General features: G+C 38.4%; 56 protein-coding genes (2 of these 56 cut by a window edge). 21 read left to right on the forward strand and 35 right to left on the reverse strand.

The annotated features are described in order from the left end of the window. The 3 genes from C9J40_RS16080 to C9J40_RS16090 form a co-directional block, all read left to right on the forward strand. A protein-coding gene (locus C9J40_RS16080) for a fructose bisphosphate aldolase (protein ID WP_107247421.1) crosses the window boundary here: on the forward strand, positions 1-105 show its 3' end. The gene continues 786 nt to the left of window position 1, outside the view; the window shows 105 of its 891 coding nt (coding positions 787-891); its start codon lies off the left edge, out of view; its stop codon occupies positions 103-105. Between the two features lie 469 nt (positions 106-574). Further along, positions 575-1,717, forward strand: coding sequence for a cyclopropane fatty acyl phospholipid synthase (gene cfa / locus C9J40_RS16085; RefSeq protein ID WP_107247422.1), 1,143 nt, complete (start codon positions 575-577; stop codon positions 1,715-1,717). A gap of 62 nt (positions 1,718-1,779) precedes the next feature. Continuing rightward, complete coding sequence (locus tag C9J40_RS16090; RefSeq protein ID WP_107247423.1) at positions 1,780-2,721, forward strand: patatin family protein; 942 nt, start codon at positions 1,780-1,782, stop codon at positions 2,719-2,721. Positions 2,722-2,725: 4 nt separating this feature from the next. Here C9J40_RS16090 and dtpA read toward each other — a convergent pair whose 3' ends face one another. Further along, on the reverse strand, positions 2,726-4,177 hold the full coding sequence (dtpA, locus tag C9J40_RS16095) for a dipeptide/tripeptide permease DtpA (protein WP_107207931.1): 1,452 nt from the start codon (positions 4,175-4,177) through the stop codon (positions 2,726-2,728). A gap of 232 nt (positions 4,178-4,409) precedes the next feature. Here dtpA and C9J40_RS16100 point away from each other — a divergent pair, with 232 nt between their 5' ends. After that, positions 4,410-5,723 (forward strand): hypothetical protein, encoded by a 1,314-nt coding sequence (locus tag C9J40_RS16100; protein WP_107247424.1) that lies wholly within the window; start codon positions 4,410-4,412, stop codon positions 5,721-5,723. A 123-nt stretch (positions 5,724-5,846) separates the two neighbouring features. Here C9J40_RS16100 and yciH read toward each other — a convergent pair whose 3' ends face one another. Next, positions 5,847-6,170 (reverse strand): stress response translation initiation inhibitor YciH, encoded by a 324-nt coding sequence (gene yciH / locus C9J40_RS16105; RefSeq protein WP_107207928.1) that lies wholly within the window; start codon positions 6,168-6,170, stop codon positions 5,847-5,849. Positions 6,171-6,291: 121 nt separating this feature from the next. Here yciH and C9J40_RS16110 point away from each other — a divergent pair, with 121 nt between their 5' ends. Next, positions 6,292-6,918, forward strand: a complete 627-nt coding sequence (locus tag C9J40_RS16110; RefSeq protein ID WP_107247425.1) for an HAD family phosphatase — start codon at positions 6,292-6,294, stop codon at positions 6,916-6,918. An 85-nt stretch (positions 6,919-7,003) separates the two neighbouring features. Then, a complete protein-coding gene (locus tag C9J40_RS16115; RefSeq protein WP_107207925.1) occupies positions 7,004-7,516 on the forward strand; it encodes a RimK/LysX family protein in 513 nt (170 codons plus the stop codon). A gap of 68 nt (positions 7,517-7,584) precedes the next feature. Here the strand turns inward: C9J40_RS16115 and C9J40_RS16120 are convergent, their stop codons facing one another. Continuing rightward, complete coding sequence (locus C9J40_RS16120) at positions 7,585-7,944, reverse strand: DUF3319 domain-containing protein (RefSeq protein ID WP_107207923.1); 360 nt, start codon at positions 7,942-7,944, stop codon at positions 7,585-7,587. A 212-nt stretch (positions 7,945-8,156) separates the two neighbouring features. Between C9J40_RS16120 and C9J40_RS16125 the strand changes: the two genes are divergently transcribed. Continuing rightward, on the forward strand, positions 8,157-9,125 hold the full coding sequence (locus tag C9J40_RS16125; protein ID WP_107247426.1) for a tyrosine-type recombinase/integrase: 969 nt from the start codon (positions 8,157-8,159) through the stop codon (positions 9,123-9,125). Positions 9,126-9,212: 87 nt separating this feature from the next. Here the strand turns inward: C9J40_RS16125 and C9J40_RS16130 are convergent, their stop codons facing one another. Further along, positions 9,213-10,208, reverse strand: coding sequence for a D-alanine--D-alanine ligase (locus C9J40_RS16130; RefSeq protein WP_107247427.1), 996 nt, complete (start codon positions 10,206-10,208; stop codon positions 9,213-9,215). Between the two features lie 308 nt (positions 10,209-10,516). Then, complete coding sequence (locus tag C9J40_RS16135) at positions 10,517-11,425, reverse strand: SPOR domain-containing protein (protein WP_107247428.1); 909 nt, start codon at positions 11,423-11,425, stop codon at positions 10,517-10,519. Between the two features lie 533 nt (positions 11,426-11,958). Between C9J40_RS16135 and C9J40_RS16140 the strand changes: the two genes are divergently transcribed. Beyond that, positions 11,959-12,468, forward strand: a complete 510-nt coding sequence (locus C9J40_RS16140) for a hypothetical protein (RefSeq protein WP_107207916.1) — start codon at positions 11,959-11,961, stop codon at positions 12,466-12,468. A 51-nt stretch (positions 12,469-12,519) separates the two neighbouring features. Here C9J40_RS16140 and C9J40_RS16145 read toward each other — a convergent pair whose 3' ends face one another. Then, positions 12,520-14,208, reverse strand: coding sequence for a GGDEF domain-containing protein (locus C9J40_RS16145; protein WP_107247429.1), 1,689 nt, complete (start codon positions 14,206-14,208; stop codon positions 12,520-12,522). A 301-nt stretch (positions 14,209-14,509) separates the two neighbouring features. On the opposite strand from C9J40_RS16145, the gene C9J40_RS16150 reads away from it, so the two are divergent. After that, positions 14,510-17,248 (forward strand): bifunctional acetate--CoA ligase family protein/GNAT family N-acetyltransferase, encoded by a 2,739-nt coding sequence (locus C9J40_RS16150; protein ID WP_107247430.1) that lies wholly within the window; start codon positions 14,510-14,512, stop codon positions 17,246-17,248. A 77-nt stretch (positions 17,249-17,325) separates the two neighbouring features. Here C9J40_RS16150 and C9J40_RS16155 read toward each other — a convergent pair whose 3' ends face one another. Further along, positions 17,326-19,275, reverse strand: coding sequence for a CHASE3 domain-containing protein (locus C9J40_RS16155; RefSeq protein WP_107247431.1), 1,950 nt, complete (start codon positions 19,273-19,275; stop codon positions 17,326-17,328). A gap of 273 nt (positions 19,276-19,548) precedes the next feature. Between C9J40_RS16155 and C9J40_RS16160 the strand changes: the two genes are divergently transcribed. From C9J40_RS16160 to C9J40_RS16180, 5 genes are all read left to right on the forward strand, one after another. Next, on the forward strand, positions 19,549-20,406 hold the full coding sequence (locus tag C9J40_RS16160; protein WP_107247432.1) for a DUF4344 domain-containing metallopeptidase: 858 nt from the start codon (positions 19,549-19,551) through the stop codon (positions 20,404-20,406). Between the two features lie 176 nt (positions 20,407-20,582). Then, positions 20,583-24,323: a YdbH domain-containing protein gene (locus C9J40_RS16165; RefSeq protein WP_107247433.1), complete on the forward strand. Its 3,741-nt coding sequence runs from the start codon at positions 20,583-20,585 to the stop codon at positions 24,321-24,323. 17 nt (positions 24,324-24,340) lie between these two features. Next, positions 24,341-24,598 carry a YnbE family lipoprotein gene (locus tag C9J40_RS22275; RefSeq protein WP_233217752.1) on the forward strand — a complete coding sequence of 86 codons (258 nt, stop codon included), beginning with the start codon at positions 24,341-24,343 and terminating at the stop codon, positions 24,596-24,598. Next, the gene (locus C9J40_RS16175; protein ID WP_107247434.1) at positions 24,579-24,920 is read left to right on the forward strand and encodes a YdbL family protein; all 342 of its coding nucleotides are present in this window, start codon (positions 24,579-24,581) and stop codon (positions 24,918-24,920) included. The genes C9J40_RS22275 and C9J40_RS16175 overlap by 20 nt, the downstream gene beginning before the upstream one ends. Before the next feature lie 115 nt (positions 24,921-25,035). After that, on the forward strand, positions 25,036-25,986 hold the full coding sequence (locus tag C9J40_RS16180; RefSeq protein ID WP_107247435.1) for a YeiH family protein: 951 nt from the start codon (positions 25,036-25,038) through the stop codon (positions 25,984-25,986). A gap of 80 nt (positions 25,987-26,066) precedes the next feature. Here the strand turns inward: C9J40_RS16180 and C9J40_RS16185 are convergent, their stop codons facing one another. The 6 genes from C9J40_RS16185 to C9J40_RS16210 all read right to left on the reverse strand — a co-directional run bounded on the left by C9J40_RS16185 (position 26,067) and on the right by C9J40_RS16210 (position 31,524). Continuing rightward, the gene (locus C9J40_RS16185) at positions 26,067-26,672 is read right to left on the reverse strand and encodes a sugar O-acetyltransferase (protein ID WP_107247436.1); all 606 of its coding nucleotides are present in this window, start codon (positions 26,670-26,672) and stop codon (positions 26,067-26,069) included. Positions 26,673-26,831: 159 nt separating this feature from the next. Then, positions 26,832-27,674 carry a tetratricopeptide repeat protein gene (locus C9J40_RS16190; protein WP_107207902.1) on the reverse strand — a complete coding sequence of 281 codons (843 nt, stop codon included), beginning with the start codon at positions 27,672-27,674 and terminating at the stop codon, positions 26,832-26,834. A gap of 256 nt (positions 27,675-27,930) precedes the next feature. Further along, positions 27,931-28,161 carry a hypothetical protein gene (locus C9J40_RS16195; RefSeq protein ID WP_107207901.1) on the reverse strand — a complete coding sequence of 77 codons (231 nt, stop codon included), beginning with the start codon at positions 28,159-28,161 and terminating at the stop codon, positions 27,931-27,933. 176 nt (positions 28,162-28,337) lie between these two features. Then, positions 28,338-29,708 carry a histidine-type phosphatase gene (locus C9J40_RS16200; RefSeq protein WP_107247437.1) on the reverse strand — a complete coding sequence of 457 codons (1,371 nt, stop codon included), beginning with the start codon at positions 29,706-29,708 and terminating at the stop codon, positions 28,338-28,340. A 111-nt stretch (positions 29,709-29,819) separates the two neighbouring features. After that, complete coding sequence (locus C9J40_RS16205) at positions 29,820-31,130, reverse strand: Y-family DNA polymerase (RefSeq protein WP_107247438.1); 1,311 nt, start codon at positions 31,128-31,130, stop codon at positions 29,820-29,822. A 13-nt stretch (positions 31,131-31,143) separates the two neighbouring features. After that, positions 31,144-31,524, reverse strand: a complete 381-nt coding sequence (locus C9J40_RS16210; RefSeq protein ID WP_107207896.1) for a LexA family transcriptional regulator — start codon at positions 31,522-31,524, stop codon at positions 31,144-31,146. 306 nt (positions 31,525-31,830) lie between these two features. On the opposite strand from C9J40_RS16210, the gene C9J40_RS16215 reads away from it, so the two are divergent. Then, the gene (locus tag C9J40_RS16215; RefSeq protein ID WP_107207894.1) at positions 31,831-32,382 is read left to right on the forward strand and encodes an SPOR domain-containing protein; all 552 of its coding nucleotides are present in this window, start codon (positions 31,831-31,833) and stop codon (positions 32,380-32,382) included. 123 nt (positions 32,383-32,505) lie between these two features. On the opposite strand, the gene C9J40_RS16220 is transcribed toward C9J40_RS16215, so the two are convergent. Beyond that, the gene (locus C9J40_RS16220; protein WP_105062160.1) at positions 32,506-33,846 is read right to left on the reverse strand and encodes a DEAD/DEAH box helicase; all 1,341 of its coding nucleotides are present in this window, start codon (positions 33,844-33,846) and stop codon (positions 32,506-32,508) included. 223 nt (positions 33,847-34,069) lie between these two features. On the opposite strand from C9J40_RS16220, the gene C9J40_RS16225 reads away from it, so the two are divergent. Next, positions 34,070-34,669 (forward strand): DUF2238 domain-containing protein, encoded by a 600-nt coding sequence (locus C9J40_RS16225; protein ID WP_107207893.1) that lies wholly within the window; start codon positions 34,070-34,072, stop codon positions 34,667-34,669. Positions 34,670-34,762: 93 nt separating this feature from the next. Here the strand turns inward: C9J40_RS16225 and galE are convergent, their stop codons facing one another. Next, on the reverse strand, positions 34,763-35,782 hold the full coding sequence (gene galE / locus C9J40_RS16230) for a UDP-glucose 4-epimerase GalE (RefSeq protein WP_107247439.1): 1,020 nt from the start codon (positions 35,780-35,782) through the stop codon (positions 34,763-34,765). 271 nt (positions 35,783-36,053) lie between these two features. Here galE and C9J40_RS16235 point away from each other — a divergent pair, with 271 nt between their 5' ends. From C9J40_RS16235 to C9J40_RS16250, 4 genes are all read left to right on the forward strand, one after another. Beyond that, a complete protein-coding gene (locus C9J40_RS16235) occupies positions 36,054-36,977 on the forward strand; it encodes an alpha/beta fold hydrolase (protein WP_107247440.1) in 924 nt (307 codons plus the stop codon). 235 nt (positions 36,978-37,212) lie between these two features. Then, positions 37,213-38,265, forward strand: a complete 1,053-nt coding sequence (locus tag C9J40_RS16240) for a GGDEF domain-containing protein (RefSeq protein ID WP_107247441.1) — start codon at positions 37,213-37,215, stop codon at positions 38,263-38,265. 12 nt (positions 38,266-38,277) lie between these two features. Beyond that, complete coding sequence (locus C9J40_RS16245; RefSeq protein WP_107207885.1) at positions 38,278-38,793, forward strand: NUDIX hydrolase; 516 nt, start codon at positions 38,278-38,280, stop codon at positions 38,791-38,793. Between the two features lie 120 nt (positions 38,794-38,913). Then, positions 38,914-39,468, forward strand: a complete 555-nt coding sequence (locus tag C9J40_RS16250) for a manganese efflux pump (RefSeq protein WP_107247442.1) — start codon at positions 38,914-38,916, stop codon at positions 39,466-39,468. Positions 39,469-39,646: 178 nt separating this feature from the next. Here C9J40_RS16250 and C9J40_RS16255 read toward each other — a convergent pair whose 3' ends face one another. The 14 genes from C9J40_RS16255 to C9J40_RS16320 form a co-directional block, all read right to left on the reverse strand. Beyond that, complete coding sequence (locus C9J40_RS16255) at positions 39,647-40,561, reverse strand: metal ABC transporter solute-binding protein, Zn/Mn family (RefSeq protein ID WP_107247443.1); 915 nt, start codon at positions 40,559-40,561, stop codon at positions 39,647-39,649. Positions 40,562-40,573: 12 nt separating this feature from the next. Beyond that, the gene (locus C9J40_RS16260; RefSeq protein WP_045082039.1) at positions 40,574-41,449 is read right to left on the reverse strand and encodes a metal ABC transporter permease; all 876 of its coding nucleotides are present in this window, start codon (positions 41,447-41,449) and stop codon (positions 40,574-40,576) included. After that, complete coding sequence (locus C9J40_RS16265) at positions 41,449-42,207, reverse strand: metal ABC transporter ATP-binding protein (protein ID WP_107207883.1); 759 nt, start codon at positions 42,205-42,207, stop codon at positions 41,449-41,451. The genes C9J40_RS16260 and C9J40_RS16265 overlap by 1 nt, the downstream gene beginning before the upstream one ends. Continuing rightward, positions 42,204-43,112, reverse strand: coding sequence for a metal ABC transporter solute-binding protein, Zn/Mn family (locus C9J40_RS16270; RefSeq protein ID WP_107207881.1), 909 nt, complete (start codon positions 43,110-43,112; stop codon positions 42,204-42,206). The genes C9J40_RS16265 and C9J40_RS16270 overlap by 4 nt, the downstream gene beginning before the upstream one ends. Before the next feature lie 57 nt (positions 43,113-43,169). Then, positions 43,170-43,757, reverse strand: a complete 588-nt coding sequence (locus C9J40_RS16275; RefSeq protein WP_107247444.1) for a hypothetical protein — start codon at positions 43,755-43,757, stop codon at positions 43,170-43,172. Continuing rightward, positions 43,754-44,071 (reverse strand): hypothetical protein, encoded by a 318-nt coding sequence (locus tag C9J40_RS16280; RefSeq protein WP_199187125.1) that lies wholly within the window; start codon positions 44,069-44,071, stop codon positions 43,754-43,756. Before C9J40_RS16280 ends, C9J40_RS16275 begins: the two co-directional genes overlap by 4 nt. A 90-nt stretch (positions 44,072-44,161) precedes the next feature. After that, positions 44,162-44,992 carry a DUF4198 domain-containing protein gene (locus C9J40_RS16285; RefSeq protein ID WP_107247446.1) on the reverse strand — a complete coding sequence of 277 codons (831 nt, stop codon included), beginning with the start codon at positions 44,990-44,992 and terminating at the stop codon, positions 44,162-44,164. Positions 44,993-45,005: 13 nt separating this feature from the next. Next, on the reverse strand, positions 45,006-45,530 hold the full coding sequence (locus tag C9J40_RS16290) for a DUF2271 domain-containing protein (RefSeq protein WP_107247447.1): 525 nt from the start codon (positions 45,528-45,530) through the stop codon (positions 45,006-45,008). A gap of 17 nt (positions 45,531-45,547) precedes the next feature. Beyond that, positions 45,548-46,177 (reverse strand): PepSY-associated TM helix domain-containing protein, encoded by a 630-nt coding sequence (locus C9J40_RS16295; protein ID WP_107247448.1) that lies wholly within the window; start codon positions 46,175-46,177, stop codon positions 45,548-45,550. Positions 46,178-46,439: 262 nt separating this feature from the next. Then, positions 46,440-47,015 (reverse strand): RNA polymerase sigma factor, encoded by a 576-nt coding sequence (locus tag C9J40_RS16300; RefSeq protein ID WP_107247449.1) that lies wholly within the window; start codon positions 47,013-47,015, stop codon positions 46,440-46,442. A gap of 145 nt (positions 47,016-47,160) precedes the next feature. Then, entirely contained in the window at positions 47,161-48,339 is a 1,179-nt protein-coding gene (locus C9J40_RS16305; protein WP_107247450.1) for a hypothetical protein, read from the reverse strand. A gap of 330 nt (positions 48,340-48,669) precedes the next feature. After that, complete coding sequence (locus C9J40_RS16310; protein WP_107247451.1) at positions 48,670-49,461, reverse strand: phytanoyl-CoA dioxygenase family protein; 792 nt, start codon at positions 49,459-49,461, stop codon at positions 48,670-48,672. 220 nt (positions 49,462-49,681) lie between these two features. Beyond that, positions 49,682-50,710 carry a methionine synthase gene (locus C9J40_RS16315; protein ID WP_107247452.1) on the reverse strand — a complete coding sequence of 343 codons (1,029 nt, stop codon included), beginning with the start codon at positions 50,708-50,710 and terminating at the stop codon, positions 49,682-49,684. A gap of 48 nt (positions 50,711-50,758) precedes the next feature. Further along, a complete protein-coding gene (locus tag C9J40_RS16320; RefSeq protein ID WP_107247453.1) occupies positions 50,759-51,739 on the reverse strand; it encodes a DUF1852 domain-containing protein in 981 nt (326 codons plus the stop codon). A 248-nt stretch (positions 51,740-51,987) separates the two neighbouring features. Between C9J40_RS16320 and C9J40_RS16325 the strand changes: the two genes are divergently transcribed. After that, positions 51,988-52,797, forward strand: a complete 810-nt coding sequence (locus C9J40_RS16325; RefSeq protein ID WP_107247454.1) for a sulfite exporter TauE/SafE family protein — start codon at positions 51,988-51,990, stop codon at positions 52,795-52,797. A 105-nt stretch (positions 52,798-52,902) separates the two neighbouring features. On the opposite strand, the gene C9J40_RS16330 is transcribed toward C9J40_RS16325, so the two are convergent. The 6 genes in view from C9J40_RS16330 to C9J40_RS16355 are tightly spaced (each overlapping or abutting the next) and all read right to left on the reverse strand, a layout consistent with a single transcriptional unit that may run on beyond the window. Beyond that, on the reverse strand, positions 52,903-54,087 hold the full coding sequence (locus C9J40_RS16330) for a hypothetical protein (RefSeq protein WP_107247463.1): 1,185 nt from the start codon (positions 54,085-54,087) through the stop codon (positions 52,903-52,905). Next, positions 54,087-54,743 carry an energy transducer TonB gene (locus C9J40_RS16335; protein ID WP_107247455.1) on the reverse strand — a complete coding sequence of 219 codons (657 nt, stop codon included), beginning with the start codon at positions 54,741-54,743 and terminating at the stop codon, positions 54,087-54,089. Before C9J40_RS16335 ends, C9J40_RS16330 begins: the two co-directional genes overlap by 1 nt. Then, entirely contained in the window at positions 54,743-55,147 is a 405-nt protein-coding gene (locus C9J40_RS16340; protein ID WP_005365390.1) for a biopolymer transporter ExbD, read from the reverse strand. Before C9J40_RS16340 ends, C9J40_RS16335 begins: the two co-directional genes overlap by 1 nt. Next, complete coding sequence (locus C9J40_RS16345) at positions 55,144-55,677, reverse strand: MotA/TolQ/ExbB proton channel family protein (RefSeq protein ID WP_045082027.1); 534 nt, start codon at positions 55,675-55,677, stop codon at positions 55,144-55,146. Before C9J40_RS16345 ends, C9J40_RS16340 begins: the two co-directional genes overlap by 4 nt. Further along, positions 55,677-57,044 carry a MotA/TolQ/ExbB proton channel family protein gene (locus C9J40_RS16350; protein WP_107247456.1) on the reverse strand — a complete coding sequence of 456 codons (1,368 nt, stop codon included), beginning with the start codon at positions 57,042-57,044 and terminating at the stop codon, positions 55,677-55,679. The genes C9J40_RS16345 and C9J40_RS16350 overlap by 1 nt, the downstream gene beginning before the upstream one ends. After that, positions 57,044-57,671, reverse strand: partial view of a DUF3450 domain-containing protein gene (locus tag C9J40_RS16355; protein WP_199188106.1) — the 3' portion only. The gene runs 146 nt beyond the window's last position; 628 of the gene's 774 nt are visible here — the last part of the coding sequence; its start codon lies beyond the right edge, outside the window; the stop codon is at positions 57,044-57,046. The genes C9J40_RS16350 and C9J40_RS16355 overlap by 1 nt, the downstream gene beginning before the upstream one ends.

Below are 57,671 nucleotides of genomic sequence, written 5' to 3' on the forward strand. Positions count from 1 at the left end.
TCTCGTGTACTTACCGATGATTTATATGCAGATCAGCCTCAATCTGAGTTTGATGCTGCTTTGGCAGAAACAATCGAACCTATTTATCAAGCTTCCCGCACCTAAGTTTGTAAGTAAATAACTTAGCTGCTCATGGTTAAGTTATGTTGGAATTAATTACTGCCACGGCGATCAACATGTTTGATCGCCGTTTTTTTGATCCTTCTTAATCACTTTCTATTTCTACTTTGTAAAAAATAGATTCTGATTTCCTTACCCGTTGTTTTTTTAATTTTAACTCCCCAACATCACAGTAAAATTATTCACGCCCCATGTCTGTATTTAGTTTTTTTGTGTCTTTAACTCTAAATACAGAAAAAAACATCCGCGATATAATACTTCTAACTTAAGAACAATTCGTATTTAAATGTATGTCGGTTTAATACTTTATTATTTTTAGTAAATCTTAATATCACTTTCATCTATTTTGAATTTTATAAAAATATATGTTTGATACTATTCCTGAGAATTAAAAAATAAATCACATACATTATTAAAAATCATTGTATATTATCAATAATAATCAGGGTCTGTTATGCCTAATAAAGAACTTTTTTCTAATCTTTTAAATCAAGCTGACATTAAAATTAATGGTGACCGTCCGTGGGATATTATCGTTAACGACGATAAGCTTTTCGATAATATTTTATCTCAAGGAACTATTGCCTTTGGTGAAGGGTATATGGATCACCTATGGGATTGCCAAAGAATTGATATTCTAATAAGCAAATTATTACGTTCAAATATTGAAGAAAAACTTTCAAGCACAGATAAATTTAAAATAGCAGCTAAAATTGGCGTATCTAAACTAAAAAATCTCATCAATCATCAATCTGTATCTCGTGTAAAAGAAGATGTTCCTTTCCATTATGATATTGGTAACGATTTATATGCTAATATGTTAGATGATCGTATGGCTTATACATGCGCATATTGGAAAGGAGCAAAGAATCTAAACGAAGCTCAAGAAAATAAAATGGAATTAATTTGTCGAAAGCTGGATTTGAAACCAGGTATGCGCTTGTTAGACATTGGTTGTGGTTGGTCTAGTTTTATGAACTATGCTGCTGAAAAATATGGTGTTATTTGTGATGGATTAACGTTATCCCAAGAGCAAATGAAACTAGGTCAAAATATTGCAGATAATAAAGGGCTAGCTGTAAGAATTATTTTAGAAGATTACCGTGAGTATCAGCCAGTTCAACAATATGATCGCATTGTTTCTATAGGCATGATTGAACACGTAGGTCCTGAAAATTATACCGAGTTTTTTAATTGCGCTAATCGTTTTTTAAAAGATAATGGTATTTTCCTTTTACATACTATTGGTAGCCCAGTATCAGTGAATCAAACTGACCCGTGGATTAATAAATATATTTTTCCTAATGGTGTTGTTCCATCTATTACACAATTAAGCAGTGCGCTTGAAGGAAAAATGAATATTGAAGATATTCATAACTTTGGTCCTGATTATGATCAGACATTAATGGCATGGTGTGAAAACTTTGAACGTAACTGGCATAAAATATCTGATCAATATAACGACCGTTTCTATCGTATGTGGCGTTATTATTTATTAAGTTGTGCTGGTGCATTTAGAAGTCGTGATTTAAACCTATTACAATTTTCATTAACAAAAAATGGTTGTGAATTACCATTACATGTTCGTGCTGCGTAAACAGTTACCGATAATTTTTAGGTTAAAATTATCGGTATTTTTTAACTAAAATGGATTTAACCATGACTGGAAAACATATCTCATATTGTCGTAATAATTTTGAAGCTCTTTGTGCTACCAAAAAAAATATTTCAGATATCGCACTTGTTACTGAAGGCGGAGGCCAACGAGGTATTTTTACTGCAGGTGTTTTAGATGCGTTTCTTGAGCATGAGTTTAATCCATTTTCGTTATTAATTGGTACTTCTGCTGGTTCATTAAATCTTGCCTCATATATCTGTGAACAAAAAAAACATGCTTATCGTGTGATCACAGAAATCACCACAAAGAAGAAGTTTTTTAGCTATACCAAACTGTTTTCAAATCGAGGTGGTATGGATTTGGATTGGTTATTAGAACAAACCCAAACCACATTAAAGTTAGACTGGGAAACGGGTCGCCGTAATATGCAAAATAAAACGGTGCTTGCTAGTGCTTCAGGTATTGATCACCATCAAGCGGGATTTTTTGATTTAAATTCTGACTCATGGGATCAACGCTTAAAAGCCTCTTGTGCTATTCCTGTATTAAACCGTCAACCTATTTATTCTGATAATCATTATTGGGTTGATGGTGGCCTTAATGCTCCAATTCCAGCTAAAGAAGCCTATAACCGTGGTTTTAAAAACATTGTTGTTATTCGCACTAACCCTATTGGCCTTAGCGCGAATCATGAATGGTTACATAAAGTAAAAGCAGGCTTATCAAAAACTAAAGCAGCAACATTAATTGATATGCTGTTATTACACGAGAAAAGCTATAGCGAGAGTGAACACTTTATTGCCAACCCTCCTGATGATGTTAATATTTATGAAATCTTCCCGCATAAGCCTTTGAAATCTAAACTTATTGGTAGTCATATAACTTCATTAAATCACGATTATGAACATGGTAAACATTTGGGAATATATTTCCTTAAGACTATGATGTCTTATTGCCATTGTACATGTTGTAAAATCGCGTAACGGGTTATTTACCTTGTATAACACGAGTGAGTTTAGGTGCCATCATCAATGTGATTATGGCAATAATACCCGTGATAACGCCGATTTCTTTAAACACTACACCATAAATTTCTAGCGTTGTATGTGGATCGGTTACCCCTTTAGGTGCGGCTGTTAATGTTGCCACCCACCCTGCAATAACCGCTGCAGTTGCTGATGTTAAAAACCACATCCCCATGGCAAATCCCATCATCCGTTGTGGCACTAATTGGGCTATCATCGCAAGCCCTAATCCTGAAACTAATAGCTCACCAAGAGATTGCAATAAGTAGCTAAGTATTAACCAATTTGAGCTCATTATACCGTTAGCATCTGCATAATGGCTGCCTAAGGTTAATATAAGAAATGCACAACTACATAACACCATACCTAAAGCAAACTTATAGGGCATGGAAAAGTTTTCGCGCGTTTTGTTATATACCATGGCGAGTATAGGGCTACAGATCATGATCCAAAATGGACTGAGTGCTTGAAATTGCTCTGGCTGTACTTCGATACCAAAGATCTTATGGTGAATGTTGTGTATAGCGAAAAAATTTAACGACGTTGGCATTTGAAAATACAGAACAAAGAAGACGATTCCTTGTAGCATAAGTACAAACGCAACCATCATCTTTGCGCGCTCTAATCCTGTCGTTTGTAATGCTTCTTTGAAATATAAGGTAACAATGGTGACACCCACAACGGCAAGGATCAGGTGAGCATAAAAGATATGTTGCAACAAAAATGCACTCACAAACGCTAATAGAATAGTTCCTATAACAACGATAAAATACTTACCGTAATTAACTGGCTCTTTGTCTGGTTGAGAACCAATGTTCTTTACTAATCGACGGCTAACAAGAAAATTAGCGATGGTGATCAATAAACCAATTGAGCTTACACCAAATGCGATTCCATAACCTAGATGCTCAGATATCCATGGGGTAAGTAATGTAGAGATAAATGAGCCGAGGTTAATCGCCATATAATACATGGTGAAAGCACCATCTAATCGTGGATCATTTTTTTCATAAACTTTAGCTAATAAGCTGGATGGATTCGCTTTAAATAGGCCATTACCAATAGTAATAAACCCCATCGCAATATAAATCAGTTCCTTGCTATTAAATTCGCCTGACGCTGAAATACCCAGTAGTGCATACCCTAACATAAGCACAATTGCACCCAATACGATGGTGCGTTTTGTACCTATAATTTTATCACCAACCCAGCCACCAATAGCAATAGAGCCAAACACCAATGCTGAAAATGCGCCAAATAAGGTAAATGACTCGGCTTCTGACATGGCAAGCACATCGACCAAGTAAACGGTAAGGATGGCTTGCATGCCATAAAAACCAAAACGTTCCCAAAACTCGATGGAAAAAATGAGATAAAACGGCTTGGGTTGTTTAAAAACATTAAGTTCTGACATGTCTATTCTCTTTATTTTTATGCATTTTCAGTAACCGTTCCAACATAGTATTTTACTTAGTAAGCGCTTTTTATGTTGCGGCATTATTTTAAATTTTATTTATATATGACACCTTCACTATAGAACATTCTTGCTTCTATACCTCAATTCTTAATTATGCGATTTGTGATTATTTATTGCTCACTATCCTTTCTGTAATTGATTTTACGTACAATAAGTACAGGAATGATTGATGAAGTACACGATACTTTTTGTGTTATTAGCTTCTTTAGCCTACACAGGATGTGGAGGAGGAAGCTCTGATGACACAACAAATACAACTGAAGTTGATACACCAACGGCTGATCTCCCTCCCCTTGATGAACAACTTCCCAGCACACCAGAGAACGAAACTGAACCTACTGATGATCCTGAGCCTAAATTTTTGATCAGTGATATCTCAAGCGGTTATTACGATAAGTTGTATGACGCGGTAGGTAATGAGTTAACGCTAGATAAAGATCAGGTTTTATCTATGCAAGACGCATTAGTTGATGATGTATTACCTATTTTGACAGAGGAACAGCAAAATACATTTAACGAAGCCTATAAGGCTTTTGAAGACCTCGACGAAAAAAATGAGGTCGATAAGGTCTTATTTTCCAACAGCATGATTGATGCGATGTTAAGCAGTGCAGATAAAGAGACACAAGATAAATACCTTTCTTCTTTTCGCTTGTTCCGTAAACAGACACATCATCTGTTCCCTATTTCACGCTTAGGTGATTACAGTTGGCTATTTGAGTTTCTAAATCAACGCTCTTGGTTAACGCATATTATATTGATCCCACCAGAAACGACTGACGATTATGCTGCGACTTGCCGTGAAAATAATGTCCCTATTCCACCCGATTGGGGCTCTGATTTATGGGTACACCAAGGTACAGCAACCACTGATTTTCTTGCTAGCCGAAGAACTGAAGTTTATGCCTATGAAGATCCTAGTGTTGCAGGAACCTGTATGGCACTACCTCGCTGGAGTTTAGGGGCTTCAGGCAGTGAATATATACAATTTCTTGGCATCATTTGCCAAAGTAAAACCACAGGTAAAGCGTGTTTTTGGGATAATATCAGTAAAGAAACAGGCGGAAGAATTACAGGTGGTGAAGATTTAACGTTTAAAATTTCGGATATTCAAAATGGTGATAACCTCGCTGAAAACTGTACTAACTGCCATAGAGGTAAGAATGTTTTCTTAATTCACCCCGACACGCCAATTGATATTTCTGATGATTACGACATTGATCCTAATGTTCGCTATCAGCCGATCTCTGCACAAGGCTGGACAAATCCCCCTGCCTTTGCTGAACTTGGCGATGGTGCATGTGCGAGTTGCCATGAGATAGGTGGTATCTCCTTTGATTATTGCAACACAGTGCTAAGAAGTGCAGCTAATCAAACCATGCCTGGCACAGCTATTTCTCCCGATCCTGCGGGTTGGGTTGGAGACGATTCGTTCTACGGTACACATATTCAAGCAATGATTGATGCAGGCTGCCCAGAGTGACATGATGTACTCACTACAACAGGCTGCTTTGTAGCCTTTTCAATTAAAATTCAGAGCGTTAAAAATATAACTCATTTCAAAGCAAAAGAGGCCGCTTAATGGCCTCTTTTCTATATTGCTGACTTAACCGCCAGCTAATTTTACTGTGTGACCTTTTTTCTCAAGGTGCGCTTTAATTACATCACGCTTATCGCCTTGAATTTCAATTTTTCCATCTTTTACTGAACCACCACAGCCACATACTTTCTTCAATTCGGCAGCAATTAACTTTAGTTGGGTGTCCTCAACATCTAAGCCCGTGACAATAGAAACTCCCTTGCCTTTACGACCTTTAGTTTCACGCTGAATACGGACAATACCATCACCTTTTGGGCGAACGGGTGCTACAGTTTCTTCTTTAATTCGACCAGTTTCGGTTGAGAAAACTAAACGACTGTTATCATTCATTGTGCAATTAGTCTCATTGTTTACGTGGTTATTGTGAATAAGCTTTCAAGTTCACATATGAATCTTGCTAATTCGCTTTAAGCTAATATTATCAAGAAAAGAACACTAAACGGAACAGCTTATGATTCGGAATGTTATATTTGATTTTGGTGCAGTGTTATTTGAGTGGGATCCACAGAAAATAGTAGATACTTTTACTCAATCTATAGATGAGCAAAATATCCTAATGAAACAAGTACTCGCCCATCCTGATTGGTTAGCGCTTGATCGTGGGACTATGCTACTAGCAGAGGAAATACCTAAATTTTCAGCAAGGACAGGAATTTCATGCCAAAGGATGGAGGATTTCATTAACCATATCCAATTAAGTTTGGAAAAAATACCAGAAACTGAGGCATTATTTTTTAGAATTCTAGATAAAAACTACCCTACCTACTACCTAACCAATATGTGTAGTGCTTTTTTTGAAACCTTGTACGAAAAGCATCATTTTATTTCATTTTTTGACGGTGGTGTTGTTTCAGGAAAAGAGCTAACTATGAAGCCAGAGCCTGAAATCTTTCATCTTTTGTGTCAACGTTATCATCTTAATCCCCATGAATGTCTCTTTATTGATGATCATTATCCTAATATCGAAACAGCTAAATCACTCGGGTTTAATACGGTGCATTTTACACCAACGCAAGACTGTATAAGAGAAATAGAAGAAGTACTTGCAATGTTTAGCCCTGAAATCCAAGCTTTTTAATGAATTTTAACAATCACTTGAACCAATAATGGTGTATCCAGTCTATTATCAGTAAATAGATATATTATTTGTTTCAGGAGTATGTGTGAAAAACATTTTTATCTCTGCGGTGCTTTTGCTTGCCTCAGGAACAACTTTTGCTACACCACAATGTGATGGAAAATCCATTGTGGGCCCCGTTGAAACGATCAAAGTAAAAGATCTTGGTATTAATTATAAAGCCCGTATAGATACAGGAGCTAACACAACATCTATCAATGCTTACAATATCAAAATCGACGGAAAAACTGAGAACGACGACAGTAAGCAAGGTATGCATAATAATTTAGGACGCAAGATTACTTTCACAACTGAGAATGAGCTTGGTCAAGAAGTCACGCACACCGCTAAAATTATTAAAGTAAGTAAAATTCGTAATGCGCAAGGTGTCGAGCGTCGTTATGCCGTTGTCATGGATCTGATTTGGAACGGTCAGAACAAAGCAATTCCTGTTAACTTACGTGATCGTAGTAAATTAGAATACAAACTCTTAATTGGACGTAACTGGCTAGAAGGTGATTACCTTGTTGATGTTACAAAAGAAGATGCTGACGATTAGATAATAAAAAACAAAGAGTAAGTCATAACGATTAAAACAAAGCCTGCTGAATTAGCAGGCTTTGTCGTTTATTGCGCTTTAGATTGTTTCTCAATGACTTTATCAAGGTATTGCTTAATGGATGTCGCATTACCCTTTAATAACTGTCCTCTTAAAAGCAAATACCATTCGTTAGGCTTACCCGTATCATTACGTATGATAAAACCACGATAGTTCTCAGATGAACCTTGGGAAACGGGCTTTGAGGATTGAGATGAGAACTTCTGAGGATGAATGAATGTACTCATGTCCAACCACCAATCAACACTTTTTTTAATTTCAGTCAGTGTGCCGCTGATAGGGTTACCTTTAATTGCTGATTTCCATTCATTGGTAACGCCCGTTGTATTTTCAATAGTATATCCACGGTGAAAAATCCGTTTTTTCATACTGTTGATCCTTGTCTTACTTTAAGTCCAACATCATGATAACAAGGTTACCATTTGTTAATAAATGCTCTGTAATTTAAGCATGATGTTTTATTGATGACTAGTATTTTAATGCTACTAAAGCGGTTTATTTAAAGTTTGCATACTTTGTTCAATATATAGTGTTATAATTTACTCTAGATATAAAGTTATAGTGCGCTAGGTGTTAAGTAATGGCGAAAAAAATTCCAATTATTGATTGTGATGTAAAACGTGCCAAAAGTATTACTCAGTTTAAACAAGTGGCAGATAACATTGCTATTTGGCAATCACTTACCCACCATAGTTACGCTAAAAATACCTTGGTGGCGTTTAAAAATGACTGGAACCACTTTTTAATGTTCTGTGAAAAGAATAAGGTATCAGCATTACCTGCAACAGTCGAAACAGTGCATCGTTTTATCGAAAAAATGGCAGAGTCACGTAAATTAGCTAGCCTAAAACGTTACATTGTCACTATAGGACTTATTCATAAATGTCATGCCCTAGCTAATCCATGTCAAAGCCAAGAAATTAAGCTCGCAATGCATAAGCAGCGGTTAGATAAACATGATGACTACACCCATGCACAAGGCTTTAGAGATAATCATTTACAGGCATTACTTGATATCTTTGCCCTATCAACAAAACCCAAAGATGTCCGCGATATGGCCATTTGGGCTATTACCTTTGAGGCAATGTTAAAACGTTCAGAAGTCGCAGCACTGACAATAAATCATATTGAAATAGAAGATTCGGGCTTAATCAATATCACTGTAAACGATCAGATTATTGCCCTTAGCGATTTAGCCTCTAAAGCGGTTCAACGCTGGTTAACACTCGGCATGATTATGGACAGCTTTGTATTTAGACGTATTGATAGACACAGTAACATTGGCGATAAACCACTGGATCACTCATCAATTTACCGTGTTTTCCGCCGTGCAAGCCAAGAGTTGGATTTACCTGCTGATGTCATTTTCTCAGGACAATCACCCCGTGTTGGTGCAAGCCAAGATTTAGCCGATTCTGGTCTATCTATTAGTCAAATTCAGCATCAGGGACGTTGGCGAAGCCCAGCTATGCCCGCACAATATATTGGCCAACGTGGTAAACGTGATAATGAATTAAAAAAATTCGCTAAGAAAAACAGCGATAAATAACTTCACATCCACCAGCAAAAAGCCCGTAAATTTGTTCATAAACATCTATACGGGCTTTATTTTATATTTAGCTAAACGTGGCGATGATTACTTTGCTGCGCTCTTAATTGCTTGTTCGATGAACTCAGCAAATTTATGTCCGTGATGCTCTAGCATTTTCGGGAACATAGAAATTGGCGTCATTCCTGGGAAGGTATTGATTTCATTCAGTAGGATTTCGTTGTCTTCACTTAGGAAGAAATCAATACGAGAAAGATCTTTTAGCTTCATTTGTACAAACGCTTTACGAGCATAAGTGCGGATCGCTTCAATCTGCTCTTCCGTTAAGTTCTCTGCTTCAACCATGGTGGTTGATACACTATCAGCGCTGTATTTTTCTTCGTAGCTGTAGAATTTATCAGTTGGGCAAGATACTTCACCCGGCTTGGTGATCACTAGCTCGTCACCGTATTGGTAAGCAGCAATTTCCAGTTCACGTGGACGAATCGCTTTTTCAATAAGTACTTGATCAGAGTAACCAAACGCATTGTTAACAGCATCTGTTAGTTCTTGTTCAGTCGTTACGCAGTAACAACCAACTGAAGATCCCTGACAAGCCGCTTTAACAAAGACCTTACCCCACTTTTTAAATGCTTCAAGCGCTTCTTGATGTGCTTCTTGGTTGTTTTCACTTAGGAAAATATAAGGCGTGTTAGGGATGTTTAGTGCATCAAACCACAGTTTAGTTGTGATCTTATTAAAGCAATTTGTGCTTGCTTCTGCTCCACACCCTAAGAAAGGTAGACCAGCGATTGTCAGTAAAGATTGCAGATCGCCCGTTTCACCTGGGAAACCATGAACACAAGGAATGACATAATCGATCACTATTTCTTGATCGCCAACAATCAATGTTTTGTCTAAATTTAACTCACAAGAACGATTTTCAGCGTCTAACCAGCCGTCATTTTTAGTCATCTCTACTCGAGTATAAGTAACACCGCTGATCGTTTTTAGTTGCTCTTCAATAAAGTTTGCTGATACGAGAGAAACTTCATGCTCAGCACTACCGCCGCCGCATAATAATAAAACATGGATAGAGCTCATCATCATCCCTTGTAAACGCCGCTAGCTTTAGATGTCGCTAACGTGAAAATAATTAATAACTTTGATACAAATAGAACCAATGCAAAATCGTCAAAGTCTGTGTGAATAACATAGTAATCAAAAAAATCGATACTGTGCACCCTCTGCTATCGTGAATCGTGATTTATTTTAAATTTGACTCGTTACTTGCTTAGTAAATCAACGCTTCTAACACCGTGCTTACATGTATCTACTGGACTTACGGCAATAAAAAAGTCATTTACCGTAATAAATGACTTTTCATCAATATAATCTGTTATGTGAAATGCTTAACGAATACGTTGTAATGTTGGATATTGTGTTGCTTCAATATCTGCGAGGTTACGAACAAATGCGCCAGATTGAACCACTTTTTGAGGCATAGCTGCCAGTGCTGCTTTTGCAGTTTCATAATCCTTGTAATGACCATATAACAAGGTATAGACACTACTACCATTGATCATCTTATCATTGAGCCATGCGGGTTGATCGGTGGGTAACTGACTTAAATAAGGTTTAAATTCATTTGTTTCACGCATGGCTAACAGTTGAATACTGAACCCTTTAACGGCTGTGGTTTTCTCCCCTACTGCCGCTTCTTCTGTCGTCGTCTCTTTATCAATCGCGTTTTGTGTTTCATCGATTGGCTGTGTATTTGGCGTGGCTTCTGTCGCTTGTTCATTTACAGCTTCAGGTTCTGGTGTGCTTTCAACCGCCATCTCTGGCGCTTGTTCAGCCGTTGTTGCTGCTGTCGCTACATTCGCTGCTGCTTGTGGTGTTGCCTCGACTACATTTTTGTTCTGAGTATTTTCAGCAACACGTTGGGCTGATACTTGATGGTCTTCACCCACGATATCAACCATATCATTAGATTCTTGAGCCTCTGAATTATCCGTTTGTGCAACATTTTTCTCAGGCTCTATTGCTGTCGTCTGCGTATTTGGGGTTTCAGTTGTTGTTGGTACAACAGCAGGTGTTGTTTCTGTTGGGAGTTGTTTTTCACTAATAGCGACAGATTCACTGGATAAATATAAAGGTTCAGACACAACACTTGGATCGACTTCCGCTACGGTATCGATAGGTTTTATTGTTTGTTCTGCATTAGATTGATTAATTGTTTCAACCGGTGCTTGAGTTTGCGGTGTAGACATACAGCCAGTAAGTGCAGCTAGCATACTGATAGTAAATATTTTTTTCATGATTGGATTCAGACCTAACGAAAGTGTAGCAACTACATTAATGATATTCTGCCGTGCCTTTATTCACCAATCAACAGTAACCTTCTATTAATAGATTCTTTATTAAGTAATTGTTTTAAAGGTCACGCTAAAAAGGAAAAAAGCCCCCTGCATTATACAGAGCGAAATGTTAGCGATAAAAAGAATTAATAAGGTTCAGTTGATTATAATGTTGCATTGATGCCTAGCCTTTACTCTCGATCACCAGCTACATTTGTATTTGTTTTTCCACCACCGCCAAAGTACTCAATATCAAATAAGTTCTTCAGATTTAAGTGTAATTCAACATCGGTTTCAGTAGCACTCATACCGTCAGATATACCTGAGTCAAAACGTATATATTCATTTTAAGCATCGATATTTTTTCTCATGAAAGGTATTTTTTTAAAGCAGGTCAATGAAAAGCTATATTGACTAAATAGTTATTTAAGTCAGCATCCTCATTCAGTAAACTGACGTTATTATTTTGTATTGTGTTTTATTTTGGAGTAGATATGGCTGATCCCCATATTAAATGTGAACTTGATGTATTAGATAAGCTCACTGTTGTGCTTTACCGTTCTGCACTAACGATTGCTGCACTTATCATGGCTATTATTGGCTACGAAACGATACCAGCAACGCCATTCTTAATTATTGTGGCTTTATTAGCTTCAACAACCGTCCACATTTATGACAAACGCTTCCGCTGGTTAATTCAAGGGGCTGGTTTATTTGCTGCTATTTGGCTAATTGCTGGTTTATGGCAACCGTTAGCATTAGGTGCTGCTTTATTTGTGTTTAGCGCACTCTCCGTCAAAGAATACTTTTGTTTTCAAATTAAAGCATTGCTGCTTACTCCTATTGTATTAGCTGGCTTTTGGTTCTGTTTTATCTTTAATGTTCCCGCCGGCGTTATTGCGTGTGCAATGCTTGGCGCAATCTTATTAGGCGTAGCTGCATTTAGTAAGTGGCGTATGCCTTTACATTTTGATATTGGTGATAAAACACGTTATCAAGTTTAAGCAATGACATTTTATTGATGATAACAAGAGATCATAGCGATCTCTTTTTTATTACTGCTTAGCCAACTTTCGAATATGTTTCTGTTCATACATATTCTGATCTGCAATGTTGAGTGCAGCTTTAACACCATCATCTAAGGTGCTAATACCATATGAAAAGCTCAGATATAGTTCTTGAGCTGAAAAATACTCTTCAATACTAGTACGTATTTTTTCCATTCTTTTACTTACAACATCAACGTATAGACTATCGAACAGTAATATAAATTCATCGCCGCCAAAACGAATCATGACATCATTCGCACGTAACATAGTTTTCAAAGTGTAAGCAAAATCACGTAGAACCTCATCGCCTTTACTATGTCCGTACGAGTCATTAATAGGTTTAAAACCATCTAGATCAATAAACACTAATTGTTGGCTATGTTTAACATAGCTTGATTCTAAGTAATCTTTTTGAAAGCAACCCGTTAAATTATCAATCGAGATATTACCGTTATCTTCATAGACACTACAAATCACAAAGTCTTGGCCAAAGTGGGTTAACTTTTGGCGATAAGTCTGAAAAAACTGACTACCATTGTCTGTTTCTACGGTTTCATTTGATGTAATGAAACAACTATTACCATTAAGTAATTCTTGATCTAGCGCTAAGCAAGTACGGTAATCAGGAAATATTCTGCATACCTCATCAACAGGTACATCAACTAAATCCATATTAAGGTAATCAATATGCTTTTGATTGTTATAAATCGCATTACCGTTATTATCACGAATAATGACAAATGCATCACAGGTACTAATCAGTGATGACATCAGTAAAGAAGGTGCACTATTACAGTTTTCTAAGATCTCTTTATAATTCTCGTTGATCCTTTGTTGCTCTGCATAAACATCAAAACTATTGGGACTCACACCGATAATATTATAGTGATCAATTTGAGTTAACTTTTCTATCGCCGCTCTGGCTTCTAGTGGGCTTTTAGAACGATTAAGTTCATAAATCGCCTGATCAAGTGCTAAACATAAAGACTTTTGCCCTTTTTCATTAACTGACAAGGACTTTGTAGGTTGCAATTTATCTACATGTAACGGTTTGGAAAAATAGAAACCTTGGTATTCCATCTCTCCAAACTGCTTTAGCAAATTCAACTGTTCAAAGGTTTCTATTCCTTCAACAATAATTCTTTTACCTAGAACTTTAGCTATTTTTTCATAAGTTGTTCTTACTAACGAATAGGCGACATAACTTTGATCTATATTCTCAATTAATTTTCTATCTAATTTAATGTAATCGACATCAAGATGAATCAACATCTCACTATTGATATAGCCTTTACCGTAATCATCCAGCGCAAAATTCACACCAACGGCTTTTAATTCAGCAATTGCCGCTTGAATTTGACGAAAATCATGACACTTATCATGGTTCGTTAATTCTAATATAACATTTTTCTCAACAGCGAAGATTTCTTTACATTGTTTAATAAACTCAAAGTTAATCAAACTGTTAATTGAAATATTAATCGCAATTCTTATCTTTGACGCACAGTGATTAACTCCACGTTGCTCAAGTACCTGACGAATAACCATGAGATCAAAATTCACAGTATCTTCTACAGCATTGACATAGTTTTGAATATTAATCGATTGTTCGGCAGCACATAATAGCGCTTCATAAGATGAGATTTCGCCGTTGATATATCTGGGCTGATAGTGGAATGTAAATTTAGATAGCATATTTATTATTCTTTCTTGTTCTATATTAATGAATAATAATTCAACAGTTAAAAATACTCCAAAAAGAAACTGTAACAAAATCTATATAAAAACAATTAGATAACTTATTGATAAAAAATAATGTTAATTGAATGAATTGTGTAATTATCTAGTCAAGTATCGATATTAATGATCCTCTTAGCTTTATCTCTTTATGAATTTATTACGTTCAGATCACAGCTCTTTGGCTAGGTTTTCCATCTTATCTAATTCAGGTTTATCCTATAACTAGCTTATCTATTAACTATAAAGGATATCGATCATGGATGGGATGAGACGTTTGCTCAAACCAAAATCAATTACCGTTATTGGCGCATCAGATAACCCTTCGCGTGCCGGTAATGTGGTTATTCGGAATCTCTTATCCGCTCAATTCCGTGGTCCTATTATGCCTGTCACACCAAAATATGATGCGGTAGCAGGTATTCTCGCTTATCCTGATATTGCTAGCCTACCGCGTGTCCCTGATTTAGCTATTGTGTGTACTCGGGCTGAGTTAAATATTGATATCGTTGAACAACTGGGTAAGAAAGGCGTTAAAGCTGCTATTATTCTTGCGGCAGGAATGAATAATCCACAGTTAAACCCCGCCCCTTTTACGCCAAACCATCAGCCAAGCCTTGAAGATCAAATGTTGGCGAAAGCCAAAGAATATGGAATGCGATTAATCGGCCCTAATAGTATGGGATTGATCTTACCGTGGCTAAACTTGAACGCATCGTTTTCTCCCATAAGTGCTAATAAAGGAAATATTGCCTTCATCTCTCAATCGGCAGCTGTTTGTACCACTATTTTAGATTGGGCAAAAAATAAGAGTATTGGATTCTCTACCTTTTTGTCACTCGGTGATGCTTGCGATATTAACTTTGCGGAGTTATTAGATACCTTATGCCAAGATTCTAAAACAGAAGCGATTTTGCTTTACATTGATTCGGTAAAAGATGCACGCCGTTTTATGTCTGCCGCTAGGGCCGCTGCTCGTAACCGCCGAATACTGGTGTTAAAAAGTGGCCGAACCCAAGCCGGTAGCTCTGCTGCACATATCCATACCGGTGGTGATATTGGCTTAGATGCGGTTTATGACGCTGCGATTAGGCGATCAGGTATGTTACGCGTAAACAATACTCATGAACTGTTTGCTGCGGTTGAAACACTTGCCCACTCTGTGCCGTTACGAGGCGAGCGCTTAGCGATTTTAACCAATGGCGGCGGGCCTGCAATTATGGCTGTCGATGCGCTTTCAGATCGCGGTGGAAAACTTGCCCAACTCAGTCCTGAAACCATTAATCGGCTTTCTGCTGTGTTACCTTCATCTTGGTCTCACTCTAATCCCATTGATATTATTGGTGATGCTGATATAACGCGTTACCAACAGGCAATTAAGATCTTATTAGACAGTGATGATTTTGATGCCTTATTGATCATGCACAGTCCATCTGCTATTGCGCCCGATACAGCGACCGCTGAAGCACTCGTTGACACTCTCCACCAGCACCCTCGGACTAAACGTTTTAATATATTGACTAATTGGGCGGGTGAAAACGAAGCGGCTATAGCACGAAGAACCTTTACAGAAGCAGGGTTTCCTGCCTATCGCACTCCTGAAAGCGCAGTCTCCGCTTTCATGCATTTAGTCGAATACCGACGTAACCAAAAGCAACTGATGGAAACACCGGCTTCTGTTGGCTATGACAATCATAATTCACATCAAGTCCATGAATTAGTGAATATCATGCTGACCAATAATATTCATCATTTAGAAACGCATGAAGCTCGCCCTATTTTAGAATGTTATGGCTTTAATACTCTACCAACATGGATTGCGCTTGATGCTGTTGAAGCGGTTCATATTGCTGAGCAAATAGGCTATCCCGTTGCGGTTAAGTTACGCTCTCCTGATATACGACATAAATCAGAAATACATGGCGTTGTTCTTCATTTACGTACCGCAGCAGAAGTTGAAACCGCAGCGCAAGCTATCTTTGATAGGGCTACTATGCTTTACCCCACTGCGCGTATTGATGGATTGTTAGTACAACGTATGGCAGATCGTTCAGGGGCACAGGAATTGCGGATCGATGTACATAATGATCCGATCTTTGGCCCTGTGATCTTAATGGGTGAAGATAATGCGCATTGGGATATCCACCGTGACGCAGCAGTAGGTATACCACCATTAAATATGGCGCTGGCTCGTTATATGGTGATCGATGCTCTAAAAACAGGAAAAATCAAACAGCGCAGTGCATTAGAGAAAATAGACATTCCTGCTTTGTGTAATTTATTGGTTAAGATCTCACATTTGATCATCGATTGCCCAGAGATCAAAGCCCTTAATATTCATCCATTATTAATCAGCGGTAGTGATCTCACTGTGTTAGATGCCTCAATGGAGATTCAATCTTTCAGTGGTGATAAACAAAAACGCCTTGCGATACGTCCTTACCCTAAAGAGTACGAAGAAAGTTGTGTGCTCAAAGATGGTCAAACCTTACTATTGCGCCCTATTTTGCCTGAAGATGAACCGTTACATAAAACCTTTATGTCTAAGGTTTCGGTTGAAGATCTTTATAAACGCTTTTTCTCTGATGTCGGCGAGCTAAACCATGAAGCACTCGCTAAGTTTACGCAAATAGACTACGACCGTGAGATGGCTTTTGTTGCCGTTGCACAAAATGCCAATATCAACCCAGATACAAATGAGAAAGAAGATGTTGTTTTAGGTGTTGCTCGGGCGTTATCCGATCCTAAAAACCACGATGCCGAGTTTGCGATTCTAGTACGCTCTGATATGAAAGGATTAGGACTTGGCAGTATCTTAATGGACAAGTTAGTGAGATACAGTAAACAACGTGGATTGCAATATTTAACGGGAATGACGATGCCGTCAAATCGCGGGATGATCCATCTTGCAGAGAAAGTCGGTTTTAGCATTGATGTACAACTAGAAGATGGCATTGTGGAAATGCTACTTCCACTTACTGACAAAAAAGATAGCTAAGCTCCGAGGCAGCCATTCGATGAAATCATCAAATTGCTGCCTTTTTTGATTTTATTGCTTATATTCAACATCTAACGTTAAACTTTAAATTGACGAATTATATAATGTAGCTGTGATGATAAATTAGATAATTCTTGGGTGGATTTAACGGTTTCATTAACGCTTTGAGCACTTTGCTGAGAAATCATATTCACCGTTTCCATGTTTCTATTTATTTCTTCAGTCGTTGTACTTTGCTCTTCTGAAGCATTAGCACTTTGTGTATTCATATCGTTGATCTTGGCAATAGATTCGCTGATCACGCCAAACGCATCTCGGGATTTCGTCGCATTCACAACACTTTCTTTCACAAAGTTATTGCTCTTATCCATGCTGACAACTAGTTCGTTAGTGCCTAGCTGCACTTTTTCAATTAATACTTGAATTTCTGTCGTTGAATCTTGCGTGCGTTTTGCTAACTCTCTGACTTCATCAGCCACAACCGCAAAACCTCGCCCTTGATCGCCAGCTCGTGCCGCTTCAATTGCAGCATTTAAAGCCAGCAAATTCGTTTGATCTGCGATGCCGCGAATAACATCTAAAATTCCACCTATATTTTCAGTCTCTTGCACCAATTGATTTAACCGTACTGAGGTGAGGTTTATTTCTTCATCAAGTTGATGGATACCTTCTATTGTATCTTTAACAATGATAATCCCTGATTGCGCTTCCCTATTTGCTTCATTAGCGAATTGAGCGGCTGAAAAGGCATTCTGTGCAACTTCTTGAACTGACATAGACATTTGATTCATCGCCACTGCCACTTCATCTGTCATATGTTGTTGTTCTTTCACACCTTGGCTTGATTGCGTCGTTATCGTGGTTAAATTATCTGATGCATTTCCAAGTTGATCACTCGCATTACTCATTTTTAAAATGATTTGTTTTAAGCTATCTGCTGTTGTTTGCAATGCAGTGAGTAATACACCTACTTCATTATTACCATTTGGCTTGATTTGAATCGTTAAATTACCGTTAGCGAGCTCTTTTGCGGCAACAACCGCTCGTCCTATTGGTCCAGTGATGGTTTTCGAAATAATAATGCCAATAATCAAGGCAAGAATCGCTGTAATGATTCCCCCCCAAGTAATCACTTTGGTTGCTAAATCCGCAGCATTTTCTGCCGATATTTTACGTTGCTGCATTAAGTCTTTTTCAACTACGATGATATCATTCACTTTAGTACGCAGTTCGTCCATGTAGATCTTGCCTTGCTTCGTTGAAAGCTCTTGGTATAAATCTTCCATCACTTTGTAATCAAGCCCATTTTTTATCAGCTTAATTGCAACCTCAGCATAATTATTAATCCAAGCATTGACGTTTCTATCTTCAAACTTGTTGAATTTAAATATATTTTCTAACTCTTTCTTACTGATGTAATACGGCTCAAGGTAAGCTTCATCTTTATTAATGATATAACCACGTAATCCTGTTTCCATATTAATTAACGCTTGGAGTACATCAGTGCTTTTATAGCCAAACTTTCTATCTTTTACTTCAACTCGAATCTGATCCATAAGCTTCTTCCCCATTCCAGAAGCTAATAGTTCATCGATTTCAATGGCTGCATTCTCACCACTTTTAATATCTTTTCGAAGCTTAATGATATTTTCTGCATACTTTTGCCAGTTCATCGCATCACTCTCGACTTTATCAAACCGTCGTTGTTGTGTTGGATTATCACTGGTCAATTGTTTAACAATATTAAGATCTTTTTTGAACCTATCTTTACCACTCACATAAGGTTCTAAATATTCAGTTTGTCCACCAATAGCAAAACCGCGCAGTCCTGTTTCTTGATCAATCATCGCACTAACAAGCCCATTCGCATGATCGATAACTTTATATGTGTGTTCTACTTTTTTGGATGTTTGCTCCATTGTATTAATTGCATTCCATACAATGGTAAATAAAACGCCAAGTAAAAAAATAACGAAGCCATTACTTATTAGTAGCTTATTTCTTATTGAAATATTGGAGATATTCATAATGTATTAGCCTTTTATTATTGAGTAATAACGGCAGATATGACGGCGATCACTTCAGTTAACCCAAAATGTCCATAGCTTGTAGCCTTATATAGAATAAGCAATTAATTGCACTTAAATTTATAAACTACAGTAATTTGTTTTAAAACTGAGAATATCAAACGTATTGATAAAATTATCTTTAAAGCCGTAGCATATTTAGCTAACAAAAATGCCTTATACACTATAATTTTCACTTTAAAGACAGTTATCCGAATTATGTGAGGTGTTACTGTGTATAACTATCTAAACACTGAGGGATATAAAACACGTCATTATTTATATTTACTCACCACTATCATGAGCTTTTTGTTTCTATCGCATTTTACTTACGCAGGAACGACCAAAAATATTGGTACCAATATTCCTCTTGATGATCAGTACGGTTTAGCACTTGAACCTGCTCCCACTATCACTTTTCGCTTTTTACCACCAGCGGCTGGACAGCAACAAATTGAACAATTTATTGAACAATCTCCTGTACTTGACACCATCAAACAACTTAGTCAACGTCGTTTTATTTTCTCTCCCAGTTTACAGGTTGTGTTCGGTTCTGAAGATGGTCCGCTGTTCGATCCTCAAACATATTCGATCCATATTCCCTATCAATTTGTTATTAAAGCCCGTAACCGTTTAAAAAATAAAGGCTTTATTAACAATCAACGACGGTTAAACCAAGCAACAGAAGATACGTTATTACATACCCTACTGCATGAAATTGGTCATGCTTATATTCTCGATCGAGCAATACCCATTTTAGGCAAAGAAGAAGATTCTGTGGATAACTTTGCGACCATACTATTACTTAACGATATCGCAAGAGGAGATGAAATAGCGATGAACTCCGCCGATTTATTTGCGTTAGAAGATCTGGATATAGACAGTTTTGATGATGCAGATTTTGTCAGCGAGCACAGTTTAGACTTACAGCGTTACTATAATATTTTATGTCTAGTGTATGGCAGTAATCCTAACCGTTATCAACGTATTTTCGATGACTTACCCGTCTCTGAACGCCAGCAACAAAAAGAACGTTGTCCTGAATATTTTTCTGTTATTAATCAAGGCTGGTTGCATTATCTTGCCGAATAACGATGAGCAATCTGAGATGATATGATAATTGCAGCGCAAGATTTAAAGCTATAAATAACCCAAATATGACAAAGCAAAAAACAATCACTTTACTATAGGGCTATAATCTTTAATATCAATAACATGATAACGATTTACATTGTGTTGTTACACTTTTACGGATGAGTTTGTATTCTATGTCGAATGGCAGTCAAAAAGATAATAAAGCAGAAACAAACTCAGATATAAGTAAGAATGATCATACTAATGCGGTTTCGCAGCCTAAGCGATTCCGTCGCTTTCTATTTTGGACGATTTTACTTTTCACAACGCTTCCGCCTGTCGTACTTTCTATCTGGCTGAACAGTAAAGGGATCCACCTTAACAGCGTTTCAGGGTTACATTTCAAACATGGTCTTTCTGCCAAGAAAATCTCTGTCAGTATTAATGATACAAAATTAGAGTTTAACAATTTATCTCTTCAACGACGTCTCGATAAAACCAGTGGAGAAGTGTCGTATCATATAGTGGCAACAAAAACGAAACTGGTACTTCCTCCTGCAGCAAAATCAATGCTTAAAGAGAACAATGTACAACTTAACTACATTCACTTTTGGGATGCTGATTTTAAGTTTACGCATTTTAAGACACCTTTTCGTTTTTCAGCCCATGCGCGAAAAGTAACAGCATCAGCGCTGCATACTAACAGTGTAAGTGGGTGGCCTAACGCTATCCAGATACTAGAAGATGTTAACGTAGATTTTAATAGTGATCCTGATATTGCATTATCTGGCACAGTAAAGCACGGTGTGATAACCCTGTTTTTCCCTGACTATAATCCCTCTCCTCATTATCGTTTACCTTTTAACGATGGTGATTTTTCTATTGCTTGGAAGAAGGATTCAACTCCACTCAAAATTAATATTGGCTCTTTGGTTCCAGAGTGGGAAACCTTATATTCAATTTTAGAAAAGCAAATCATCACGAAAATGGCTTTCGCGATTGATTTCCATGATCCAATAGACTCTATGGTGTTAACCACTGATAAATTTCATATTGAAGAACCTAAATATTTGCCGCAATTTGTTGAGCGTGCCGATATTAATAATAAGGGCTACCACTTAGGACAAACCATTGCCAACCTTGCGCAATTGCCGATGCACAAATTTAAAGTGAAATCTTTTACTTACGGTGATTTAATTTTAGATGCGAAGGTGGTTTTAGAAACACCACTCGCAAATACAGAAGGTAAGACTGAACAAAAAAAGCATAAAAAGAAAACAGCTAAAAAACTGGCGACACAGAAACAAATTGATAGAAAAAAGGCAATAGATCAAGCGAAACAACAAGCAAAAGATCTTAACGTCACAGAAGAAGCGCGAACAAAAGCGAAATTTATTGTTCGTGGTAAAGCACTTGCGCCTAATCCCTACGATCTTGATGTGACAGTTCGTCACTTAACTAAAATTGATGCATGGGTTAATACCCACCTAACACGCAGTGACGGTAACAACCTTTACTGTGAATCTAAAATCCTCTTTAAACAGCCATTACCTACTTACTTCAATTGTAATGCTAACTTCAAAGACACCAAAGAATTTACAGATCGTCTAGGCCTAACTGAACTGCCTAACGCAAAGATCAATGGCCCACTGCGCTTTTGGGCTAAACAAACATCAGCTCCTATTGATGCGCCTAAGAATAAAAGCATGCTGCTTAACAACAAACTTGCTACCGCTTATTATGATGTAGGATTTGAATTACCTGAATCTTTTGAGATCGCCTTAAACAAGTACGCTCTCCCAGCAGGCTTATTCAAAAAATTTAATGGTGAGCACGCAGAACAACGTAAAAACAAACAACTTGCTGATGTTAAAATGATCAGTGATGGCAAAATCGAATTTAACGTGAATTTCTACGACAAGCTACTACGTGTCAATTTGAAAGATGACAGTAAAAAAATTAGTTTTGTTAATAAAAAAACGCAATCGGCTATCAAACTAAATTTTAAAGATCTCAGCTGTCTTTACCCTAATTTGCAATGTCATATTAATGCAGAGATTGAAGCTAAAGCCGATAAGATTTATCCCATGCCTAATAGTTTGATTAAAAACTTCAATTTTCGCACCAACATGGTAGCAACATGGGCTAACAACCTCTTAGTCGCAAAAATGGCTAAGAATAATATTTCAATGGATAATGTTGATGTTCAAAGTATTCCTGGCTTTCAAAAGAGCCAAAGTAAGAATGTTAACTTCCAGTTAGATTCATTAGTCGGACTCTATACACAAAATAAACAAGGTACTATTGGTACATTTACCATTTACCAACCAGCAGAAACAAAGGCATCACTGAATTCTGAATTTGTAGTAAACCGCCAAGAAGGAGCTCATTCAGATGAAAACAGGCATCCATCATTAAGTCGCTATCGCGCAGATCTAGGGATCAAAGTTAATAATTTTTATCTTAGCCAAGATTTGAAATTAGACGATGACACGTCATTAGAAAACGTGAAGCCTAATACGGATAGTACAAATAAAGATCCGTCATCTAAAGTGTGCAATCCTGTCATGCGAAGTATTCCTACACCACCGTATAAGCATAGTCACGCATACAGTGTTGAAGCGTTAATTAAAGATAACGTCTACTCAGCGACGGCTCTACCACAATTGAATGTTTGTGCGGGAGCATCACATTTCACTGCGCCATTACGTAACGAAATTGATAATCCAGAGGCTTTTTTAACCGCGTCTATCATCGATACATCAGGTAATATAAACCACAATACAGATAGTGACGTTATTCTTAAACCACTGATCATTAGGTCTGATTACGGTATTGTATTTAATGTTCAACGTAATCAATTAAAACTGGGTAAAATTTACAGTGATGGCCACGTACAGTTATTAGGCAATGAGTTAACCCTCAACAATCAATTTAAAAACAGCAGAAAGGCTTTATTTGCAGATATTGATTTACACGCTAACTTTGACACTGGGAACTCTCACATAAAGTTACAGCGTCACACATTTGATTTTACACCAGAGCAAGATCTCAAAAGCTATTACATTCCTATATTGCCGATTGATTTAAATATTACCCATGGTCAGTTAACCACGAGTGCCGATATTCATATAAATAAAGATGCACAAATTACAGGCTCTATTGAACTATCAAGTAAAGGCATTACAGGTGCGTATGAAAGTTATCGCTTTGGTAACGTTGATAGCAATGTAGAATTAACGCTGATTGATTCTAATGTGAAAACACAATCACCGCTGGAAATCTCAGCCGATTATCTTGATCTGGGTATTCCGATGTCAAACCCTCGTTTTGTTGCTGATTTTGATACCGCAAAACAGTATTACCATATTGCACACGGTTCAACTGAGCTTTACGGGGGAAATGTCACTATTACACCACTCACTATCACTAGCCTGAGTAATATTAAAGAAGTTCCTTTAAAGGTAACGGGGATTGATTTAAAACGTGTCATGGCGATTGCGGATCAAGACAATATAGAGCTAACAGGAAAAGTAGATGGTGTTATTCCTATTGCACTTGATAATGGCAGTATTGTGATACGTAACGCTTCGCTCGATACCCGTAAACCCGGCGGCGTATTACGCTACATTGAAGGCTCAAGCCTTGATAAAAAAATTAAAGAGGCGGGCGCGTCAAGTCCGCTCAATATTGTAAAGGTTTTAGAAAATTACCATTATAATAGTATTGCTCTTACCTTTGATTACGCTAAAAATGGCGACCTTTCATTAATAACAGAAATCAAAGGTCAAAGCCCAGACTTCCAGAACGGACGTCCGATCCACTTAAACATTAATTTAAATGACAATATCCCTAAATTATTGCGCTCAAAAGATTTGATTTATTCATCACATTTAGTCGCTCAAATCAAACAACAACTTGGCATTCAAGAATAAGAAGACAACTACCAGATATGATTACCTATAACAAACATTGCCAAAATCAAGACAATAAGAGTCGCTCTGATGGTCATTTTTCAGCAGTAAAAGCCGCTTTTCTGCTATTAGGCCTTTCGAGTATTATTGTAATCAGTGGCTGTACACCAAAGGTTGAGGTTGCACTTTCAGAAAAGCCGATCGTTATTAACCTTAACATCAATATTAAGCATGAAATCAATGTGAAAGCCGATCGTGAAATTAATGAGCTATTCAATGACAAAGATGTATTTTAAATTCGCTCTAAATGTACTGACTGGGCTAATGCTATTGTCGTCAGTGGCTCATGCATTAACGTTACAACAAGCTAAACAGCACGGACTGATTGGTGAGGCAAATAATGGGTATGTGGCCAGTGTACAACCTACTCCTTCACCGTCTTTACGTGCCTTAATTGATTCCGTGAATAGCAAACGCCAACAAGGCTACTTGCATATCAGCAAAAAAAATAATCTATCATTAGATGAAGTGAGTAGCATGGCACAAGAAAAAGCGGTAAAGAAAACTTTACCGGGACAGTATTTTCAAACTAAAACGGGGGATTGGGTTAAAAAATAAACCCTTACTTATGTTAAGTTTTTCTTAACCCCACACTCAGTCTATTTAACTCTAAACTGTTCAGTATTCAGCGTATAATATTCTTAATTATAATTATATTTTTATCGCTATTACTATGCCCATCATTGATAACCTCAAACGTCTACGACCAATAGACGCGATATTTATTTGTACTGCGTTATTATGTTTACTGCCTATTATCAGTTCGCCAATCGCTTTAATCCTTGGTTTTCTTCTTGCCAGTTTTGGTTTAGTCCCTTCACAATTTAATATCGCTGCCCTAACCAAAAAACTTTTATCTTATTCCATTATAGGTTTGGGCTTTGGTATCCATTTAAATGAGGCAATTGAAGCCAGTAAAGCTGGATTAGGTTTAATCATTTGCTCTATTTTCTTTACGCTACTTCTAGGCTGGATTGCTACTCACTTTTTATCACTAGATAAGAAAACCGGTCATTTAATTGCCTCTGGTACTGCAATTTGTGGTGGTAGCGCTATTGCAGCGGTTTCCCCTGCTATTAATGCAAAAGATGAGCAAACATCACTTGCCTTAGCAACGGTATTTGTCTTAAACGCTGTCGCACTGTTTGTATTCCCGGCTATTGGTCATTTATTGGACATGAGCCAGCACGCTTTCGGAACATGGGCAGCGATTGCCATTCACGACACTTCATCTGTTGTCGGTGCAGCTGGTTCTTACGGGGATGAAGCCTTAAAAACAGCAACAACGTTAAAGTTAGCGCGTGCATTATGGATCATCCCTGTCGCTTTTATCAGTGCTTTAATTTTTAAAGGGAACAGCAAGAAAATCGCGGTACCTTACTTTATCGTTTTATATTGTGTTGCTATTTTAATTGCGCACTTTTTACCGCAATTTCAATCTGTTTACGATGTGATATTTACAGCTTCGAAACGTTTGCTGGTGGTGTGTCTATTCTTAATCGGCTCTGGGATCACTGTTAATAAGCTGAGAAATGCGGGTCCAAAACCAATGTTATTAGGTGTGCTACTCTGGCTTGCTATTGGTATATCCTCATTAATCTATATCGAAATGTTTATCCCTTAACTTTTCTCTATTGTCTAAACAAAGAGCCAGACTATATGTCTGGCTCTTTGTTTTTATACGCTGGTTAGCAGCCTTGAGTATTACATTTCCATAATTGGACGCCACATCTCTTCTAATTCTGCTTCTGATGGTATAGCACTATGCTCGATTTTTTTTACTACTCGACAGGGATTACCTACAGCAACAGAGTCTGCAGGAATATCTTTTGTTACAATACTACCTGCGCCAATGACACTTCTATCACCAATAGTAACCCCGTCTAATATTATGGCTCCGGCTCCTATCCATACATTATCACCAATAGTGATAGGATTAGCAGCAGCAATAGGTAAGACTCTTTCAGCAATATCTAATGGATGCCCTGCTGTACTAATAACCACATTTGGTCCAATTTGAACGAACTCTCCAAGCATCACTGGAGCAATATCTAAAATTTTAACGCCTGCATTAAGAAAACCACCACGTTTGAAATGTATATTCTTTCCCATATCACAATAAAATGGCGGAAGAATAGTAACGCCATTTACCGAACCCAATAACTCAGACAGGATGCGATGATATTTTTCGTCTTCTGATGGTCGAGCATGGTTAAAGTCATACAGCTTTTCTTTAACACTTTGCTGAAATTGGACAAGTTCTGGGTTGATGGGTAAATGTACGGAGAAATCTGATAGTTTGCTGCTCATCCTTGCCTCTAATACCAATAGACATTTCAATATAATAAATAAAGTATCTGATGGCGCGGCTATTTTATATAACAAGAAACACGGATAAATAAAAAAGCGGCTATCATTTTGCCGCTTCGTGATAGAGATCTTAATTAAAAAGGATAAATACAATTTTGTTTATTCAGGTGAATATAACAACAAGTCAAAACGGCCATTACCATGAAGAATATCAAGATCAGGCTCATCCGCAATTAAATCACGAATAGATGGGCTTGCAATAATCGCACGCTCTAGATCTTCAATCGCTTGCTCTTCAATCCCTAATCGAGAATAAGCACAAGCACGCTGATAAAGTGCTGGACCATTGGTGTCATCCACCTCCAACACTCGATTACATAAGCTCAGCGCCCAATGGTATTCCTTAATTTCCATTGCCGCATCTGCTTTATAGGTTAACGCTTCAAGATCACCGGGGCGAATAAGTAAAATTTCGTCATACACGCCAATACGTTGTTCTGGTGTTTGAGAACTTTGCGCACGTAACCAAAGGTTATGAATTTCGTTAATTTTCTCAATTTCTTTATTATTTTCACTAATAATGCGTGTTTTACGTTTTAAATCTCGTTCAAGCGCCAAGAACTTCTTCTCATATTCTTGGGCAATCTTCTCTAATCGTTTATCCGCCATTTCAGTGGTGTTACTTTTGAACTCACGAAGAGACTGCCAGCCAACAAAAGCGATAAGAGATGCGACACCTGCAATAATGTAGAAAAAGTAAGTGACGGTGACATTCGCATAATTTAATGACTTATCGGCAACTGATAATTCGCGATCGGTAATTTCTATCACCATTCGACGTTCAAGATCTTGCTGTGATTCACGTAAATCTTTCAATTCATCAAGAATATAACGTTCCATGAACGGCTTTTCTAACATGTCCGTTTCTGAGTATTTTTTTTCACTTGCCTGTACAGAAAAACAGAGAAGTAGAGAAACTAATAGCCCTATAAGCAAGCGCATAAGTATTCCTTTTACATAGGTAAACAGTACAACTTCTGAAACCATAGCAAATGGAGGGACTAAATAGCAAAAAGTGAAGGTAAATTGCTGAAAAATAGGTATATAAGCAGTTTAATAGAAATATATCGAATAATTAATCATCACTTTCTAGTTTTGTAATGATTGAAATAAGACCATTTACTCTTCTAAAATGTAAATCCCCTATTAAAAAACTAAATAGAAGTTATCAATAAATCAACATTACGAACTCACAGTATTATGGTTCAATTTCAACCCGATCAGATCTAGATACAGTTTGAATTGCGTGATGTTTACTCTCATCAACTTTAAGCCATACCACTGTAATAAGAATAACAAAGGCGATTAAATCGCAAATTGCACTGATTAATCCTGATGTCATTAGCGAAGCAACTATTAGCCCAATCGCAATCAATGCCGCTGTAATTCTAAGCTTTTTATCATTATTTTTATCTAACCATTTTTTCATACTTCACTCCTATCTGCTGATTAATAGTAATAGAGTGATGAAGGTTGAAAAATATCGATTGAGTATTTGATAGAGTAAAATAGTCTATCAAATACTCGTTATTAAATGTGAGTATTAAAAAGCGAACATACTATTTGGCTCTTACGATACAGATAGACTGTCAACTCGGTTAGCGATTATTGCTTATAGCAACGCTTTAATTCACTAAAGCGATAGAAATAGCTCCCAGCCTCAATAGGGTGACATGATGATTTAAAGCCAATTTCTTTCTCGTTATAAAGCATTTTCACAAGCAAATCATCAGCTTCACCACGATACACATCCCACTGAATATTACTGCTATAAGGTGCTACCCATTTACCGTGCCAATCATTGTTGTCGTAGCTAAAGGTCGTTTGAGGATCAACACCCTCTTCACTACCTTTCAATTGCATATTGGCAGCAAAAGGCATAATAGTTTCAGCATGGGCAAAACGTACCTTTAGTGCCGCCTGCTCATTACCTTGTTTAATTTTTTCGATTTCATTGAAAAAGTCATCAACCAATACCGATGCCATCTTGTAAGTAATATCAGTATTGTTAAAGCTTGGGCCTTTTTCATAAAAATCTTCACCATCTAATACATAGCTTAACCATTGAGTTTCTTCTGGAGTAAAGAATTGCTCAAAGTGCCAAGGCTCTTCACCTGCTTCTTGTGCCATACCTGGTGCAATTAAGTAGAGGTTAAACAAATGTATTACTGCATCGACTTCATTTTCTGCCAATAACTCATCAGGCTCTTCTGTTGAATAAAACTTCAGTTCACCATTTACTAATTGTTGTACAAACTCCGGACTATAGAGACTTTCTAATACTGCTTGTGCTACTTGATGAGATTTCTCGCTATCGAATAAACGATCAATAGCCGCTCTTAATGCAGCGTCGTGATCAACATAGTCATTGTATTCTTTGTTTTCTTTATGGAAATACAACTGCGCTTTGTTAACTTTTGGTTCTAACAGTAAATCGGCGAGATCTTGGTTATTTTCTGTCAAACCTTCAGTAAAAGCATTGGCACTTGCCAGTGCGCGATCTTTACCTGAATATTCCACCACAATATGACGTTGATTTTCTATTGCTTGATCAATCAAAGAATGATTGCGCTGTGCTGCACGCTTACCAATCGCCAACAACTCATCATGACCTAAACCGGATAAATTACCGTAACCTAACGCTTCGTTAGCTGCAGTCATACGTTCGATTTCAGCACCGAGCTTTTCACCTAATGGAGTAAGCGCACCTTGCTTTTGTGCCTCACGCCAAACTTGCATTGAAATATCGTCATATTTAAAACTGGAAAGTGCACGGGAGCCATGACGAGAGACCAACTCAGAATAAACTAACTCATAACCTTGCGGTGCTTGTTGGTAACTACCGAGTTTCTGCTGTGGCGCATAAGTTGTTTTTGTACCAAATTGATACTCAGTAACGGGATCGGGTTTATCATCTGAATGACAAGCTGTGATCCCGATAACGCCCAGAGCACAACACAAAGCAAGATAACGCATATAAAACCTTAATATTCGTGTAAAAACGCGAGATTAAGCGAGTTATGTGACAACTTATCTTCATTTAGGTCAGGCTTTTGTCAACTTAAAACTATTCGCCGCGACAGAGGTTTAACATTTCGCAATCGGTAATTCATCAAGTCGTGTAGTCCAACGGTTAGAACGATGTGCTTGCTTCATGTGCCAGTTGGAAGTTGCAATAACAGAGGCGGGTTTAATTCCATTCTTAAACTTCGCATTCATCATATCGGTGATTGCCATTAAATCTCGACGTTTAGTTTCATCATAGGCACTGGTATCAAACATATCTAATTGAAAACTATTGTTTTCAGCTGGCGTCAGTTCATCTAATATCACACCAACTTTTTGATACTCATAGCCTTCTTTATAGAGCTGTTTAAGCTGCTGTATTGCGGATTCAATAAACTTATAGTTATCTTGGCTTGGACACATAAGTGCTACTGCACTACTACGGTTTCGCTGTGGTAGTTGCTTATAGCGATTAGTACGTAAGAACACTCCAACAATATTGGCTTGGCTTCCTTGTTTTCGCAGTTTTTCTCCCGCTCGTTGGCAATGAAAAGCCAAAGCAGATTTTAACTCTTCAAACTCAGTAATACCTTGGCCGAAACTTCGACTCGACAAAATTTGTTTTCGGGTTTCATCAATATCCCCAGGCGCAATACACGCGACGCCTTGCAATTCCATTATTGTTCGTGCAAGAACGACATTCCATACTCGCCGCATTTCAGGCGCACTCTTTTGGGATAGTTGTAATGCATTATCAATACCTAATGTACGTAACTTCGTTGCCGTTTTTGCCCCTATCCCCCAAATATTTTGAATATCTGTACGAGCTAATAACCATTCCCTTTTATAATCACTGTCAATTTGAATGACACCATTCACCTGTCGCTCATACACTTTGGCTGCATGATTGCCCAATTTAGCCAAGGTTGCTGTAGCACCAATCCCTACACGAACAGGTAATCCAATATTTTTATAAATAGTGTCTTTAATTTCGCGACCATAATCTTGCAATTGTTCTAACTTAAAACCATCAAGACGAACAAAGGCTTCATCTATTGAATATTGTTCAACACACGGAGAAAATTTAGAGAGCTCTTCAATAAAACGACGACTCATATCGGCATATAAGTTGTAATTTGAACTACGTACCTGAACGCCTTTCATACGGACATCTCGTTCAACTTTAAACCATGGCGCACCACGTTGAATGCCCAGTGCTTTCGCTTGATCAGAAAGAGCGACACAACAACCATCGTTATTTGAAAGTACCACTAAGGGCTTATTCACTAACGTTGGATCAAACAACTGTTCACAAGAACAATAGAAACTCTTGGCGTCTACCAATGCCCACACTTGATCGTGTTTACCTGTAATAATTTCAGATATTGTCATTTCAAATACAGCATTAAAGTAAATTGTGAATATTACGGGTCACGACACCAAAAATTTCAGCATCTTGAGGTAGAGGAAATGATTTCATGGCTGGATTTTCTGCTTTTAACCACCAAGCATCATTTAAACGAATTAAACGTTTACAGGTAAATTCATCATATATGCGTGCAATAACTATTCGCCCAGGGATCACCTTTTCAGCCCGATCAACCACCAGCAAATCACCATCAAAAATTCCAGCGCCAATCATAGACTCACCGGATGCACGCAAAAAGAAAGTCGCATTAGGATGGCGGATCAAATACTCATCAAGATCTAAACTCTCTTGATGTCCATCAGCGGGAGATGGAAAACCACACATCACTGATTCAATAAAATACGGATATGCTGTCATTAAACAGACCAAAAATACTACTGTACATTTATACAGCTTAATACGATTGGTACTGTAAGGTCACTTTTTTTATTGTTTTTTCTCTTACTGCAAAAATCCATTATTCATGAAACATATTAAAAACCAGTAAATCAGTATTTTAATCGAATGAAAAATCATCAAACAGCGTTTTTTATACTATTTTAATGCGGAGAATATACCTTTATTGGATACAATGAATTTAATAAAATCCGATACTGAATATTGACGCCTATTTCTAGGCTTTCGTCGATATAGTATCTACTCTCAAAGATTATGGAGACACATATGACGTTACTGACTCGTAAGGCAGTTACTCTTTTAGGCCTATTAGCTTTATCTGGTTGTGCATCTTCTGACAGCCCATGCGATTCAGGTTACCTTATGCCATCAAAAATTGACGGTGCTAATTTTCAGTGTGAAAAACCAACTCATACTGTCGTTCCTGAAACAACAGTAACGCCACCGCCAGTGATTGATAGCGATTATATCAACAACAATAATGCGCACCTTGAAGATGAGACATCAATGACTAACGACCAAGCATTTGGTGATATTTCTCCTTCTCGTTACACAGTACAAATCTTAGCACTAAGTGAAGAGCGTAATTTACGTGGTTACCTACAGCCAATTACAGGTAATGAGCCAATTTGGGTTAACTGGAAACATGTCGACGGCCGTAACTGGTACGCTGTCATTTATGGTAACTTTGCAACAAAAGATGAAGCTCGCCAAGCTATTCACAGTCTACCTGCATCTGTTCAAGCACAAGGACCATTCCCATTAAGCTTTGCCAAGGTGAAAGCTGACAAAGAAGGTCAGGTATACCAACTACGTTAATCAACCTTTGATTACGCAATAAAAAACCAGCACTTAGGCTGGTTTTTTATCGTCTATATTTTTTAACAGAAATAAAAAACCAGAGTCATACTCTGGCTTTTTTGCAGTGATTAAATAGAGAGCTTATTCGCCATCTTTACTCACGTCTGTATTGCGCTTTTTCTTCGGCATAAATACGTCGTTACCCACCGCTTGGTTTTCGTAAAAACGTTTATCCACTTTCTTCTTAGCGCGTGGAGCTTGCTGCTTCTGAGCAACCACTTTATCGCCTGTTGGTTTCTTCTTAATAAACTTCTTCTTAGGCGCAGGTTTCAACCCTTTAAACTTACCTTCTAAACCTTCGATAGTGGTAAATTCAATCTTCTGCTTTAAGAATGCTTCAACGTTTTTAAAGCTCTTCCAGTCTTTAGGGCCAACCAGTGATACAGCATCACCTTTGTTACCCGCACGGCCTGTACGACCTACACGGTGGACATATTCTTCCGCATGTTTAGGCATATCGAAGTTAATAACCAGTGATACGTTATCTATATCTAAACCACGAGAAGCAATATCCGTTGTAACAAGGATCTTATGACATGTGCGCTCAAATTGGCTCATGATGCTATTACGCTGGTTCTGGTTTAAGCTGCCACTTAGTGCAACGGCTTTTAGCTTGCGCTCGTTTAGTTCAGCGGTTAAACGATCAGTATCAGCACGGGTTGCAGTAAAGATGATAACTTGTTTGTAATCTTGGGTTTCTAAGATTTTATCCAGTAACGCTTGTTTATGATCTAAGTGATCACAAAGAATAAAGCGTTGTGTAATATCTTTATGCTCTTCTGCTGAGTGGCCAATCGAAATACGCTTGGGGTTATCAAGCATTTCAGATGCAATTTCTACGACATCTGAATGGTCTAACGTTGCAGAGAACATTAAGGTTTGACGACGACGGTGGTTAGCCGCTTCGTTAATACGACGAAGTTGTGCTTCAAAACCTAAATCAAGCATACGGTCTGCTTCATCAAGGATTAGCATTTCTAAACCGTCAAGGTGCGTACTACGGTGCTCTAGGTGATCAGCTAAACGACCCGGTGTTGCAACAACAAACATAGGGTCATTACGAAGTGCTTTAACTTGATCATTAAAGTTTTCACCACCAACAATCAAGGTACCGTCATAAGGTGTACCTGCATTTAATGTACGTAATTGCGCAAAAACCTGTTTAGCCAATTCACGCGTTGGTGTCAGGATCAATACTCGAGGATCACGGCGTGTAAACGGCTTACTACGATACATACGTTGCATTGCAGGAAGCAAAAACGCCAATGTTTTACCGGAACCCGTTTTCGATGAGGCTAAGATATCTTTGCCTGCGATAGCAACAGGAATAGCTGTTTGCTGAATTTCGGTTGCTCGATCAAACGCCAAGTGATTGATTTTTTTCAGTAGGCGTGGGTCTAATCCAAGATCTTTAAAATGCAAAATGACGCTCCGGTAAAAACAACTCTTTGGATAGAGTTTACAGTTAACTATGATGAATATCACAATAACGTGAAAAACATTAGCCGTTGATTATAACACAAGTTCTGATTAAGAAAGCATATTTACCTTTTTCATTTTCTCATAAAGCGGTAGATAAAAGCGAATTGGAAAGCAATGAGCATTTAGTCTAATCTAGCGAAGATTTATTCAATAAGGATGTATGATGTCAGAAAATAAATTCCCATTATGGTTAGCCGTTTCCTATACCCTCTTTTTCATCATTTTAGGAATAAACCCTGCTTTTAGAGAAGTATGGATAGCAGAAGCCATTCCGCTGATTATTATTTTTGGAATACTCATTTTCACTTTCCGTTACTATCGTTTTAGTAACCTTGCTTACGCTTTAATGGCAGTATGGTTAGTACTACACAATATCGGCGCTCACTATACCTTTGCGAATGTCCCATTTGATTGGTTTAATGATTTAATTGGTTCCCGACGTAATAATTTTGATCGTCTTGCCCACTTTTCAATTGGCTTTTATGCTTTCCCTATCGCTGAATATTTAGTGAGAAAAGACCATTGTAAGCCGCTTATTGCCGGTTTATTTGGTTTATTTGCTGTCATGGCGATTGCTGCTGGTTATGAGATCATTGAATGGTGGTACGCTGCAAGTGCTGGTGGTGAAGCAGGCATTGAATTCTTAGGCTCTCAAGGAGATATTTGGGATGCTCAGAAAGATATGTTAGCTGACACCTTAGGTGCCGTGTTTAGTTTGATCTTATTCTTTATTTTTAAAACCTATAAGCAAACCGAAGGTTAAAACATCTGCTGTTAAATGCTCATATCAAAAAGGCGCTCACTTCAATATAAAGTGAGCGCCTTTTGATTATTCGTAATTCAGTGCTAACGCTAATTATTCAGAGTCTGGATAACCATTTGGGTTAGTCGACTGCCAGCGCCAAGTATCTTGTGTCATATCATCTAAGGTTAATTTCGCTTCCCAATGTAACTCTGCTTTTGCTTTTGCAGGATCGGCCCAACATTCAGCAATATCACCAGAACGACGCGCTGCAATGCGGTAAGCCACTTCCACACCTGAAGCATTAGAGAATGCATCAACCATTTGCAGTACGCTGTTACCTTTACCTGTACCTAGGTTATAAATGTGTAAACCTGCTTCAGAGCCTTTATGGTTCAGTGCTGCTAAGTGACCATCAGCAAGATCAACGACATGAATGTAATCACGAACGCCAGTGCCATCAATCGTTGGATAATCATTGCCAAACACAGATAGGAATTCACGGCGGCCAACTGCAACTTGAGAAATAAATGGCATCAAGTTATTCGGGATACCTTGTGGATCTTCACCCATAGTGCCTGATTTGTGCGAACCAACAGGATTAAAGTAACGCAGTAACGTAATGCTCATTTCTGGATGAGCGTGTTGAATATCGGCCAAACACTCTTCAACCATTAACTTACTACGGCCATAAGGGTTGGTCGCACTGGTTGGAAAGTCTTCTGTAATTGGTACAGAAGCGGGATCGCCATAAACCGTTGCTGATGAACTAAAGATCAATGCATTCACACCAGCCGCACGCATAGCTTCAACAAGCACTAATGTGCCATGAACATTATTATCGTAGTATTCAAGAGGCTTCTCTACTGACTCACCCACTGCTTTTAAACCCGCAAAATGGATAACAGCATCAATTTCATTTTCAGCGAAAACTTTATCTAAAAAAGCACGATCGCGAATATCCCCTTGATAAAAAGTAGGTTTAACGCCAGTTAGGTTTTCAATACGACCCAATACTGTTTCTTTACTGTTATACAAATTATCGACAATAATTGGTGTCATACCTGCTTCAATCATTTGTACACAAGTATGACTGCCGATATATCCCATGCCACCAGTAACTAAAACACGCATAGTGTCTCCTAATCCTTAAAATAGAGGCTATCACATTCATACAAAGCTATATTAAGCCGTCATATTAAATGGATAATCAATCAGTTGACAATAATTATCGTGATTCATCACCATAGTTTCAAGTCAGTTATGCTTAATATTACCATCGAACGCACTTAATCTTTATTATCTATGTTTACAATTACAAACAATATCTTCAGTTTTAATGACTTGCACCGCTGTTATAAAACACCGTATTATTATGCGGTGCTTTTTTAACTATCGAGTCACTATGAAACGTTTATTTCCTATAACTATGATGGTATGCAGCTTGCTACCTCTTCTCAATGGCTGTGAAGTGGTTCAATGGAAAACCGATCATGATCAAACCGTACTACATGATGATGGTTTTACTAAACATTCCCTTGCATTAAAAGAAGGCGGAACGCTGACTTACTGGGAAGGTGGACAAGGTAAACCTTTATTATTATTGCACGGTTTTGGCGGAACAGCTGCGGCAACATGGAAAGCTGAAATGCTTGAGTTAAGCAAACATTATCGTGTTATCGCGCCTGATTTATTGTGGTTTGGTGAATCAAAAAGTAAAGCAGAAGCACGTTTAGCGACCCAAACTCAAGCAATATGGCAACTTGTTGATCACTTAAAACTACAAAAAATCAATGTTGCTGGTATCTCTTACGGCGGTTTTATTACTTACGATATGATGACGACACCAGAGAGGATCAATAAAGCCATTATCATTGCTAGCCCAGGCCCGCTTTTTAGCGATAATGACTTAGCTGATTTGGTTAAACGTGCCAATGTGAATACACCAGAAGCGTTATTTGTGCCGAATGGTGCTGACGGTATTCGCCGTTTATACGACAATGTTTTTGTGAAAAAAAAGCCAATGCCGGATTTTGTTGCAGAGCAAATCTATCAAGGCTATTTTTCACAATGGAAGCCAGAACGTACCAGTTTGATCCAAACACTGCCATTAGATCGTGATCGTATTCAGCAATTCGATCCTACTCATTTGCCGAAACTCATGCTCATTTGGGGTGAAAAAGATAAGATATTTCCATTATCTAATGGCATCAAACTCAGCAAATATACTCAAGCACCCATCGTGGTTATCCCAAATACTGCACACGGTGTGACTAATGAGCAACCCCACCTCACATCTGAACTGATTAATAACTTTTTACAACAATAAATCAGTGAGCAGTAGTAAATAAGAGGGAAGATACATTCTTCCCTCATTATCGCTGGCTTCTAACGTTATTAACACGTTAGACAAAATAAATCATCGTTTCTATTCTTTATTGTTCTTGATAAAACTCGTTACATTAAATTTCAAAAAAAATTAGACATAGAGTAAAACGCTGCTATTCTCGCACAGTGCACAACATGCTGTATTCTTTCATTCTGTGCGAAGGCGTTTCCAACTTATGACGACATTAATCAAAAGCAATCAACTCCACCCCACCAATTTTGCTTATATCGAACTTAGCGAAAAAACACTTAAAAAACAGCTCGCATTACTTTTCCCTTTTTCTGGCGCTATTTGTGCTGTCATCGCATTTACTTATTTCGTTTCTGATGCTGAGTTTTATTTCACGCTTGTCGGTATCGTTGGCATGTTCCTTTGTTATAGCCTTGCTCTCCTCAACCGCTCTATTTTTTCAGCGAAAGTCTTATTCTGGATATTCTTGATTGCGACAACCTTAGTCTGTGCTAGTGGGTTTTATTTTGAAGGTGCACGACACATCAGTAACACAATTGGATTAACCATTCCTCTGTTGTGTTTTTTCGCTTTAAGGATAAAAACAGCAGCATGGTATAGCACTCTATTTGGTTTTATCTATATCGTTCTGAGTATTTCTGAAATTTCCAATAAACACTTACAAATATCATCGGCATTACAAAACATCAGTGCTTATTCAATAATTTTTTTGATGGCATTTTTACTTTCTCGCCATCGCTATGATGCCATTATGCAAGTTAAACGTACCACAACGCATGACTACTTAACTGGGCTTCTAAGCCGTGAAGGCTTCATCCCTCTTTATCTTAATGAGTCATCTCGTTGTAAACGCTATCGTCGTGATATATCGATGCTACTGATTGATATCGATAATCTTCGCGACATTAACGATCGATACGGACTCGATGTGGGTGATAAAGCTATTATGATGCTGGCAAAATGCATGAAAGAGACTTGTAATGCCGATGTTCAAATTGCACGCTTAAGTTGCCAAGAATTTTGTATTCTTATACCTAATGCAGATCTCCAAAAAGCAGAGTTTATAGCCATTGCATTACGCAATGAGGTCGCTAAATGGACTTTAGAGTTAGAATCTGGTCATAAAATTAATATGACGATCAGTGTTGGTATAACCACCGTTGAACATCAAGATTTTAGGTATGACTACATTAAAGCAGAGAGTGCATTGATGCGTGCGAAACGTTGGGGATATAATCAAATAGCAACCAATGAATAAAGGTGCTAAAGCATGTCTTCTAAAATACTGTGCCAATGGAAATGTTTTTCAGTTGAAGAACAAGCGCACGTACTGCCGAATAATAAACAAGTAACATTTACATCAATTAAGCATCCTGGGGCTGTGGTCATTATTCCTATTAATAGCCAAGGACATCTTGTTTTAGTTAACCAATATCGTCCTGCGATTAACCAATGGATTTTGGAATTTCCAGCTGGAACAATAGAGCCGAATGAAGATATTTTTCTTTGTGCGAAAAGAGAGCTCGCTGAAGAAACCAATTTAAAAGCAGAAAGCTGGCAGTCATTAGGAGAATTACTACCAGTACCTAGCTTTTGCGATGAGATCCAACACCTTTTCGTTGCAACAGATCTCGCCCCAACCATTGGTCAGCTTGATGATGATGAGATTATCGAAGTTGTTACCCTTTCGGTAACTGAACTCGAGCAAAAAATCGTAAAAAATGAAGTTAAAGATAACAAAACCCTGTCTGCTTTTCTTAAAGCACGTTTAGCTGGACTCCTATAATTTTTTGCGCTGAAGCCGATTTCAGCGTAAAAACCATATCTGGAAAATAACTACCCATACATATTGTTCGTCGTTCTCACAGTAAAAGACTATAAAGAACACTTTATGGAGCGGTAGTTCATGTCTTTTCTTCTCGCATTATTATTTACCCTATCCTCTAACCTCGATAATTTTGTCATAGGTTTAACATACGGAGTTAAAAGTGTAGATATTCCTCTTTCATCGAATATGATCATTTCATTTATTACCACTTTCATTACCTATTTATCCATGCTGTTTGGTCAACTGATCACTCACCTTGTTCCTCACCAATTTTCGAATGAATTAGGTTCAATCATTTTTATTCTAATGGGGGCTTGGTTTATTGTTGCAAATTTAGTTAAAAAACAACAAATAACACAAGAGAAACCCCGAGATATAAGCATTAAAGGTGCGGTTATATTAGGTTTTTTACTTTCAATTAATAATATTGGAGTGGGTATTCTTGGTAGTATTACTCATCTAAATATCATGTTAGTTGTAGCATTAACCTTTATTACTGGTATTGGATTAACCTATGCCGGCAATAATTTAGGCAATTATGTGATTGGTAAAGTGATTGGTAAATATAACGACATCATTTCTGGCACATTACTCATTGGGTTAGGTGTACTATCTTTGCTTTTCACTTTCTAACCAATAAAAAAGCCCAGCACTAAGCTGGGCAAAGCAGTGCTACTTAATTCTCGTAGAAAACAGAATAAATAAGTAGCGACTACGTCATCAGCAGTGGACGCTTAGACTATTTAAGTATTGCAATTAATCGCTACACTTTATTTACAAATCAATGACTACATCGCGATAACAGCTTAGTTTAAAGTTTTACTTCCCAGCGCGTTAGTGGCTTATTCGTATCAATACCCCCCCGCCCCCAACGATCAAGGCTATCAATCACGATCACTTTGGTACCAGTAGAAACGAATGCTTTCATATTTTGACTTAACGCTTTAGTTGTCAAAATAGTTAGTGAAGGATCTTCTTTTAACACTCGGCTTAACTGCGCTTTATCGGCATCTGTCCATTCCAATTCTGGTTTCGTCATACGCTCAACAACAAATAGCTGATTACCTGATGCAAAATCTTCTAGCTCTGCAGAAAGTAATACAACAGCATTAACATCCGCTTGCATAAGAGTGTCTTGTTGACGATTAATCAACTTACGAATATCTATCATTAAAGCTTGTTGATTTTTTTCAATTTGCAGGGCCTTTTCAGGCCATAAACGCTGGAGGTCATCGCTTACAATTGCTGCCATGCGCGTTAAGTTGGTCGGATTTAGCCATGCATATAACGACGTAGTCCCGTCGGATAAACGCAGTGCCGCTACACCTTGTGCGCGTGACGAAATTGCTTGAGATGCGTCAATTTCAACAATCTTTATATTGCCCTCACGCGCATGAACAAAGAGCGGATCTTTCGGCCAAATGGCGCCTAACGTAATCGCTGCTTTTGCTGTTTTACTGGCATTTGAAGCAACATCAGCCCCTTTGGTTGAAAACCAGTTAGGTAAGCGCGTTACACCGTAGCGTTTAGGAGGCAAATACTCTGTCGTGATCCCTGTCTCTTTAGTCAACGCTGTCGCTAACATATAAGTCACAGGCGTTGCTGTTAAAATGTCTTTGGCGTAAGCAACACTTGTTGGCAGTAAAACGGCAGCACTTAAACAGGCACCGAATAACACAGTTTGCGTTTTGCGCATGGAGATAGAAAATTTATTCAACAAAAACATGTGGTTTCCTGATTAACTTTTACGAATAATGCGGTACATCGTTGCTGACATGAAAAAGATAGCAGAAACAATAATAATCGCAGCGCCTGATGGAACTGGAAGTTTTAATTCCATTGGCAATACCGTACCAATAACACAACTTATTGTGGCTAGTAGAGCCGACAATAAAACAAAACTGCCCATATTCTTGGTTAATAACCGCGCCGTTGCGCCAGGGATCAATAGCAACGCCCCAACCAACACTGCTCCAACAATTTTCACAGATGCAATCGTGACCAGCGTTATCATCATCACAAAGAGGTAATCGTAAAAATTGGTTTTGTAGCCCCGAACTCGCGCAATATCAGGACTAATACAGGTTAATAAAATCCGATTAAACGTCGGTATTAAGAGCAGTACAATTAAGGCGCAACTGATCGCAAGAACAATCAAATCTTGATCTGTTACCGTTAGGATTGAACCAAACAAGACGTTTTCTAACATGTGAATATTGATCTTACGTGCTACATACATCAACAATGCAGCACCAACCGCTAATGCTAACGCGAGGAAAACACCGACTAATGTGTCGTAAGGTACATTGGTTCGATTTCGCACGAAATGCAGCAATAAAGCAAAAATCATGCAGAAGCTAAATAAACCAATGAATGGATTTTCTGGCGGCTCGCCTAACAATACACCTAAGGCAATACCCGTTAGAGCGGCGTGACCGACAGCTTCAGAAAAAAAAGCTAAACGTTTAGCTATCACTAAGGTACCTAAACCACCTAAAAGAGGCCCAAGCAACAGTGCAGCTACGATTGCATTAACCATAAAGGCATAAGAGAAACTGTCACTTAACCAACCAGCATCAACACCGAGTTGTGCCCAATGTCTTAATAGTTCCATTACGCCACCTCTGATTGATTAGACGCAGAGACTGCTGGCTGTGAATAATGATTAAACAAACGTTCAATCTTCTCTGGTACCAATACTTGACTATGATCACCGCTATCAACTAACACACGATTGACCACATGAACTTGCGCTTCTAAACGTCGAACCGCTGTCACATCATGATGAACCGCTAATACAGTTTTACCTTGGTTAACAAATTCATGGATAAGCGATTCTAAATAACGCACACCCTGCTCATCCATACCCGTCGTTGGCTCATCAAGTACCAGTAAATCAGGATTATCTAATAGTGCTTGAGCAAACAACACACGCTGCTGTTCACCGCCAGATAATTGCCCCATACGACGATCTGCACGATTCGCCATACCGACACGATCAAGTTGCGTTAATGCAATTTGTTTATCTTTCTGACGTTGGCGCCAAAACAAAGGTGAACGGGTTTGATTTAATAAGATAAAATCCATCACGGTTAACGGTAGACTTTGTTCAAACATTGCTTTTTGTGGCACATAACCAATCGTACCGGCTTTACCGTTATTAACAGATTCATCCCATAAAATATCAATTTGCCCACGAAACGGTGTTAAGCCTAAAATAGAACGTAGCAATGATGTTTTACCGCCACCATTAGGTCCCATCACCACATGGCATTGTCCACCGTCAAATTGATGAGTGATTTCAGATAAAATCTGATTAGGACCGTATTGAAGGTTAACGTTAGTTAACTGAATGCTAGGACCGATGATCATGCTTGATCCTTATTTGCAGCAAACTTGATTGCTTCAACTAATGTGGCAAGGTTTTCTTTCATCTCAAGTTCAACTTTCTTACCGTCATAGTCTCCATGTGTCATGTGAGAAAAACGGTATAACTGAACACCTGTTGCCTTTTCAATGGTATCGACATAACGATTAGGCATGTTTAATTCATAAAACAAAACGTCAATGCCTGATTGTTTAATTTTCTCAATGGTTTCTTGTAGTTGGCTTGCACTTGGTTCTACACCATGCGCAGGTTCAATCACCGCAGCAACATCAACACCAAACTCTTGCAATAAGTAGCCATACGCATTGTGCGTAGTCGCAACTTTCATTCCCGCTGTATCTAAATCCCCCAGCGTTAACATTGCATCACGCTTCATTAAACGAAACTGTTTAGCATAATCACGGGCATTTTTTCGATATTCAGCGGCGTTGTCAGGATCAATTTTCGCTAATGCATTAGCAATGGTATAAACCTTCTGAATCGTGGTAGATAATCCAACAAACGTATGGGGATTCACAGCGCCATTACCAACCGACTGCCCCATCGCAGGCAACAGTGGCACATCATTATTAGCTTCAATGACAATCAAATCATCACGATCTGCTGCTTGAATAACTTTCAACGCAAAATCATCGTGACCAATACCATTAACCACAATGATATCCATCTCTTTTAGACGTTTAAGATCATTAGGTTGAGGTAAATAGTTATGGGGATTAAAACCTGCATCAACCAATGGCAAAATTTCTGCTTTATCACCAACAACCGCTTTTACATAACTGTAATAAGGCTGCAAAGTAATACCAATGGTCTTTTTATCAGCAGCAAAGCTATTCATACTCACAAGCAATGCTATGGCAGTAAGGCTAGATTTAATTAATTTATTCATTGTTATCTAAATCTCGGTACAGTAAAGATTAACGGCAATAAAACCAAAGCGCCGTTATTAGTGATTGTGTGATCCGTTGTTATTAGGAGAATCGTTAAACACAATTTGCGTCCAACCATTATTGATTAAATGTTTGCCATCAAAATCGCGTAATGTATTGGCATCAAGTAAGCTCACATTATCGTTCATCGCGAGCCAAATATCGGGAGACGCTGAATGACTATTAAGCACTATCGACATCGCGCCTTTATCATCCGACCTCACACCTTGATAGATAGCATCAGTTATCAGTGCCCACTGATGACGACCTTTTCGCTCCCAACTTTTATCTGTCACAAAAGGAGCAATCCAAAACTCTTGAAGCTCAGAGATTTGTGGCCATTGACCAACAGCAGCACTTAACTGGCTATCTTGATATAAGTTACGGATTTCTTCATGAGCAAGCCGTAATTCCGCAATCATAGCGATTTCTTCAGCGGCTAAATCAGTAATTGAAATTTGATGCGAAAGCAGTGCCGATTTGGGTTGCTTGGTTTGGTGATAAGGAAGTAAAACAAAAGACACCAACAAGATTAATCCAATACATAAGGCGACCCACTTACCTTCTCGATCTCCATTATCAGAGCGAACAGTTTGACGGATCATTTTTCTTTTATCTCAACAACATCGACTTCAACAGGATTCTCATGTCCAGCATCAAAAACCAAATAAAAGTCAGTATCAGGCTTGGTGAACTCAGCGATTGAGCGCTTATCTGTCATGCCTTTCGCGATTAAGTTATCGTCGTAATCAAACATATCAACGTTGTATTCCACTGCGGTACTGCCATCACTATAACCGGCTTCACACAACACTTTATCGGCTTCAAACCAACAACTCATTAGTGGAAAATGAGCAAATGCTGCCGTTGAAAAAGTCCCTAAACAAAGTAAAGATGCCGCAATAATGGATGATTTCATTGTCATAAAAACCTCAAACAAGCCCAAAGACAGGCTTAAAGAATGCAGAGATCAAGGCGTGATGGATTCACGCCTTAACCAGAAGTTGTATTACTGAAGTAAGGTTTCAAAAGTTAAGTGAACATTGACGTTTGCACGGTCGTACATAGGATCGTTTTCAACCATACCTTTATAATTTGACTTCATTAGGTAACGCCCCGCCACTTCTGGAGTGAAGGTGATCTTGCCGTCTTTATCACTTACCACATCAATTTGCTCTTGGTGGTTACGGTACAGCGTTCCTTCACGTGTAATGTCCGCCGTTACTCCTGCTTGCGGTTTGCCATTAAAGAAAAATTGGAAGGTTACTGGCTCGCCTTCAACAATGTCAGATGGGTGTGTAACAGGTACCATTTCAAGATATTTACCTGTCAGTTCCATCGCTTTTGTTGATGGTTTCCCAACAGTCACATAACTTTCTGCACGGGTATAACTCACCTGAGTGACAACGTCACGCGACTTTTCCGGGAGTATTGTCATACGATCCGCTTTATTCGCTTCCATACGTTTTTCAGTATCACGACGTCCAGCTTTGTAGAAAGTGTAGTATCTAGGTGTCTGATTAATTTGTACTTTATGAGTACCTTCTTCTTCAAAGAAGAAATCAAAAATCGCACGACGTTTACCACGAATGGTAAAATTAGGGTAAGCAATACGACCATCAGGCATAACAATTTGTGTCGTTTCAATGCTTGCTGGCTTATCAAAAACAAATGTTCCGTGTGACGCTGTCACATCAAATGACAGCCAATCACCACCCTCTTTGGAAACAGTGAAATGTGAAGGTAATACCCAACGTGGGTGTGCTTGAGCAACAGATGCCACACCTAAACCCGCTGTCACTAGGCATGCTAAAGATACTGCTTTTAATTTATTATTCATGATGACAATTCACTTAGAGTTTGTAGTTAATCTTGATAGTGCCAGTTTCTTGTGTTGGTGCTAAAACATGGCTAACAGCACTTTCACCTAGCGTTAATTTCTGGCGTAAATAGTTACGTCCGCCATGTTCACGTACCACTTCAACGTAAAAGGTATAATCCCCTTGCTCTACACGGGTGCCTTTATCATCTAAGCCATCCCATGAAAAACGGTATTCACCGACCGGACGTGTGGCAGATGTAACAGCATCAACAAGTTCTCGGTCATAACGCCCCACTTTGCGCCACCAGCTACGTAAATCTTTCAACCATTCGTCTTTACCGACCCAAAGCTGCATCGTTCTTACGGGTTTACGTTCACTGTTTTCAATCCACACTGCGACATAAGGACGGGCATACATTGAGGTTTCAATTTTAGGTAAACTTAACTCAACATCTAACTGAGCGGTTTCTGGCAAAGGTGCCGCCCATGCCGTTGATAAAGGTGCCAGCAGTAACGTTGCCAGTACGGTCTTTTTTAATTTATTTTTAATGGTCATCGTTAACCTGCTAGATATTATGGAACAAATACAATGTAGATAATGGCGGTAACAACTGAGCCGAAACTCATCCACTTCATTGATGTATTAAGTGTTTTCTTTTTCGGTAGTAGCAAACACACACCCGTTAACACAAAACAGATCATCAAAGCCGCAGTAATATCAATAAACCACTTCCAAACCTCGCCACTATTACGACCTTTATGAAGATCGTTAAGTAGCGCAATAACACCATAATTGGTGATTTCGATATTCGCTTGTGCGGTTGTCATATCAATAAAGACCACAGCGTTATAACCAGGGCCTTTGTAATCTAATGAGATCTCGCCTTCGACTAATTCGTCATCCTCTAGATCGGTAAAGATCTCAATACCAGAAGCCGTACCACGCACATCGGTATGTTTAGAGAGATAACTGATCAAAGCCGATTTGTTAGGTACAAACGGACCTTGTTCAGACGAAAGCAATGAAGTAGGTATGGTAATTTTTTGCTCTGTCACACTGGGTGTATCAGATACAAACAACTCAGGACGATTTAAAGTAATGCCAGTAATGGCAAAAAATAAAACAATCAATAACAACGCCATTGAAATGTAAATATGAAGACGACGTGCCCACAATTGGACATTTTTTTGCTTTAACACCATAGTAAAAAACTAGCTACCTACCTAGAATGGCAGTAATTTAATTGATAATCGTTCTTATTGGCATTCAATTTACATTGTTTACGTTAGTCAGTAGAGGACATTATGAAGGGAGTAATAAAACGCCAACCAAAAGACATAACCAGTTGAATGAAAACAAAAAAGCCGATCAAACAAAGGTTCAACTGGCTTTTACTGCAACGTCTTTACGGTTTACGAACTCAACATCTTAATGCTGCTAAATCCATTAGGCGTTTTAATAAAACTAAATAGATATTGTTCTGATATTTTTTCTAAACAGAATGCCATGAAGTAACTTTAGCGCACGATATAGGCGCATTTTACAAGCACTAATTGTTATACATAAAATATCACTAATTTCTAATAATGTTAGATCCTGATAAAATCGTAAATCAATAATTTCTTTTTCACTGTAAGATAATTCATCGAGCAATATATCCATATCAATTTTATCATCTATATTGACCTGACTATAATGACTTACTGGCTCAATATTATTTATCGAAATGTTTTTTTTATTATATCTCATCTTTTTTGCTAAGTGAGAATAACAAACATTATCTGCAATTGTATAAATCCATGTTCTAAAAACACCTTGATGACAATATTTTGGTAGTGCTTGGTAAATCCTTAATAAAACATCCTGAACAACATCATCAATACTGCCACTATCATTTAATCTATATCTACATCTTGAATATAAAGATTGCCAATAATATTTCATTAACAATGAAAATATTTCATTCCTTTTTAATCTATTATTTTGAAAAACATAAAGTAAATCGCTTTCATTTGACAAACCATTATTTAATATATTCATTAGCATATCCGTATAGTAATTTTATATTATTTCAATGACAAAAAAATCATGTTAATCGCAATACATATTTACTATATGCAAAAAAAAACACAGACTTGTCTTATAAAAAAGAAAGTCTGTGTTTTAGCGTTTAGAACTTAATTTATTACTTAAGACGGTACGTTAAGCCAAAGTGGAACGTTGTATCGATATCATCATTTCGATTAGTGTTTGTTGTTCCATCATAGTCAATATTATCTTCAGTTTTAGACAAGCCGCCAGTTACAGATAAACTAATAAAATTAGAAACATAGTAACGGAATGTTGAACGTAAACTATTGGTCATCAAATCTTCTGATTTATCACTTGAAGCATAAGTGAGTAACCATGCGTTCTCCCAATCAATATTGTCACGTAGCTCATACGTTAAAAACATTGTATTGGTTGCGTTAAAGCCATTATTACCATCATCCAAAATGGCGGTTAAAATTGCTTCGTTTGAAAATTGGGTTTGGTTATTGATTGGATAATGGTATTCCGCTCCCACTTCAAGCGCTGGTTTGCTATCTGAACCATCATAGTTAGTCAATACCGCACCAGCACCAGCTCTGACTAGCCAGCCATATTTACGGGTTGAAATGCGCTCATTCATCAATACATCGTAAGAGTTTATTGCACCGCGTGCGCTCAGTTTATCACCTAATGCTTTACCAATATCTTCAACCCAATATTCGGCATAATCAGCAGAGCCATAACGGCTGCGATAAGCTGCTTCTCTTGCTATAACTTGTGCCACATTTTGATAGGTTTCTCGGCTAACATTTCCTCTTAATAAACCATGTTCTTGAAGAGATTGAACGACACGGATCGCTTTTGCCATTGGAGTTGCATTTACCACTCGCCCATAACCTAAACCTGCCGTTAACTTAGTAAAGGGATCTTTCATATCAGTCTGGGCACCAACTTCTGCTTTCCCATACCAAAAGAAATCACTTTTCTTAGGGCTAAAGTACATATCATTGGTTAGCGCAGATAAAGCTTGGTAATTTTCTTTACGTTCATCATTACTATTCGGGCCTTGACTGATGTTTGTATCACCGACGAACTCAATTCGCGTATTACGATTTGCCGAGGAAAATACACGATCATAATTTGCACTAACAACAGCGTTATAACTGGCTTGATCTTGATTTCCATCTCGTAAATCAAATTGCGCATCTAAATATGCATCCTCATACGCTGATGTCGCTTCATCATAATCAAACATGCTAATTTGTTCAGCCAAGGTGACTGAAGATAACAGCATACCAACCGCAGCAGACACCGCAGTAATTGTTGATTTCATGATACTACTCCTTTAATTGTTACTTTGTTTTATTTATATTCAGTCCATGGCAATGCCCGGCTGTATTTACACAAACTCAGCAACAACTAAAAAAGTCACAATAAATTTTATTAATTTTTTGCTTTCTCAAATATAAGAAATACGCATTGGGATAGATAATATGAATTGGAATTTAAACATGACGCAATTAATAACATTTAAGTATCGCTATTAATTATAACTATTCACTACACAGTTAGAATTGTTAATTCGAGAAAAAGGAAGTTATTATATAAACTTTGATGTGAACTTGATGTTGAATTCCCTTTCAAGCATCAATTTTAATATGTGTTATGAAGCACACGCCATTGACTTAAGCTGTAGCGTATTAATAAACAATCGTGGGTCAGCAATCTTTTGCAATATTAATTGAGTAGGTAAACAATCATCATCAACGTAATCAACATAATCAGATGCCGAATCAAAAATTAAAATATCCAATGCTAAGCGATCTAATCCGTATAAACCACGATGAATCATATCTGCTGAAAATACCAATAAATCACCTGCCGATAATGCAATCTTCTTCCCACCAGAAAGGCTATCATGGCTGACTTTGCCATTCACTTCTTGGCGAACATTGTATTCTTCTTCATTATCCCATCGCTTGTGCGTGCCGGGTATTATTTCCATACCGGGTTCATCAAATAAAGGGACACGAAGGTGCAATACTTGCGTTTCTAATATGACTCTCATTTGGTCTTCAATATCATAATCATATTGACAGTCACGGTGCCAAAAGTCTTTTTGTTGCGGGTTCACCGGATTAAAGAACAGTTGAGTATTCATGAAAGCAGGATTTTTAGGTATTACGGTATCAACCACATCCATGATTTTTTTTGAACTAATAAAGTCAAATAGTTCCGTTCTCTCTGCGATAGATAAATACTGGCTTCCAGTAATCAAAGATGAGTTAAATGCTTCTTCTTGATAGAACTCTTTGTTGTCAGCTTTCCATAATTCATGAAAAGTTAAAACGACTTTTCTGAGTGAAGTTATCTGATCTTCACTGAAATAATTGCGAATAACGAAGTAACCTAATTCTTCGTATTGCTGACTTAATTGTTGGCTATTGAATAACACTGACGACCTTCACATTCTCTATACCGTTGACTGATTACGGTATTCTTTGGCGAATAGTGCCAGACGATAATAGTGATAAGCAAGTATGTCAGAGTATTCTAAACGCGTGTTGTTTATTTAAAGAATTTAGAGCTTCTGAAAAAGAGATAATTTGATTATGTAAATGCACTATATCACGCTATCAATAAAGTACATTTACACACGGTGATACCCAAACCTTCTAAGCTGAAAGCGCTTTTCGAATGATTTCAGCCCCTGCATTTAAGGCTTCAAGTTTGCCTTGTGCGATATGCTGGGCTAGCGGTGCCATGCCGCAATTGGTGCATGGGTAGAGTTTATCAGCATCAACAAATTTAAGTGCTTTACGCAATGTATCCGCGACTTCTTCCGCCGTTTCAATTTTATCACTGGCAACATCAATCGCCCCTACCATCACTTTTTTTCCACGAATAAGCTCTAGCAAATCCATGGGTACATGAGAGTTATGGCATTCTAACGAGATAATATCGATATTAGATTGCTGCAGTTTAGGAAACGCCTCTTCGTATTGACGCCACTCTGAACCGAGTGTTTTCTTCCAATCAGTATTGGCTTTAATGCCATAGCCATAACAAATATGAACAGCAGTTTCACACTTCAGCCCTTCAATGGCTCTTTCTAAACAGGCAATTCCCCATTCATTAACCTCATCAAAGAATACATTAAAGGCTGGCTCATCAAATTGAATAATATCAACCCCTGCTGCTTCTAATTCTTTGGCTTCTTGATTAAGGATTTTAGCAAATTCCCATGCCAGTTTTTCACGACTTTTGTAGTGCGCATCATATAGAGTATCAACCATAGTCATAGGACCAGGCAGTGCCCATTTGATCGGTTGTTTAGTTTGCTGACGAAGGTATTTAGCATCATCAACAAACACCGATTTTTGACGAGAAACAGGACCAACAACAGTAGGTACGCTGGCATCATAACGGTCTCGGATTTTAACCGTTTTACGGGTTTCAAAGTCAACGCCGTTGAGGTGCTCTATAAAGGTAGTTACAAAATGTTGGCGAGTTTGTTCACCGTCACTGACAATATCAATTCCTGCTTGTTGTTGATTTTGCAGTGATAAACGTAGCGCATCTTGTTTTCCTACCGCTAATGCATCCCCTTCCAACTTCCACTCTGACCAAAGTTTTTCAGGCTCTGCCAACCAATCGGGTTTCGGTAAGCTTCCTGCTGTTGATGTCGGTAATAATGTTTTCATGATAGTTAACGTCCTATGTTGTAATAAATGATGAAAGCAATGTTGATGTTAGCTAGTCACGAAATTCGCTGACCATTGCTCAAGCACGGTTTGGTACGGTTTGATGAAGTGCTGCTCGGCAAATTTGCCTTGTTCACCTGCCAACCTGCTGCGCTCTTCTCGGTCATACACGATTTTGGTCAGTGAATGATCGGGGCACTTTAAGTTGGGTTTATAGGACTTTCCAGCCACTGCGTTTGCATTATAGATTTCTGGTCGATAGATCTTTTGGAAGGTTTCCATGGTGCTAATGGTGCTGATCAGCTCAAGGTTGGTGTAATCATTTAATAAATCACCAAAGAAGTAGAACGCCAAAGGAGCAACACTGTTTGCAGGCATGAAGTAACGTACCTGTAAGCCCATTTTTTGGAAATACTGCTCGGTCAATGACGACTCATTGGATTTATATTCCACGCCCAATACTGGGTGCTGATTTTCGGTGCGGAAATAGGTTTTGTTATCAGATACAGATAAACAAATCACCGGTGTCTTTTTAAAATTGTCTTTATATACATCAGAGTTAACAAAGCTCTGGAAGATTTTGCCATGCAGCTCGCCAAAGTTATCTGGAATACTAAACTGTGGCTTACCTTTATTATGGTTTTGCAGTAGTACGCTGAAATCGTAATCACGCACATAAGAAGAAAAGTTGTTACCGACAATCCCTTCAATACGCTGGTTAGTTTTATTATCAATAATGTGGGTTTTTAATACTTCAATCGATGGGAATGTTTGCCCCTGTCCTTCAATGTCGATATCAACCGAGACAATTTCAAGCTCAACAGAATAACGATCACCTTCGGGGTTATCCCAATTCGCTAAAGCATTAAAGCTATTATCGATCATCTTTAACGCATTGCGTAAGTTCTGTTGACGACTTTCCCCTCTCGCTAAATTAGCGAAATTGGTAGTAATACGCGTATTGCTAGCGGGATGATAATTTTCATCAAGGCCAGTCTTATTTATTGTAAATGTAAAATCGTTATTCATGGCGACCGATATCCTATTAGCTGAAATAAATGATGACGTTCGTAGAAGCTGTCGAGTTGTCTGTATTTATTTATACGTAGAGTATTCGATCAATAAAAGCGTATTTCTTTCACTATCAACATGAAAAAAACTCAAGTGGTTACGTTTGAGTTGTTACAAATTTGTAAGTTATAGTTCTCATCACATAGAAAGGATATCTATTTTTATTCAATGCGTTAACCGCTAACCACATATAAGAAGACAAAGAAATGAATGAATTATTGTTAATAATATACTGCGCTTTACTTGGCAGTGGTGTTGGATTTTTGGCAGGATTATTAGGTATAGGAGGAGGACTTGTTATAGTACCCATTCTGAGTATTATCTTGCTTCATTTCGCCATTTTACCGCCTGAACAAGTGGTTATCGTCGCTATTGCTACTTCCTTAGCATCCATATTATTCACTTCAACGTCTTCTGCCATCGCTCACCACAAAAATGGCAATGTGCCATGGAACCTAGCACCATGGATAATGACAGGTGTTGCCTTAGGCGCACTTATCAGTGGGTTTTTAGCGGCTCTATTACCGAGTAATGTTGTTCGTATTGTATTTGCTGTCAGTGTGGCACTCATTGCACTGAAGATGTTTTATAGCAGTACAAAAAAAGAGACAGCAACAACACGTAACATGCCCAATAATTTTGTTCTTACCTTTTTAACAACAATTACCGGCGGATTGTCGGCCATGATTGGTATTGGTGGCGGCGCACTGTTAGTGCCTTTGTTAACCTTCTTCTCTCTCGATATGAAGAAAGCTATCGGTTGTGCTTCTGCTTGTGGCATTGTTATCGCACTCTTTGGCTCTATCGGTTATGTCAGCTCAGGCATTAGCTATCTTTCTCTTACTGATGGCTTTGCCGGTTTTGTTTATCTACCCGCATTATTCGGTATTGTTTGTACATCTTGGTTTACCGCTCCACTAGGCGCTAAGGCAACAAACTATTTACCTGTGCCAATCATTAAAAAAATCTTCTCAGCATTATTACTAGCAATGGCGACAAATATGGTGATTAGTTAAACCAAGCATGTGCACTAGAATAAAAAAATGAGTGGTTAACTTAGTGATTATTAAGTTAACACACTCATTTTTTTATTCGCTCAGGGTGAAATGCTAAGACAATATTTAGCTAGCTTGTTCCATTTCACGCATTTGTGATAAATATTTTATCCAGCTCGATGCTGCCGATGAAGGCTTTATATTATTTGCCTGTTTGGCATGAATAATCGCTTTATCAAAGTTATTTAGCTTGTAATACGCACGGACTTTCGCCAACTCAACATCAGACTGTTTATCTTTACGCTTAACCTTATTAAGCTCAATTAACGCTTTTTGATATTGCCCTTCCTGCAACAACAATTGTGCAAGTTGCCAACGATAACGGTTATTACGCTGGGCTGCTTTTTCCCAAATATTGATAGCACTTTGCCACTCTCTTGCCATCTGCCAATAGTTAGCTTGTTCAACGAGCAACCTTGTATTAGTTGTTGCGCCTTCAAGCTCTGCTATTTGTTTAGCAGCACGTTCAGGAATACCACGCTGAGCATACAGTTGCGCTAGGCGATGTAAATCTTGCTGCGTTAACTTAACACCTTGATATTTTGCTAATTTTAATGTGATCAATGCATCTGCAGGTTTCCCTGCTCGCAATTGTATATTGGCTAATTGCTGCCACCAATTGAGCTTATTTGGCTCTATCGCAATCAAACGATTTAATGTCGAAGTTGCACCATTCCAATGCTTTAGTTGCAACTGAGCACCCAACTTAATCGACAACGGCGATATTTCATCTTTACGTTTATAGCCATCGTAGCGTTTCATTGCAGAAAGGACTTTTGACCACTGGCTCAATTGATAATGTGATTGGGCAATACGCAGCCATAGTTCATCGCCCTTTTGTGATTTTGGAATATGCTTTGTTAGCTGATAGTAATGTGGTAGTGCTTGGCTGTATTTTTGCTCAGAAAGTAAAATATCAGCCAGCATACGCTGAGTAACCCATGCTTGATCATCTTGTAATAAGCCACTCTTAACTGCTTTAGATAAATTGCTTATCGCTTTTGATGGATTGCCCTGCTGCCAATAAAACACGCCCAACATACGCTGAACAAATGCTTTGTCATAAGGCTCTATCGGCTTTAAAGAGACAAGTAAATCAATCGCCTGATTAACCTTATCATCAAGCTGTAAGTTATTCGCTTTTTGAACCTTAACGGCAATCGACTGCGACAATTTACCTCCCGCGTAAGCGGATGATAAAGGCAAACTCGCTGCGGCGGTTAAAGCGATAATAAATGCTAATCTTTTCATCATTTATTCAACTTAAATTCTAAACGTACCGTCTGACCTGGCTGTGATACAGCACTGCCATTTTGCACTTGTGGTTGGTACTTCCATTTACGCAATGCACGTATCGCTTCTTTATTAAATAAACGATTAGGTTTTGCTTCAAGCACTGCAATATCGATTGGTCGGCCTTGAGGATCAATCGTGAATTTCAGTATAACGTAACCTTCTTTACCTTGTTTTAGCGCGCGGGGCGGATACCTTGGCTCAACACGATACAATGGCATAGCTTGCTGACTCTGACCGATAGTCGGCGCACCTACCGCATTCGATGCACTGCTAAAATCACTAAATTTCGGCATCTTGATCGATAAGCCTGTAACCGCTGTATCCAACCCTAAGCTTGTCGTAGACGCAACAGGTTGGACACTTGCGGTTGCTGTTCTTGATGATACCGGCTTTGCTTCTGGCGGTGGCTCTGGTGTTTCAGGTGGTGGTGGCACCGCACGCTGTCGCCGTTGAGGTGCTTGCTCTTGTTCCATCATTACCATGTTGAACGCTAGCACTTCTTTATTATCAGGCTTTTGATGATTACCGTTATCTACCATCCATGCCATAAAAGTAAAAAGTCCTAGCGCTACAGCAATAGCTAATGGAAAAGCCATTAAAAGACGGATCATTAATTTTTCTCCGCCGCCAATGCGATATTTTTGATCCCAGCTCCTTTTGCTGCATCCATCACTTTAACCACAGTGCCGTTATAGGCATGCTCATCCGCTTGGATCACTAAAGAAGCATCAGGTTGCTCTGTAAGCATATGTTCTAATGTTGCTTGAACACGTTCTACATCAACAACACGTTTATCAATATAAACGTCATTTGCTGAAGTAATTGCAACAAAGATCCCTGCGTCTTTTTGGCTTACCACGTGGCTTGCTTGAGGGCGGTTAACTTCTACGCCTGATTCCCGTACAAACGAACTCGTTACAATAAAGAAAATCAGCATAATAAATACGATATCGAGCATTGATGTTAAATCAATTTGTGCATCTTCTCGATTTGAAGAACGGCGGCTGAGTCTCATTGCTGACTCCTTAATAATTTTTCTAATTTAAACTCACGCATCTGACAAGCTTTAGATAAACGTGCGTGAACAAACATACCCGCTAAAGCCGCAACCATCCCTGCCATTGTTGGCAAGGTTGCTAAAGAAATGCCGGATGCCATTAAACGAGGTTGACTACTACCTTGCGTCGCCATTACATCAAAGACAGAAATCATCCCCGTCACTGTGCCAAGTAAACCTAGCATGGGGCAGATTGCGACTAATACTTTGATAAAATTTAAATTCTGATTAAGGGCAATTTTTGCTTCATTAAGCCAGCCATCACGAATTGCACATGCATGCCAAGAGGAATGATCTTTACGAGCCATCCAGCTAGTTAACCACTGCTCTTTTTGCTTTGGAAAATAGAAGAATAAATAAATCACGCGTTCAATAACCAAAAGCCAACATAGCGCAACAACCGCAGCAAGCCACCATAATATGGCGCCACCTTGCGCCATAAAATGAGAAAGCGAAAACCACCAGCCATGTAATACGCTGAAGTCCATTATGCTGCCTGTTCTGCTAATACGTTACGGTTAGATGTCTGAGAAGATTCGTTTTTTTCAGCTTGCTGAGCAACTAAGCTGATCCCTTGTTTTTCAAGGATCAATCGAATATTTTCAGCTTGTGTACTTAGTACATTATGAGCCAGCAATAAAGGCATCGCGGCAATCAAACCTAGAACGGTCGTTACCAATGCCATTGAAATACCACCCGCCATCACTTTAGGATCACCATTACCAAACTGCGTGATAACTTGGAAGGTTTCAATCATCCCCGTCACCGTACCCAGTAAGCCTAACATTGGCGCTAAAGCCGCAAACAGTTTAAGCATCGATAAGCCTTTTTCTAATCCTTGCTGCTCATCAACAATCGCTTCAAGTAAACGTAATTCTAACGCTTCTACGCTACGATTTTGCTCTTTGTTATACACAGCAAGAATACGACCCAGTGGGTTATTTCCAGCTTGAGTTGGATTTTTTAATTGTTGCTTAATTTGACGATTAATAATCGCTAATTTAACGCCACGGAAAATGGCAATACCCGCACCAATAGCTAATAGAAGTAGAATAATTTTACCGACCACACCACCTGCTGTTAAACGATCTTCCAGCGTAGGTGCATTGGCTAATTGCTCTAATATCACACCACGAGAAGGATCAAGAGCAATACTTTCACTACCTGCCGCCGCTATTGCAGCTAAATCTGAAAGTTGTGGGCCATTTTCAGGTTGTTGTTGATAAGCCGTTGCAAGATGGCGAGGGCCATCCCACTTTAAATAACCCTGTTCAGCTACTAGGCCTAATGCGCCTAAACGCAATGCTTTTTCTGTGGTTTGCTCACCATCACCATTAATAAATGGTACGTTCACCTTTGCCAACTCACCGCTTGCAACGATTTGTGATTCCATTGCTTGCCACAAACCTTTTAATTGTGGCATAGACGGCAGTGCTTTCGCATCAACGATTTGGTCAACAACTGGGATATATTTCGTCACATCAACACCAGTGACAGCGTAACCTTGCTCGGCTTTTAGTTCTTTTGCTGTTTGGCGAACGACACCAAATAACTCACCAAGGCTGCCAGAATCTAATTGAAGTTGCTGTTCTAATTTCGCAAGTTCTGCTTCATTGGTACTAAAACTTTGGCTCAGTAATTCTGTTTGTTTTTTTAACGCATTACGTTGCGCTAATAATGCATCACGTTGTTGACGAATTTTCTGTGCTTCTTGACTAAATTCAGCTTCACGTTGCACATTATGTTGCTGTTGAGAGACATTTTCTTGTTTCGCTTGCTGTACAACCGATTCAGCAGATACTGTGAACGGAACCGATGCCATACAGAGTGCAATAGCTAACGCTTTTAATTTCATTATTTGCTCTCCACGTTAGCAAGGGGCGCTGAGATAGGTAAACGTAATAGGCTTGGTGCAATTTGCTTATTCGCCATTGCAAACGCTTTATCAATATTTGCAGCTTCACTTGTATCAAGTGCCTGCCACTGCTGTTTGTTACTGTTCCAACTCCAGTAATGACTACCGTTTAAGCTACGAGCGACAAATGCAATACGACCGAGATACAGTAAATCAGCCTCGATTGTTTTACCGTCTTCTAACGTAATTTTATCTTGGTACGTACCCAATTTCGTGCCGTAATCCATTTCAATCTGATAGGCTTCTAGAATACGACGGAATTTTTCTGCATCGCTAATATCAGCTTGCGACATCATCGTTTTCAACTTTTCAATACGCGCTAAACGCTGTTCATGTTTGATAGGCTTATCTTGCTCAACAACAGTCGATAAACCATCAATCATTTGGTACATCAAAGGTACAACACCTTGGCGCGTCTCTTTAATGTTCTCTATTTGTTCATGAATAGAGGCCATTTCTTGGGTTTGATTATCAACCATACGCGCAAGGTGATCGTGATAGACCGTCAGGTTTTTAAGCTCTTCTTGTAATTGCTCGATTTGTGCTTTCATCGCGATAGCCGAATCA

The sequence above is a fragment of the Photobacterium sp. GB-72 genome (assembly GCF_003026095.1).
Classification (GTDB): Bacteria; Pseudomonadota; Gammaproteobacteria; order Enterobacterales; family Vibrionaceae; genus Photobacterium.

Excerpts from the sequence above, each read along its gene's own strand:
- cfa (WP_107247422.1), top strand. The coding sequence starts at position 575 with ATGCCTAATAAAGAACTTTTTTCTAATCTTTTAAATCAAGCTGACATT.
- C9J40_RS16090 (WP_107247423.1), top strand. The coding sequence starts at position 1,780 with ATGACTGGAAAACATATCTCATATTGTCGTAATAATTTTGAAGCTCTT.
- dtpA (WP_107207931.1), bottom strand. The coding sequence starts at position 4,177 with ATGTCAGAACTTAATGTTTTTAAACAACCCAAGCCGTTTTATCTCATT.
- C9J40_RS16100 (WP_107247424.1), top strand. The coding sequence starts at position 4,410 with ATGAAGTACACGATACTTTTTGTGTTATTAGCTTCTTTAGCCTACACA.
- yciH (WP_107207928.1), bottom strand. The coding sequence starts at position 6,170 with ATGAATGATAACAGTCGTTTAGTTTTCTCAACCGAAACTGGTCGAATT.
- C9J40_RS16110 (WP_107247425.1), top strand. The coding sequence starts at position 6,292 with ATGATTCGGAATGTTATATTTGATTTTGGTGCAGTGTTATTTGAGTGG.
- C9J40_RS16120 (WP_107207923.1), bottom strand. The coding sequence starts at position 7,944 with ATGAAAAAACGGATTTTTCACCGTGGATATACTATTGAAAATACAACG.
- C9J40_RS16125 (WP_107247426.1), top strand. The coding sequence starts at position 8,157 with ATGGCGAAAAAAATTCCAATTATTGATTGTGATGTAAAACGTGCCAAA.
- C9J40_RS16130 (WP_107247427.1), bottom strand. The coding sequence starts at position 10,208 with ATGAGCTCTATCCATGTTTTATTATTATGCGGCGGCGGTAGTGCTGAG.
- C9J40_RS16135 (WP_107247428.1), bottom strand. The coding sequence starts at position 11,425 with ATGAAAAAAATATTTACTATCAGTATGCTAGCTGCACTTACTGGCTGT.
- C9J40_RS16140 (WP_107207916.1), top strand. The coding sequence starts at position 11,959 with ATGGCTGATCCCCATATTAAATGTGAACTTGATGTATTAGATAAGCTC.
- C9J40_RS16145 (WP_107247429.1), bottom strand. The coding sequence starts at position 14,208 with ATGCTATCTAAATTTACATTCCACTATCAGCCCAGATATATCAACGGC.
- C9J40_RS16150 (WP_107247430.1), top strand. The coding sequence starts at position 14,510 with ATGGATGGGATGAGACGTTTGCTCAAACCAAAATCAATTACCGTTATT.
- C9J40_RS16155 (WP_107247431.1), bottom strand. The coding sequence starts at position 19,275 with ATGAATATCTCCAATATTTCAATAAGAAATAAGCTACTAATAAGTAAT.
- C9J40_RS16165 (WP_107247433.1), top strand. The coding sequence starts at position 20,583 with ATGTCGAATGGCAGTCAAAAAGATAATAAAGCAGAAACAAACTCAGAT.
- C9J40_RS22275 (WP_233217752.1), top strand. The coding sequence starts at position 24,341 with ATGATTACCTATAACAAACATTGCCAAAATCAAGACAATAAGAGTCGC.
- C9J40_RS16175 (WP_107247434.1), top strand. The coding sequence starts at position 24,579 with ATGACAAAGATGTATTTTAAATTCGCTCTAAATGTACTGACTGGGCTA.
- C9J40_RS16180 (WP_107247435.1), top strand. The coding sequence starts at position 25,036 with ATGCCCATCATTGATAACCTCAAACGTCTACGACCAATAGACGCGATA.
- C9J40_RS16185 (WP_107247436.1), bottom strand. The coding sequence starts at position 26,672 with ATGAGCAGCAAACTATCAGATTTCTCCGTACATTTACCCATCAACCCA.
- C9J40_RS16190 (WP_107207902.1), bottom strand. The coding sequence starts at position 27,674 with ATGCGCTTGCTTATAGGGCTATTAGTTTCTCTACTTCTCTGTTTTTCT.
- C9J40_RS16195 (WP_107207901.1), bottom strand. The coding sequence starts at position 28,161 with ATGAAAAAATGGTTAGATAAAAATAATGATAAAAAGCTTAGAATTACA.
- C9J40_RS16200 (WP_107247437.1), bottom strand. The coding sequence starts at position 29,708 with ATGCGTTATCTTGCTTTGTGTTGTGCTCTGGGCGTTATCGGGATCACA.
- C9J40_RS16205 (WP_107247438.1), bottom strand. The coding sequence starts at position 31,130 with ATGACAATATCTGAAATTATTACAGGTAAACACGATCAAGTGTGGGCA.
- C9J40_RS16210 (WP_107207896.1), bottom strand. The coding sequence starts at position 31,524 with ATGACAGCATATCCGTATTTTATTGAATCAGTGATGTGTGGTTTTCCA.
- C9J40_RS16215 (WP_107207894.1), top strand. The coding sequence starts at position 31,831 with ATGACGTTACTGACTCGTAAGGCAGTTACTCTTTTAGGCCTATTAGCT.
- C9J40_RS16225 (WP_107207893.1), top strand. The coding sequence starts at position 34,070 with ATGTCAGAAAATAAATTCCCATTATGGTTAGCCGTTTCCTATACCCTC.
- galE (WP_107247439.1), bottom strand. The coding sequence starts at position 35,782 with ATGCGTGTTTTAGTTACTGGTGGCATGGGATATATCGGCAGTCATACT.
- C9J40_RS16235 (WP_107247440.1), top strand. The coding sequence starts at position 36,054 with ATGAAACGTTTATTTCCTATAACTATGATGGTATGCAGCTTGCTACCT.
- C9J40_RS16240 (WP_107247441.1), top strand. The coding sequence starts at position 37,213 with ATGACGACATTAATCAAAAGCAATCAACTCCACCCCACCAATTTTGCT.
- C9J40_RS16245 (WP_107207885.1), top strand. The coding sequence starts at position 38,278 with ATGTCTTCTAAAATACTGTGCCAATGGAAATGTTTTTCAGTTGAAGAA.
- C9J40_RS16250 (WP_107247442.1), top strand. The coding sequence starts at position 38,914 with ATGTCTTTTCTTCTCGCATTATTATTTACCCTATCCTCTAACCTCGAT.
- C9J40_RS16255 (WP_107247443.1), bottom strand. The coding sequence starts at position 40,561 with ATGTTTTTGTTGAATAAATTTTCTATCTCCATGCGCAAAACGCAAACT.
- C9J40_RS16260 (WP_045082039.1), bottom strand. The coding sequence starts at position 41,449 with ATGGAACTATTAAGACATTGGGCACAACTCGGTGTTGATGCTGGTTGG.
- C9J40_RS16265 (WP_107207883.1), bottom strand. The coding sequence starts at position 42,207 with ATGATCATCGGTCCTAGCATTCAGTTAACTAACGTTAACCTTCAATAC.
- C9J40_RS16270 (WP_107207881.1), bottom strand. The coding sequence starts at position 43,112 with ATGAATAAATTAATTAAATCTAGCCTTACTGCCATAGCATTGCTTGTG.
- C9J40_RS16275 (WP_107247444.1), bottom strand. The coding sequence starts at position 43,757 with ATGATCCGTCAAACTGTTCGCTCTGATAATGGAGATCGAGAAGGTAAG.
- C9J40_RS16280 (WP_199187125.1), bottom strand. The coding sequence starts at position 44,071 with ATGAAATCATCCATTATTGCGGCATCTTTACTTTGTTTAGGGACTTTT.
- C9J40_RS16285 (WP_107247446.1), bottom strand. The coding sequence starts at position 44,992 with ATGAATAATAAATTAAAAGCAGTATCTTTAGCATGCCTAGTGACAGCG.
- C9J40_RS16290 (WP_107247447.1), bottom strand. The coding sequence starts at position 45,530 with ATGACCATTAAAAATAAATTAAAAAAGACCGTACTGGCAACGTTACTG.
- C9J40_RS16295 (WP_107247448.1), bottom strand. The coding sequence starts at position 46,177 with ATGGTGTTAAAGCAAAAAAATGTCCAATTGTGGGCACGTCGTCTTCAT.
- C9J40_RS16300 (WP_107247449.1), bottom strand. The coding sequence starts at position 47,015 with ATGAATATATTAAATAATGGTTTGTCAAATGAAAGCGATTTACTTTAT.
- C9J40_RS16305 (WP_107247450.1), bottom strand. The coding sequence starts at position 48,339 with ATGAAATCAACAATTACTGCGGTGTCTGCTGCGGTTGGTATGCTGTTA.
- C9J40_RS16315 (WP_107247452.1), bottom strand. The coding sequence starts at position 50,710 with ATGAAAACATTATTACCGACATCAACAGCAGGAAGCTTACCGAAACCC.
- C9J40_RS16320 (WP_107247453.1), bottom strand. The coding sequence starts at position 51,739 with ATGAATAACGATTTTACATTTACAATAAATAAGACTGGCCTTGATGAA.
- C9J40_RS16325 (WP_107247454.1), top strand. The coding sequence starts at position 51,988 with ATGAATGAATTATTGTTAATAATATACTGCGCTTTACTTGGCAGTGGT.
- C9J40_RS16330 (WP_107247463.1), bottom strand. The coding sequence starts at position 54,087 with ATGAAAAGATTAGCATTTATTATCGCTTTAACCGCCGCAGCGAGTTTG.
- C9J40_RS16335 (WP_107247455.1), bottom strand. The coding sequence starts at position 54,743 with ATGATCCGTCTTTTAATGGCTTTTCCATTAGCTATTGCTGTAGCGCTA.
- C9J40_RS16340 (WP_005365390.1), bottom strand. The coding sequence starts at position 55,147 with ATGAGACTCAGCCGCCGTTCTTCAAATCGAGAAGATGCACAAATTGAT.
- C9J40_RS16345 (WP_045082027.1), bottom strand. The coding sequence starts at position 55,677 with ATGGACTTCAGCGTATTACATGGCTGGTGGTTTTCGCTTTCTCATTTT.
- C9J40_RS16350 (WP_107247456.1), bottom strand. The coding sequence starts at position 57,044 with ATGAAATTAAAAGCGTTAGCTATTGCACTCTGTATGGCATCGGTTCCG.